At 38.0% G+C, this 57671-nt stretch carries 56 protein-coding genes and 6 pseudogenes (1 of these 62 running past the window's edge); 11 read left to right on the plus strand and 51 right to left on the minus strand.

The window, feature by feature from the left end; genetic code table 11:
* Positions 1–189, plus strand: a pseudogene (locus ACFPQ3_RS10085) (IS30 family transposase); the annotation flags it as partial.
* On the opposite strand, the gene ACFPQ3_RS10090 reads toward ACFPQ3_RS10085, so the two are convergent.
* Positions 176–448 carry a hypothetical protein gene (locus ACFPQ3_RS10090; RefSeq protein ID WP_156805528.1) on the minus strand — a complete coding sequence of 91 codons (273 nt, stop codon included), beginning with the start codon at positions 446–448 and terminating at the stop codon, positions 176–178. The pseudogene ACFPQ3_RS10085 and the gene ACFPQ3_RS10090 sit on opposite strands and share 14 nt — an antisense overlap.
* A gap of 174 nt (positions 449–622) precedes the next feature.
* Between ACFPQ3_RS10090 and ACFPQ3_RS10095 the strand changes: the two are divergent.
* A pseudogene (locus ACFPQ3_RS10095) lies at positions 623–754 on the plus strand (IS30 family transposase); the annotation flags it as partial.
* A 67-nt stretch (positions 755–821) separates the two neighbouring features.
* Here the strand turns inward: ACFPQ3_RS10095 and ACFPQ3_RS10100 are convergent.
* On the minus strand, positions 822–2021 hold the full coding sequence (locus tag ACFPQ3_RS10100) for an ROK family transcriptional regulator (RefSeq protein ID WP_156805529.1): 1200 nt from the start codon (positions 2019–2021) through the stop codon (positions 822–824).
* Positions 2022–2172: 151 nt separating this feature from the next.
* Here ACFPQ3_RS10100 and ACFPQ3_RS10105 point away from each other — a divergent pair.
* Positions 2173–2511: pseudogene (locus ACFPQ3_RS10105) on the plus strand (transposase); the annotation flags it as partial.
* Positions 2512–2674: 163 nt separating this feature from the next.
* On the opposite strand, the gene ACFPQ3_RS10110 reads toward ACFPQ3_RS10105, so the two are convergent.
* From ACFPQ3_RS10110 to ACFPQ3_RS10130, 5 genes are read right to left on the minus strand one after another with little or no spacing between them, the layout of a single operon-like run.
* Entirely contained in the window at positions 2675–2986 is a 312-nt protein-coding gene (locus ACFPQ3_RS10110) for a PTS sugar transporter subunit IIA (protein ID WP_156805530.1), read from the minus strand.
* A gap of 9 nt (positions 2987–2995) precedes the next feature.
* A complete protein-coding gene (locus tag ACFPQ3_RS10115; RefSeq protein ID WP_156805531.1) occupies positions 2996–3307 on the minus strand; it encodes a PTS sugar transporter subunit IIB in 312 nt (103 codons plus the stop codon).
* A gap of 10 nt (positions 3308–3317) precedes the next feature.
* A complete protein-coding gene (locus ACFPQ3_RS10120; protein ID WP_156805532.1) occupies positions 3318–4217 on the minus strand; it encodes a DUF7916 family protein in 900 nt (299 codons plus the stop codon).
* 21 nt (positions 4218–4238) lie between these two features.
* A complete protein-coding gene (locus tag ACFPQ3_RS10125; protein ID WP_156805533.1) occupies positions 4239–5561 on the minus strand; it encodes a PTS sugar transporter subunit IIC in 1323 nt (440 codons plus the stop codon).
* A gap of 39 nt (positions 5562–5600) precedes the next feature.
* Positions 5601–7811 carry a family 16 glycosylhydrolase gene (locus ACFPQ3_RS10130; RefSeq protein ID WP_156805534.1) on the minus strand — a complete coding sequence of 737 codons (2211 nt, stop codon included), beginning with the start codon at positions 7809–7811 and terminating at the stop codon, positions 5601–5603.
* Between the two features lie 500 nt (positions 7812–8311).
* Here ACFPQ3_RS10130 and ACFPQ3_RS10135 point away from each other — a divergent pair.
* The 4 genes and pseudogenes from ACFPQ3_RS10135 to ACFPQ3_RS10150 all read left to right on the plus strand — a co-directional run.
* Positions 8312–8703 (plus strand): annotated as a pseudogene (locus ACFPQ3_RS10135) (DinB/UmuC family translesion DNA polymerase); the annotation flags it as partial.
* Positions 8700–9067 (plus strand): annotated as a pseudogene (locus ACFPQ3_RS10140) (hypothetical protein). The pseudogenes ACFPQ3_RS10135 and ACFPQ3_RS10140, both read left to right, overlap by 4 nt.
* Complete coding sequence (locus ACFPQ3_RS10145) at positions 9054–9353, plus strand: DUF5960 family protein (protein ID WP_156805535.1); 300 nt, start codon at positions 9054–9056, stop codon at positions 9351–9353. The pseudogene ACFPQ3_RS10140 and the gene ACFPQ3_RS10145 overlap by 14 nt, the downstream one beginning before the upstream one ends.
* A gap of 37 nt (positions 9354–9390) precedes the next feature.
* The gene (locus ACFPQ3_RS10150) at positions 9391–9528 is read left to right on the plus strand and encodes a DUF5960 family protein (protein WP_269747720.1); all 138 of its coding nucleotides are present in this window, start codon (positions 9391–9393) and stop codon (positions 9526–9528) included.
* 39 nt (positions 9529–9567) lie between these two features.
* Here the strand turns inward: ACFPQ3_RS10150 and ACFPQ3_RS10155 are convergent.
* The 17 genes and pseudogenes from ACFPQ3_RS10155 to ACFPQ3_RS10235 form a co-directional block, all read right to left on the minus strand.
* Positions 9568–9747, minus strand: a pseudogene (locus ACFPQ3_RS10155) (ATP-grasp domain-containing protein); the annotation flags it as partial.
* 6 nt (positions 9748–9753) lie between these two features.
* Positions 9754–11070, minus strand: coding sequence for an FtsX-like permease family protein (locus ACFPQ3_RS10160; RefSeq protein ID WP_156805536.1), 1317 nt, complete (start codon positions 11068–11070; stop codon positions 9754–9756).
* A 17-nt stretch (positions 11071–11087) separates the two neighbouring features.
* Positions 11088–11819 carry an ABC transporter ATP-binding protein gene (locus tag ACFPQ3_RS10165; protein WP_156805652.1) on the minus strand — a complete coding sequence of 244 codons (732 nt, stop codon included), beginning with the start codon at positions 11817–11819 and terminating at the stop codon, positions 11088–11090.
* A 426-nt stretch (positions 11820–12245) separates the two neighbouring features.
* Positions 12246–12905 (minus strand): CpXC domain-containing protein, encoded by a 660-nt coding sequence (locus ACFPQ3_RS10170; protein WP_156805537.1) that lies wholly within the window; start codon positions 12903–12905, stop codon positions 12246–12248.
* A 675-nt stretch (positions 12906–13580) separates the two neighbouring features.
* The gene (gene rlmD / locus ACFPQ3_RS10175) at positions 13581–14936 is read right to left on the minus strand and encodes a 23S rRNA (uracil(1939)-C(5))-methyltransferase RlmD (protein ID WP_156805538.1); all 1356 of its coding nucleotides are present in this window, start codon (positions 14934–14936) and stop codon (positions 13581–13583) included.
* 78 nt (positions 14937–15014) lie between these two features.
* On the minus strand, positions 15015–16472 hold the full coding sequence (locus ACFPQ3_RS10180) for an LCP family protein (protein WP_156805539.1): 1458 nt from the start codon (positions 16470–16472) through the stop codon (positions 15015–15017).
* A gap of 9 nt (positions 16473–16481) precedes the next feature.
* On the minus strand, positions 16482–17312 hold the full coding sequence (gene pheA / locus ACFPQ3_RS10185; RefSeq protein ID WP_156805540.1) for a prephenate dehydratase: 831 nt from the start codon (positions 17310–17312) through the stop codon (positions 16482–16484).
* The gene (locus ACFPQ3_RS10190; RefSeq protein WP_156805541.1) at positions 17309–17785 is read right to left on the minus strand and encodes a shikimate kinase; all 477 of its coding nucleotides are present in this window, start codon (positions 17783–17785) and stop codon (positions 17309–17311) included. The genes pheA and ACFPQ3_RS10190 overlap by 4 nt, the downstream gene beginning before the upstream one ends.
* The gene (gene aroA, locus ACFPQ3_RS10195; protein ID WP_156805542.1) at positions 17778–19061 is read right to left on the minus strand and encodes a 3-phosphoshikimate 1-carboxyvinyltransferase; all 1284 of its coding nucleotides are present in this window, start codon (positions 19059–19061) and stop codon (positions 17778–17780) included. The genes ACFPQ3_RS10190 and aroA overlap by 8 nt, the downstream gene beginning before the upstream one ends.
* 119 nt (positions 19062–19180) lie before the next feature.
* The gene (locus tag ACFPQ3_RS10200; RefSeq protein WP_156805543.1) at positions 19181–19519 is read right to left on the minus strand and encodes a YlbF/YmcA family competence regulator; all 339 of its coding nucleotides are present in this window, start codon (positions 19517–19519) and stop codon (positions 19181–19183) included.
* 11 nt (positions 19520–19530) lie between these two features.
* Positions 19531–20634: a prephenate dehydrogenase gene (locus ACFPQ3_RS10205; protein WP_156805544.1), complete on the minus strand. Its 1104-nt coding sequence runs from the start codon at positions 20632–20634 to the stop codon at positions 19531–19533.
* Positions 20635–20637: 3 nt separating this feature from the next.
* Entirely contained in the window at positions 20638–21804 is a 1167-nt protein-coding gene (aroC, locus tag ACFPQ3_RS10210; protein WP_156805545.1) for a chorismate synthase, read from the minus strand.
* A 1-nt stretch (position 21805) separates the two neighbouring features.
* Positions 21806–22873 carry a 3-dehydroquinate synthase gene (gene aroB, locus ACFPQ3_RS10215; RefSeq protein ID WP_156805546.1) on the minus strand — a complete coding sequence of 356 codons (1068 nt, stop codon included), beginning with the start codon at positions 22871–22873 and terminating at the stop codon, positions 21806–21808.
* Between the two features lie 5 nt (positions 22874–22878).
* Positions 22879–23379, minus strand: a complete 501-nt coding sequence (locus tag ACFPQ3_RS10220; protein WP_198039882.1) for an NUDIX hydrolase — start codon at positions 23377–23379, stop codon at positions 22879–22881.
* Complete coding sequence (locus tag ACFPQ3_RS10225) at positions 23376–24239, minus strand: shikimate dehydrogenase (protein ID WP_156805548.1); 864 nt, start codon at positions 24237–24239, stop codon at positions 23376–23378. Before ACFPQ3_RS10225 ends, ACFPQ3_RS10220 begins: the two co-directional genes overlap by 4 nt.
* Positions 24229–24906: a type I 3-dehydroquinate dehydratase gene (gene aroD / locus ACFPQ3_RS10230; protein WP_156805549.1), complete on the minus strand. Its 678-nt coding sequence runs from the start codon at positions 24904–24906 to the stop codon at positions 24229–24231. The genes ACFPQ3_RS10225 and aroD overlap by 11 nt, the downstream gene beginning before the upstream one ends.
* Entirely contained in the window at positions 24903–26066 is a 1164-nt protein-coding gene (locus ACFPQ3_RS10235; RefSeq protein ID WP_156805550.1) for a class I SAM-dependent rRNA methyltransferase, read from the minus strand. The genes aroD and ACFPQ3_RS10235 overlap by 4 nt, the downstream gene beginning before the upstream one ends.
* Before the next feature lie 113 nt (positions 26067–26179).
* Here ACFPQ3_RS10235 and ACFPQ3_RS10240 point away from each other — a divergent pair, with 113 nt between their 5' ends.
* Entirely contained in the window at positions 26180–28369 is a 2190-nt protein-coding gene (locus ACFPQ3_RS10240; RefSeq protein ID WP_232323181.1) for an LTA synthase family protein, read from the plus strand.
* Between the two features lie 543 nt (positions 28370–28912).
* On the opposite strand, the gene ACFPQ3_RS10245 is transcribed toward ACFPQ3_RS10240, so the two are convergent.
* Positions 28913–30583, minus strand: a complete 1671-nt coding sequence (locus ACFPQ3_RS10245) for a formate--tetrahydrofolate ligase (RefSeq protein ID WP_156805551.1) — start codon at positions 30581–30583, stop codon at positions 28913–28915.
* A 266-nt stretch (positions 30584–30849) separates the two neighbouring features.
* Positions 30850–32124 (minus strand): carbohydrate-binding domain-containing protein, encoded by a 1275-nt coding sequence (locus ACFPQ3_RS10250; protein WP_156805552.1) that lies wholly within the window; start codon positions 32122–32124, stop codon positions 30850–30852.
* Between the two features lie 230 nt (positions 32125–32354).
* Between ACFPQ3_RS10250 and ACFPQ3_RS10255 the strand changes: the two genes are divergently transcribed.
* On the plus strand, positions 32355–33116 hold the full coding sequence (locus tag ACFPQ3_RS10255; protein ID WP_156805553.1) for a polyphosphate polymerase domain-containing protein: 762 nt from the start codon (positions 32355–32357) through the stop codon (positions 33114–33116).
* A complete protein-coding gene (locus ACFPQ3_RS10260) occupies positions 33117–33797 on the plus strand; it encodes a DUF4956 domain-containing protein (protein WP_156805554.1) in 681 nt (226 codons plus the stop codon).
* Positions 33798–33850: 53 nt separating this feature from the next.
* On the opposite strand, the gene ACFPQ3_RS10265 is transcribed toward ACFPQ3_RS10260, so the two are convergent.
* The 12 genes from ACFPQ3_RS10265 to holA all read right to left on the minus strand — a co-directional run bounded on the left by ACFPQ3_RS10265 (position 33851) and on the right by holA (position 47468).
* On the minus strand, positions 33851–34747 hold the full coding sequence (locus tag ACFPQ3_RS10265) for a C39 family peptidase (protein ID WP_232323182.1): 897 nt from the start codon (positions 34745–34747) through the stop codon (positions 33851–33853).
* A 156-nt stretch (positions 34748–34903) separates the two neighbouring features.
* Entirely contained in the window at positions 34904–36184 is a 1281-nt protein-coding gene (locus tag ACFPQ3_RS10270; protein WP_156805555.1) for a cell division protein FtsQ/DivIB, read from the minus strand.
* On the minus strand, positions 36185–37246 hold the full coding sequence (locus ACFPQ3_RS10275; protein ID WP_156805556.1) for a UDP-N-acetylglucosamine--N-acetylmuramyl-(pentapeptide) pyrophosphoryl-undecaprenol N-acetylglucosamine transferase: 1062 nt from the start codon (positions 37244–37246) through the stop codon (positions 36185–36187).
* Positions 37247–37338: 92 nt separating this feature from the next.
* Entirely contained in the window at positions 37339–38703 is a 1365-nt protein-coding gene (gene murD / locus ACFPQ3_RS10280; RefSeq protein WP_156805557.1) for a UDP-N-acetylmuramoyl-L-alanine--D-glutamate ligase, read from the minus strand.
* Between the two features lie 145 nt (positions 38704–38848).
* Positions 38849–39868, minus strand: a complete 1020-nt coding sequence (locus ACFPQ3_RS10285) for a serine hydrolase (protein ID WP_198039883.1) — start codon at positions 39866–39868, stop codon at positions 38849–38851.
* Between the two features lie 467 nt (positions 39869–40335).
* Complete coding sequence (sodA, locus tag ACFPQ3_RS10290) at positions 40336–40941, minus strand: superoxide dismutase SodA (protein WP_156805559.1); 606 nt, start codon at positions 40939–40941, stop codon at positions 40336–40338.
* Between the two features lie 70 nt (positions 40942–41011).
* Positions 41012–42094, minus strand: a complete 1083-nt coding sequence (locus tag ACFPQ3_RS10295; protein WP_156805560.1) for a helix-turn-helix transcriptional regulator — start codon at positions 42092–42094, stop codon at positions 41012–41014.
* A gap of 130 nt (positions 42095–42224) precedes the next feature.
* Positions 42225–43211: a DUF6287 domain-containing protein gene (locus tag ACFPQ3_RS10300; protein WP_156805561.1), complete on the minus strand. Its 987-nt coding sequence runs from the start codon at positions 43209–43211 to the stop codon at positions 42225–42227.
* Between the two features lie 28 nt (positions 43212–43239).
* Positions 43240–44136: a hypothetical protein gene (locus tag ACFPQ3_RS10305; protein ID WP_156805562.1), complete on the minus strand. Its 897-nt coding sequence runs from the start codon at positions 44134–44136 to the stop codon at positions 43240–43242.
* Between the two features lie 61 nt (positions 44137–44197).
* Positions 44198–44731: a hypothetical protein gene (locus ACFPQ3_RS10310; RefSeq protein ID WP_156805563.1), complete on the minus strand. Its 534-nt coding sequence runs from the start codon at positions 44729–44731 to the stop codon at positions 44198–44200.
* Positions 44732–45072: 341 nt separating this feature from the next.
* Positions 45073–46125 (minus strand): LPXTG cell wall anchor domain-containing protein, encoded by a 1053-nt coding sequence (locus ACFPQ3_RS10315; RefSeq protein ID WP_156805564.1) that lies wholly within the window; start codon positions 46123–46125, stop codon positions 45073–45075.
* Between the two features lie 302 nt (positions 46126–46427).
* The gene (holA, locus tag ACFPQ3_RS10320) at positions 46428–47468 is read right to left on the minus strand and encodes a DNA polymerase III subunit delta (RefSeq protein ID WP_156805565.1); all 1041 of its coding nucleotides are present in this window, start codon (positions 47466–47468) and stop codon (positions 46428–46430) included.
* Between the two features lie 90 nt (positions 47469–47558).
* Between holA and ACFPQ3_RS10325 the strand changes: the two genes are divergently transcribed.
* A complete protein-coding gene (locus tag ACFPQ3_RS10325) occupies positions 47559–47735 on the plus strand; it encodes a DUF3042 family protein (RefSeq protein WP_156805566.1) in 177 nt (58 codons plus the stop codon).
* 77 nt (positions 47736–47812) lie between these two features.
* Here the strand turns inward: ACFPQ3_RS10325 and ACFPQ3_RS10330 are convergent, their stop codons facing one another.
* From ACFPQ3_RS10330 to rsmD, 13 genes are all read right to left on the minus strand, one after another.
* Positions 47813–48733, minus strand: coding sequence for an AEC family transporter (locus tag ACFPQ3_RS10330; protein WP_156805567.1), 921 nt, complete (start codon positions 48731–48733; stop codon positions 47813–47815).
* Complete coding sequence (locus tag ACFPQ3_RS10335) at positions 48733–49107, minus strand: OsmC family protein (protein WP_156805568.1); 375 nt, start codon at positions 49105–49107, stop codon at positions 48733–48735. The genes ACFPQ3_RS10330 and ACFPQ3_RS10335 overlap by 1 nt, the downstream gene beginning before the upstream one ends.
* Before the next feature lie 226 nt (positions 49108–49333).
* Positions 49334–50911 carry a cardiolipin synthase gene (gene cls / locus ACFPQ3_RS10340; RefSeq protein ID WP_156805569.1) on the minus strand — a complete coding sequence of 526 codons (1578 nt, stop codon included), beginning with the start codon at positions 50909–50911 and terminating at the stop codon, positions 49334–49336.
* Positions 50912–51009: 98 nt separating this feature from the next.
* Positions 51010–51414, minus strand: a complete 405-nt coding sequence (gene dagK, locus ACFPQ3_RS10345; protein ID WP_156805570.1) for a diacylglycerol kinase — start codon at positions 51412–51414, stop codon at positions 51010–51012.
* Positions 51395–51889, minus strand: a complete 495-nt coding sequence (ybeY, locus tag ACFPQ3_RS10350; RefSeq protein WP_156805571.1) for an rRNA maturation RNase YbeY — start codon at positions 51887–51889, stop codon at positions 51395–51397. The genes dagK and ybeY overlap by 20 nt, the downstream gene beginning before the upstream one ends.
* A 377-nt stretch (positions 51890–52266) precedes the next feature.
* The gene (locus tag ACFPQ3_RS10355) at positions 52267–52755 is read right to left on the minus strand and encodes an ATP-binding cassette domain-containing protein (protein ID WP_156805572.1); all 489 of its coding nucleotides are present in this window, start codon (positions 52753–52755) and stop codon (positions 52267–52269) included.
* Positions 52756–53019: 264 nt separating this feature from the next.
* Entirely contained in the window at positions 53020–53376 is a 357-nt protein-coding gene (locus tag ACFPQ3_RS10360) for a hypothetical protein (protein WP_156805573.1), read from the minus strand.
* Positions 53377–54145: 769 nt separating this feature from the next.
* Positions 54146–54460 (minus strand): hypothetical protein, encoded by a 315-nt coding sequence (locus ACFPQ3_RS10365; protein WP_232323184.1) that lies wholly within the window; start codon positions 54458–54460, stop codon positions 54146–54148.
* Between the two features lie 806 nt (positions 54461–55266).
* Positions 55267–55572, minus strand: coding sequence for a GNAT family N-acetyltransferase (locus ACFPQ3_RS10370; protein WP_156805574.1), 306 nt, complete (start codon positions 55570–55572; stop codon positions 55267–55269).
* 130 nt (positions 55573–55702) lie between these two features.
* Positions 55703–56743: a SepM family pheromone-processing serine protease gene (locus ACFPQ3_RS10375; protein WP_156805575.1), complete on the minus strand. Its 1041-nt coding sequence runs from the start codon at positions 56741–56743 to the stop codon at positions 55703–55705.
* On the minus strand, positions 56730–57218 hold the full coding sequence (coaD, locus tag ACFPQ3_RS10380) for a pantetheine-phosphate adenylyltransferase (RefSeq protein ID WP_156805576.1): 489 nt from the start codon (positions 57216–57218) through the stop codon (positions 56730–56732). Before coaD ends, ACFPQ3_RS10375 begins: the two co-directional genes overlap by 14 nt.
* Positions 57215–57460, minus strand: coding sequence for a hypothetical protein (locus ACFPQ3_RS10385; RefSeq protein WP_156805577.1), 246 nt, complete (start codon positions 57458–57460; stop codon positions 57215–57217). Before ACFPQ3_RS10385 ends, coaD begins: the two co-directional genes overlap by 4 nt.
* Positions 57450–57671 carry the 3' end of a 16S rRNA (guanine(966)-N(2))-methyltransferase RsmD gene (gene rsmD, locus ACFPQ3_RS10390; RefSeq protein ID WP_338014775.1) on the minus strand. Its footprint extends 378 nt past the window's final position, so the window shows 222 of its 600 coding nt (coding positions 379–600); the start codon falls outside the window, past its right edge; it ends in the stop codon at positions 57450–57452. Before rsmD ends, ACFPQ3_RS10385 begins: the two co-directional genes overlap by 11 nt.

Here is a 57671-nt window from a genome sequence, read left to right on the forward strand (position 1 = left end):
CTTAATGAACATTCTAATGGTCTATTAAGACGGCACGGACTTCCTAAGCAGATGGACTTCAAGGGTATTTCTCAAAAATGTCTATCAGCTATAGCTGATAGACGAAATAACATTCCTAGGAAATCTTTAAATTATCAAACACCTTATCAAGTTTTTCTGACTAACTTGAAAATGTCTAACTTAATTTGACAAATGAGGATATATAAAAGTCACTTCTAATAAAATAATTTAAAGTATTGCTATCAACATCATCAAACCTTACTTCAAATAAAACTCCATTTGTATTAGAATCTTTTAATGTTGTAACATTTTCGGTTAAGAATGGTGAAAATGAAAGGTGTTCATCAATCATTTCAAAAAATATGATTTCTCCAAAATCAAGTTTATAAAGAGGACCTTGTCCATTGTATGCTTGTAAAAAATTATAAAATCTTCTCTTAAATTCCATTGTATTTGAACATCGTAAGACAATTTAGAAGTAAAAATGTTTTCTCCAATATCTAACCAATACTCCATCTGTCAACCTCTCTCTCATTTTCTACAACACTCACCTCAAGAGGATGATGAGTAATAATATTTATGATGTGTTTCTCTGAGATGGCAATATAATTATTTAAATTAAAACGAAAACTTTAATGGCCTGCTTAGGGAATTTATCTCCAAAGGACAATCACTCAAGCAAGTCACACCTGAAGAATTAGAACAAGCCCCCCTAGCCATTAATCAGAGACCCAGAAAAATTCCCAACTGCTAATCCGCACAAGACTTGTTTCAACAAGATAAAACCGCCTAACAATAATTTTCAGTTAAGTTAACTGCAATTATGAATTTTCAATCTCTCCTTCAATAAAATGCCTTTTGATAGCCAATGCACAAGCTCCAATTGCACCTCTGTTCGAGCAATATGGCAAAACTTGTCGAGTAATAGCTCTTTCCTGCTGGACAACTTGCGTACTAATTGCCAACTTAGCCTGAAGTTTACGCATAATCAAAGGTTCTTCAAAAAGTTTACCATGAATATAGATCGCATCAACATCTAATATCATTTGGGAATTATTAATTTGTAACACGAGATAATCTAAAGCTTGTTCAACAATCCGATGCACAAATTCATCGCCCATCTGGTAAGCATAAAATAAATCATTTAATTCAACCTCTTCTGGACAGTCAGCCAAAAGCTTCAAATATGATGTCCTACCAGAAGCCAATGCGTGCCGAGCCTTTTTCAACATCCAAGGAATACTGGCATAGGTTTGTAAACAGCCAGCCTTCCCACATTCGCACTGTTCTCCATTGGGATTAACAACAAGGTGGCCCACTTCACCTACTAGATAATTTTTATCACCATAAATATGGCCGTCATAAACATAGGAAGCAAAAATACCGCGCTTTAGATTTAAAAACAAGAAATTCAATTTATTTTTCGTTGAGGATAAATAAAGTTGTGCCAAAGCCATGCATTTCACATTATTTTTGACATAAACAGGAATGGATATCTCAGAAATAACTGAAGCAAGATCAAAATTTGACCAAAAAGTCTGATTAGACACGATGGTCTGAGACTCCTGTTCATAATGTCCAGGAACTGCCAGAGCAACTGCTTTAATGGAGTAGTTACAGTGAGTGTCTATATAAGAATGGATTAGTTCTATCAAATTTTTTTCAGTCAATAGAAAGGTTGAGTCTACTGTTTGATGAACCGTCGCATTCTCGACGAGTTGACCCAGATTATCAGTCAAACAAATCGTGACTTTGTTCTCCCCAAGCTCAATCCCCATGTAGTAGGCCAATTGAGGTCTAACGTCCAACAATACCCGTTTACGACCAATGCCCGAATCACGCGCACCATCACCAGTTTCCGTCAAAACGCCCTGCTTAATCATGACCCCAGTAATTTCGGTCATGGTTGCAGGCGTGATACCAAGCCGACGTGCTAAATCCGCTCGCGACTGGCTGCCGTGCAAGTAAAGACTTTCTAAAATCTGATTGCGCTGAAGGCTTTGTTTTTTTGATAATGCCATGTTTTATTAATCCTTGAATCCTATTGTAGCTTAGTTCTATTTTATCTAAAAAAGCCGTACCCGTAAAGGGTACAGGCTTTTAGCTTTCATTTATTTTTCTAGTATAATTTAATTGTTCAGGCTAAATCAAGAGGAAAATAAATGGCAAAAACCTGAGTTAAAAGTTTATTATGATCTGTACCAGTTACTTCTTTTCCACCTGCAAGAGAAAAAAACTGACCAGTTTTGGGGCTTAATTTAAGACGCTTTACCTCATCTCAATCAAACCTTTAAAACGGCTTTGAATACCTTTATTCGCTATCAAGCCTACATCACTAATGCCATTGAATTGCCTTATTCTAACGCTAAACTTGAAGCTACTAACAAACTCATCAAAGATATCAAGCGCAATGCCTTTGGTTATCGGAACTTTGACAATTTCAAGAAACGGATTTATCTCACTTTGAATATAGCAAAAGAGAAGACGAAGCTCGTCTCCTCTCGTGTTTAGCTATAAGTCATCCATTACAGTTGACAAAGAGCCGATAAAAGCCCGTTGAACGAACGTTAGTCAAGTTATCAAGTAGGCCTGAAAACGTTCAGTTAGCATCTTTAGACGCGGCTGGAGGGAATCGTCTTACAGTCGGTGTACAAACCACCCGTTTTACGGGTGGTTATGACTTACACCGATATAGATCAATGATTTCCTTAGCCAAATCTACAAAGGTGATGGCTGTCATCAAGTGGTCCTGACTATGTACGGTCAGCAGGGTAATGTTCAATTGCTCTCCTTGAGCTTCTTGGGTCAATAACCCTGTCTGAGCATGATGCGCCTCAACCAAAGAAGCATGTGCAGCGTCCAATTTACGATCAGCCAGTGCAAATTCTCCAGATTTCGCAGCAGCAATAGCTTCCATCGCATTGCTTTTTGCCTCACCGGCATTCATGATAAGTCCCATGATGGATTCCAAGTTAATCTCTGCCATCATAACCTCCTATTGAATCAAATCCAGGGCTGTTTGAAGTACCTTGACACCATTCATCATCCCATAATCTTGCATGTTAATAACGGATAGAGGAATCCCTAGTGGTTCCAGTTTCTTCTTGAGATTACCTTCTTCATAACGTACTTGAGGTCCTAAAAGAACAACATCAATAGTATTTTCAGATAATTCCTTGTCTACTTCAGCTACTGACACCGCATAGATTTTAGATTTCAGTCCTTGGTCTTGAGCTGCTTTTTCCATTTTTGTCACCAGAAGGCTGGTGGACATGCCTGCTGCACAGGCGAGTAAAATTGTAGTCATTTATTATCTCCTATCTGTTAATAGAACGGCCAATCATCGCAAGCGTATGACGTTGCCCCCGAATAGCTTTACTCATAGTAAAAATATTTTCAACAGGAGCCAAGCCGCCATAACCAGCATCGCCGATATGCTGAATATCTACGCCACAAATTTTATTTTGTAAAGCCATGTAACGTACTGTTTCTGGTTCTGAGCTTTCCTGGCTAGTGCCGATAGCTGTCATCACCAAGGAACCATGACGATGTGCCACCTTAACCATATCAGTCAAATCACTGGCTTGAAAACCTGGCACACTACCGACAGATGGGGCCAAGATTATATCTGCACCTGCATCAATCAAAGCCTTAACCACATCCAAATCTGCAACAGGTTCATCCACTCCTGCTGCATGCATTTTTCCTGCAATAATCAAACCTGAAAATTCTTGTTTAGCCAACTTGACCGTTTCAATAATGGCCGAGTTGGTCACGCCTGTCCCTGGATTGCCTGTAAAGCAGACAAAATCAAACCCAAGGCGTTCAATTTCCTGAATAGTCTCTAAATGAGCTTGTCGTCCTCTTGAAATGGTTAACGTCTCATCCATCATCTTTGCCTGTGGGTCAACTGGTTCCAGATTGATCCCTATGGGACGCCCCACCAAATGGTGTAGGCGTTCAACCACGTTTACTTCATCTTGACCTAGACCAGCTACAACAGGTTCAAAAACATCCAGTCCATTCAATAAAATCAGGTCTGCCCCAAAAGCTCTAGCCATCTCAGCATTGGTGCATTCAGCAATATAGGGTTCCCGAGGCGCAACATTTTCAGACAAGATAATTCGACCTTCTGACGCTTTTATACTCTGCTTCAACTCGCTGGCCGACATGGCCAAAATTTCAGAAGCTTCCGCACTTAAAAATCGTTTAACCATAGCTTTTCCTTTCTAACTTCATCACTCATTTTCTTGTTGTTTAAATTGCTTCTCAACAGCAATAAAGAATGGCAAATACAAGGCAACATCAATAAGAATCAAGATAATCTGGAGAACTGCCCCCATGACACTACCTGTTGTCAAGAAACCAGATAAAATTGGAGGCATAGTCCATGAAGCCTCAGCCCTAGTCAATGGCACCAAACCTGACGACATGGCCAACCAAGCAACAAGCGTGTTCACCATTGGTGCAAGGACAAAAGGAACAAGGAGAGCCACATTCATTACAACTGGGAAACCAAACATGGCTGGTTCATTGATATTGAAGAGACCTGGAATTACCGTCAGGGGGGCAAGTGCCTTAGTCTGTTGACTACCATTTTTCTTACGAGCATACCAGGCAATAGCAAGCACCAAACCAATAGTTGCACCACCACCACCGATGTAGACAAAGTTATCCATAAACGGCGTTGTGAAAATTTCTTTCAGCGGTTGACCAGTTTGATAGGCTTCAACGTTAGCAGACAGATTGTCAATCCAGGTTGGTTTCATGATGGCATTAACCGTATTCCCACCGTGAATACCGACAAACCAGAATAAGGAGTTAAGGCCAGCAATCAGCATAACCCCAATAATATTACCACCAATAAGACGAAGTGGTCCACCGACAATGGTTTGAGCTAATTCATGGATGTTTGGCAACTTATTAGCATCCAAAATACCATAAATCGTCAACCACATGGTAATAATGACTGCCCCAGGAATAATAGCTGAAAAACTGCGTGATACCGCAGGGGGTACTGCATCAGGTAGTTTGATTTGGATATTGCGTTTGATAAACCAATCGTAAATAACAGCACTAACTAGACCTAACACAATAGCCACAAATACACCTTTGGCAGACATATAAGAAGCTGTGATACCAGCTGGAATAGACAAGCCTTCTGGAAGCGCCACATCGGGGTTCGCTAGAGCAACTGTCACACCGTTCACATAAGGCGTAACGGTGATAAAGGAGGCTAGGGAAATTAAGCCCGAAGCAACCCCGTCCACCTTCTCTTGCTTAGAATAGCTGTAGGCAATACCAAAGGCAGCGACCATTCCTAGTAGGCTGAAGCTTCCGTCAACTCCTTTCCAGAGATAACCTGCTACTCCGATATCACCCAGCCAGGCTTCCCAACCTGGAGCAGGAAAAGAGGCGACAATCATAAAGATTGAACCGATAATCAAAAGAGGCATAGATAGGGTAATCCCATCCCGAATAGCTACAAGAGCTTTGTTTGAACTCATTTTAGCCGCAATCGGCATGAGTTTCTGTTCAATAAGTGCGTTGAATTTGTTCATAATAATTACTCCAAAAATATTTATCTTCTTTAACTCAAATTACAACAGAATACTATTATTCACCGTAGTTGTGAAAGCTCTTCTATAATCTGGTTTAATTTTATCATTTGGATTTATAAATACAATCCCATATGATCCATTCTCGGTTATAATGTCATCAGGGTTCTCCCACTGCCAACCAGTCGGAAGTTCAACCATTGACAAATTTTTACCGAGTTCTCCATTTAGTTTTGTAGGTAATATTACTAATTGGCTTAGTTCACGAGTCATTTTGTGAATTGGTTCTCCTCGACCATTGTAATCAGGGGATTTTGGAATTGATGTATAATAAACATTGTAAACACCTGGTGACAAATCAGCGATTTGACTGGCTTGGGATGAATTTTTGACAACATTGCGAACTTCGTTTCGTCCGCCAGGTTCACCTGTATTAACAAACATATACTCGTCATCAATAGAATACTCCACATTATAATTTGGAAGATTTATTGTGACACCATCTAATAAATTAGGCACTTCCCCTTTAACGATAGAGATATTTCGGACACCATTGATAATAGGTTTATTTGCATAATAGGTATCTCGAGCAATCTTCTGTTCATCACTTTGCAACCATCTTACCCAATCAATTTCAACCTTTTGTCCAGATAAATTTTTTCCAGCTGTACCCGGCCAATTTCCACCTGTTGCTAAATTAAATTGGATAAACTGAGGACGATTAAATGCTTTCTTCAATGCCTGAGACCGTTCTGAATTATCATAAACTAATGTATTATAAACAACATTATCTACATACCACTCAATTCTGTCCTCAGACCAATTTATTCCAAAAACATGAAAATCATTAGCAAAGTCATCACTTAATGATAAGTTTCCACTATATCCAGAACCTGCATTTCCATCTTTATCTGCATCTCCCTTACTGTAGAAGAAGTGTGGAGTTCCATATACTGTCTTATTTCCCTGACCTGCTGCAGTTCCTGTCAATTCCATAATATCAATCTCACCTGTTGATGGCCAACCGTATCCTTGTCCAGTTTCAATTCTACCATCTAAAGTAAAATCCGCACCCAGAGTCCAAAATGCTGGAAATACTGCCTGCCCTTTTGGTAATTTCATTTTTGCTTCTAATCTACCGTATAAAAACTCCTGTTTTCCTACTGTCCTAACACTACCTGAGTTATAGTGAACCAGCCTTGCATTTTTACCATGTTTCTGTCTGTTATAGTATTGATCTTCCTCAGGTCTATCGGTAACTTTCAATATCAAATTTCCGTCTTTAATATAAACATTTTCTGTGCTGCTACTATAGTGTTGTTGTTCGTTGCCCCGAATATTCCCTAGTTCATATCCCCAAATATCATCATTTAATCTTTCTCCGCTAAAAGTTTCTTTCCAAACTTCCTCATAGGATGTATTCTCCACAACTTTTAAATTATCAATCTTAATTGATGTTTTCAATGTATTTAAATCCGAAGAGTTATCATGCCATTTCACCAGACCAATGTGTGTTCGATTACCTATCGCAGTAAACTTAATCTCTTGCTTACTCCACTGTCCAATTGAATCACTCATACTATTAACACCTTTACCACCAGGTATTGTAATCTGACTACCGTCTGAATTAATTGATTTCACATCAAAATAGGCACCACTTGCAGAAAATCCATCCGCCACATCAAGTCTAATATCTGCTGAAGCAGTATAGGTTCTGCCTGCTACTGTATTGATTTCGAACAGTAAGAAGTCATTTGTAGTATTTTCTTTGCTCTTGTAAAATGTATTACCTGAGTCCGAAGATATATAATCTCTTTTGTTTTTAGAACGATGAATTATTGGTATAGGTTTACTTGAGACATAGTCACCACCATCAAACGTCGGATTGCTAATTAGATTTAATTCCTGAATAGCATCCTCAATCACAAGTTCTTCAGGTTTATTTGAATCATTCAGTTGCTCGTTTGTTACAACCTCTTTAATATCCGGTAAGACTTCTAATTTTGCAGCATTTAAAACATCTGTACTTGGTGAATTATCGGAATTGCTTTCTAATGAGTCCTCAACTTTATCATATGTTATAGTCTCTTTAACCAAATTAGAAACTACAACATTATTTTCAACAGTACTTAATTCCTCAGCTTTTACCTGCATGGAAGTAGCAAGAAATAATCCACCAATCATTACAGAGCAAACACCAACAGAAAATTTTCGAATAGAATACTTTCCGGTTAAACATTTTTTATAAAACATAAGTTTACCTCCGTTGTAAACGCTTTTTTATTATATTTTAAAACTTTTTTTCTGTTATGTCAATATTTTAGTTATAAAAAAAAACTATTTAATCTATTTTTACAACATCTACTTCTGAAACATTATTTATATAAATTCGATTAATATACTTATAAGAATTTGCTTGATTTTACAAATTGAGAGTGGGGACATCTATTCCCTCATACTCCTTACCCTATGTCCCCACCATTCGTCTACGGAAATAAATTCCCCCAAAATTTTCCAACGCCTCAACTACCTCAACTGAGGCAGTCACTCTGATACTCCCCCATACATCACAAAAAGCCTTGGTATCAAGGCTTTTTACTATCCCTTTCGTCCCCAAAGGTTTCTAAGCTTTCACCAGCAGAGCGACTACCTCCACATGTGCTGAGAGCTTTCTTCTATACTAATGAACGAAAGGAAGTGAAAGTGATTTTAGGATTATACTGTGGAACGGAACAGTAGCCCTAGTATTGACTACTGTCGTTTCTATTTATATTGGATATTCTAGGACTGAGATGAAAAAATCTATAAATGTTCAGAAAAAAATTGAACCCGCAAATCTCCCCAAAACAATGGTGAGTCATGTACTTGAATTATTCCGAAAAAATACACCTCTGGTGCAGTGAGACAAATTGGTGTGTCTTATAGTGGTTTTGTAGATGAAAGCTATACTCTACTATCACTCTTTGATGATGTATAACAAATTGAAAAAGAAAATAGACTTCAGACAGCAATTGATGTTGTCCGAGAACAGTTTGGTTTTTTAGCCATACAAAAAGGAACCGTCCTAACGGAAGGTTCCAGAAATATTGAACGCAGTAAGCTTATCGGCGGACATTCCGCTGGTGGATTGGAGGGATTAAATTGACTGACCGTTCATACTTACCATTTCAGTCAGCAAGAGAGTACCAGGATACTAAGATGCAAAAATGGATGTTTTTTTCCTATCTGAGCATACATCAGCACTCTCTGATGACACAAACAAAGTAATGTACATGTCTGATTTATCACTAGAGAAGAAATTATTACTCCTCAGTCAAGTATACGCTGGGCAGCTACACACGCGCATTCATCTGATTGATAAAAACAAGCGTGTTTCCTACACTGGAACAATACCAAGTCTGAATAAGGATTTCATTTTGATAAAAACTACAACAGCTCATATCAATTTGAAATTGAAAGATATTTTGAGTATTGAACTTGTTGAGGAGGTGCTCTATGAATCAGCTTGAGTTTCAACGTAATCACCTGCAAATGGACTATTATAGCGAGAGCTACCAAGATTTTGAACGTGACTTCTACCGCTACTCCAACATGAATATTCCATTGACCTTCCTGACCGATGATATCCTCAAAACAATGGCGACTTCATGTAAGAATTACTTTGTCCTGAATAAGGAGAAGGCCAGAGATAATCGGGATCACTTCTTCATTTTTGAGGTAAGTACCTTAGATGAGAATCCGCTAATTTATCATTATACATATAAGAAAACTACAACATATTTAGCAGAAAAATAGGAGCAGTTCGATTTACTGTTCCTATTTATATGACTTCATAAATTTCTTCAAGCTCAATGAGGATAATGCCGAAGACAACCGAGATCACTACATTCTATTCAGTATTGAGCCTATCGAGAACAATAAGCTCATGAAAAACTATGTCTACCTAAAGACCGTTTACTCTATAAACTAAAAAGGAGCCGTACGCTCCTTTTCATATTGACGAAAATATCTATTTATTTACCAAAGAAAAGTCAAAAACTGGATTTTTGCTAAAATACGGTGCAACCATTTCTTCCCATCTAGCTCTAGAAAATTTAATGGATTTTAAAGGCGATAAACCGTGATTCCCAAGAGCATAACCATCATTTACTTCAACAACTAATGTACGACCATCCTTAGTAACACCAATTCCGTTTTATCTATCTTTAAATACATACATTCCCTTTGTAATACTATAAAAGACAATCAGCAAACAAAGAACTGTAAGGCTAGGTTGCCAAAAACCTACCATGTTGATGACACTATGTCCTAAAAGTTGACCGATAAAGTATACTAAAATTAAAATAATAGCATTGAAAACAACAGAGACTAATAAGATTAACACCGAATGTATTATTGCTTCTGCAACACGTATTTTAAAAGGTTGTAATCTTGACACGCCCAGTGTTTGTAACTGTCTAATGTCTTCACTATCTTTGTTGGAAGATAAAATAGTGAGAGAAATCGAATTAGTAATAATCAGAATTATAGGAGCAGACAGATAAGCAATGAAGGAGGCTCTTACTTCATGGACACTGTTTGCTGTATTCATGAAGGTATACATATTTTGGGTATAAAGTATAAACCCTGAAATGAGCGTTATCCCCATAGCCATTGACGCCTGTATACTTTTCAAATAGCTCGGATTGTATAACAAATGCCAAAACCCTGTATTGATGACATAATTTTTAGTTGAGAATAGCTTCATTAACAATTTCATTAAATTAATCTGGAGTGACGGCGATATGGACTGAATGATAAAGAGATGGACAATTAATAAAAATAAAATGAGGCTAGACTGTGTTACAATTGTTTCTCTATTTTGGGTAAAACCTGCTGAAACAACAGAGCCGACACACAGTAACCATAGGAGTAAACGGATAGAGAAGCTAACAAACCTAGCCGCCTTACTTCTTCTTGTTCTATGATTTTGTTTTGAATTGGATTCTTTTTTTAGTAGTCGGCTAGAATAAAAATAAGCCCCTAAGCCAACAATCGTTGGTACTATAAAAATACTCAATAAAACAGTTGGAATATTGGCTGTAATCACCAAATCAGGTAACTCATCTCTTCCTAATAACTGTTGTAAAAATTTGTAGTAGCTATCTGTCGCAGCGAATGAAAGTATTGTTCCAATACTACTCACAATAAGAGCCATCAAATAAAATTGACCAGCGATAAGTATAGATAACTGAGATCTACTTGCCCCTAAAATCGTCCATAATTGATAATCCTTTTTAAAGATGTCTATTAGCAGTCTGATATTATTTGAAATAAGGAAAAATAGAGTCGTCCCTCCAAAGACAATGAGCATCTGAAATAGTTGAGAAGCGTTTATATTGGCGGTTTTTAAGGCACTAGCAATACCAAATAAGGAGGTCCCAACAATCAGGCTAGAGACAAATAAGAGTGGTATTGTGCCTAACCATTGCCTTTTGGTGTATTGAAATTGGTAAATGATTAATTTTAGCATAAACAATTCTCCTCAAATCAATCTTTACTGGTTTCAAGTGCTTGGTAGAGCTCAGTTGCGGATGGTTTCATCAGTTGTTGAGAAATCTTTCCATCTTTTAAAATGAGTGCTCTGTCAGTTTTTGAAGCCAACTCAATATCGTGAGTAACCATAAACACACATTTTCCCTGACTGGCTAACTGACGAAGGGAATCAAAAATCAGTTTTCTGGAGACACTATCGAGAGCTCCTGTTGGCTCATCAGCAAAAATAATCTTGCTATCTGCTAATATGGCACGAGAAATAGCCACTTTTTGCTGTTCTCCACCTGATAAGGTAGACACTAATGAAGAGAGGTCTGCTTTAAAATTTAGACTATCCAACAAGGCTTTGACGTGATGGCTATCAACAATCTTTCCTGAAAGTCTTAGAGGTAGGGTAACATTTTCCAGCACGGGTAAAGCTGGCACCAGATTATATTGTTGAAAAATAATGGCAACATCTTGACGTCTAAATTTAGCAAGTTTTCCATCTTTCAAGGTATATGGATTCACACCATTGACAAAAACTTCGCCACTTGTTGGTTCGGATAAGCTGGATAAGCAATTAAGCAAGGTTGACTTACCAGAACCGCTGACACCAAGGATCGAGACAAACTCCCCATAGTTTACAGATAAAGAAACATCTTTCAAAATAGAAACAGTCTTGTCTGGTCCTAACAAAAATTCTTTTGAAAGGTTTGTGACTTTAACAGCGACATGATTATCCATCATTACTCCTCCTGATTTTAGCGTTATCTTTGTTTTTATTATACAACTATTTTGTGAATTAAGGAGCTATTAGCTGGTATTTGTCTCGATAAAGAGCACTTTATTCATGAGTACCTTCTTGTTTGCAATTAGCAAACATTCGCCCGTTATTCGGGCGACAGTCGAAGACGACACCTCGAACTTGTCAGCCGAGAAGTTGACATGTTATCGAGAGGGAAGACGGAGACCTGGGGGAGAAAAAATGGGCAGCTTGGCTGATCTTTTTTCGTGGGGGGTTCCCCCAGTCGTCCAGAATGGACGAAGGTCGAGGAGGAATTGAAGCGTAAACCTTCATTTACGGGCTGACTAAGCCAGTTTCTTTAAAGGGATGTGAATGGTACATTTACTCCCTTTTAGCCATTTAAAGCTCCTTAAAATCATATTAAATCATGTCTTAGAAACCATAGCATAGGCCCAAGCTTCGTCCACAAAGTATGAATCATCGAGTAGGCCGGAATACTCCGACTTAAAATGCTCATACATTTCCTCTGAAAATTTGAGTGAGGCAACTGCACGATTCTCATAGATGAACATAAACTGATAACTGTCATCACCTACTTTGGTGAACACCATATGGTCATAGCTGAACTGGATATCCTCTTCCTCCTTGGGTGCGAGGATAAACTTCATCAATTCAACAAGCCTATCATCATACCCTGCATCAAATATCTGCACTTTCTCAATGAATGACTCCATATCAGAAACAATACGGAAGTTGTAGGTATCAAAAGAGTTAGAGTACCTATCGCCTTCAACCTGTTTTATTTGACTGAATATCTCCTCAATCCTGTACTGCTCCTGCTCTCTACTATCTATAGCAGGAATGTAGTAAAGCATGAGCCGATTCTCCATATCATGATACAAAGTCTCATAACAAACAAGCCTTGGTTCACCACAATTCAAACAGTAAAACTTAAATAGTTCCCAGTCTATGATTTGCTGCTTCAATTTTGGGTCAAGTGTTGCGTTAATACTCTGATAGGTTGTAAAGCCGCTTTGATGTTTACATACAGGGCAAGCTATAAATTCAACTGTTGTTCGTGTCATAAATTTTTCTCCATTTAAATACCCTATAATTTCCTTCTATTCAAGGGACTTCGCTAACTCAGGTCATTCTTATGGCGGCTTAGTCTCTCCAATAATTTCAGGGAAACTCTAAGAATTCCAAGTCTAATTCGTTTGCCCTTGTTTCTAATATTGAGACTTGCTCCCTTAACAAGGCTTAGTCATTGACCGATTACCTGGCATAGCCAGCACATTATCTTTTAATCAATTTTTACACTTTTAATAAACTGTATTCAGTCCAAATGAAATCTGATAGAATAATTAATATTACGCACCATCATTATATCATAAAAAGAAACCGCTTTATCTCAATAAATTAGAATATCCAATACTTAAGCCAATGAAGCTCTTGATAATAGAAGCGTAGAAATATTTTTCTACTTTTTACATCCATAACGGCTCGTACATGAAAATTAAATAGTATCAATTTCAAAACTCACACTTCAATCGACCATTCTGGCGGTATTAGAGGTGGGGACATCTATTCCCTCATACTCCTTTACTCATGTCCCCACCTTGTGTCTACGGAAATAGATACCTTATAAATCTCCCAAAATTTCAATTACCTCAACTGAGGTAGTCACTCTGATACTTCCCCACCCCAAGCAAAAAAGCCTTGTCTCCAAGGCTTTTTAGTATGCTTTCGTTCAAAGGTTTCTAGGCTTTCACCAGCAGAGCGACTACCTCCACGTGATGCGTTTGCGGAAAAAGATCCACAGGCTGTACTTTCTGCAACTTGTAGCCTAATTCTTCATAAAGCTTAATATCACGCGCCATGGTGGCTGGGTTGCAGGAAATGTAGGTGATTTTCTTTGGTTGCATGACAACACTTGCTATGATGAAGCTTTCGGTGAGGCCTCTGCGTGGTGGGTCTACTAGAATCACGCTTGGTTGAATACCTTCCTTGCTCCAGTTAGCCATGGCATTTTCAGCGCTATCTACTACATAGTGCGCGTTGGTAATGCCGTTCAGCGCAGCATTTTTCTTCGCATCACGCACTGCTGCTTCGATGACTTCAACGCCATAAACTGCTTTGACTTTCTTAGCAAGGGAAAGTCCGATGGTCCCAATCCCTGAGTAAGCATCAACAACTACATCTTGCGTCGTTAATTCTGAAAAATCAATGGCTGCCTGATAGAGTTTTTCTGCCATTTCGGTATTGACTTGATAGAAGGACTGGGCTGAAATCTCGTACTGATTCCTCAGCATCGTGTCCGTAATCGTATCTTTGCCATACAAGGTATGGAATTCCGCCCCAAAAATAGCATTGGTATTCTTGTCGTTAATATTTTGAATGACAGAAACAAGGACTGGAAAATCAGCTACCAATTGTTCAATCAACTGCTCTATCCGAAAGACCTTCGGACGCGTGGTCACAAGCACCAACATCATCTCACCCGAGTAATGCCCACGACGCACCACGATATTGCGAATCAAACCAGTCTGCTCTTTTTCATCATAAGGTTTGAGGTCAAAACGGCGCAGTAAATCACGAGTGGCATTGATAAAACGGTCAATCTCCTTGTCTTGAATCAGATAATCTTCAATTGGCATCAAATCATGAGAATTTTTACGGAAAAAGCCTGTTTCCAGTTGACCGTTGACACGTCGTACTGGAATCGTAGCCTTATTGCGATAGGCAGTTGGATTTGCCATCCCAAGTGTATCTAGCACTTCTACATCAGAAATCCCTGCGGTTTTATACAAATTATCTACCACTTGCTTGCGTTTGAATTTGAGCTGTTCGGAATAAGCTAAATGCCCAAAATCAGCAATTCCTGTACGCAAGTAGGCCGCATCCATATCTTCTACACGGTGTGGAGAGGTTTTGAGGTACTCTTCTACCTTACCGTATCCGATTTTCTTGGTAACCTTCAGCACGCGCATCTGAATCACTTCTTCTGGTAGGGCATTCTCCACAAAAAAGACTAAGCCATCAACCTTGGCAACCCCTTGTCCTTCATGGGTCAAATCCACAATCTTAACTTCTACAATATCATTTTTTTGTAACATAACATCCTCATTCTAACTCTCAGCTCTGCTATTTCCAAAAGAAATAAGAGAGACTTTCGTCTCTCCATTATATCATATTTATCGTAATCCCATCTGAGCTAATAATTCTTTATAGTTATCACGGTCAATATCTAGTCCCATACCCCCATACATGTCATAGGTATCAATCCAATCCCCTTGTTGAGGAATGGTAAGACGTTCAATACCACCTCTTCCGCTCGTTAATATACCTAACCCCTCCGCCAAAAGCACAGGATAAGAGACATTTGTAGAGGTAAGAGCATAAATTTTACCCACCGCTGCTGACCCTGTAAAGAGTTTAGCAGGATTTTTGACTTGAGCAAAAACAGCTTCCAAAACCTGTTGCTGGCGCTTCACTCGCCCAAAATCAGCCGTATCATCTCCACGAAAACGGGCATAATTTAGAAGTGTCTTACCATCCATTCTCTGTTTACCGACTGCAATGGTCTGGTACATTGCTCCGCCTTGTGCATAGCCTAAATCATCAGGAACTTCAACCTCCGTTACGGTTTCACCACCAACAGTTTCAAATGCAGCATCAATTTCAACACCTTCAGGGAATAAGGTATCAATCGCAATCGCAAACGTTTCAAAGTCAATCATGACATAATATTTAATATCAATGTCAAAATTATGTTTGAGAACCAGACGAACAAATTCTGCTCCTTGGTCGCCATCTTGTTCTCCAAACGTAAATGAGCTATTCAGTTTCAGGTCTGTTGAGTAATCATCAGAACTGTAACCTGGAATATTGACTAAGGTATCACGCATAAAGCTAGCCAGTTTGATTTTTCCGTCACTGCCACCAATATTCATAACCATAATCGTATCAGTTCTAGCATCGGTAGAATTCTGCGTAACTCTCTTATCACTTCCTAAAATAAGGATATTAGTACCATCCAAAGTATCCTCACCATTAAACACCTCAACTTGTGCAGGTTGATAATTGTTCTTTCCAGAAGTGATCTCATTCATCCCTTTCACAAACATGACAATCATTCCAGTTAAAACAGCAAGAATCACGATACCAATCCATTTCAAAAAGCGTTTAAAACTAAAATTGCGTTTTTTCTTAGCTGGTTTTGGAGATTTCACCTTAATAGATTGTTCTTTTACAGGTTGTTCTACTCGTTCATGAATTTTAGGACGGCTAACCTTTTTAGACCTCTCTTGGGTGGGATAAGCAGGTAATCCTTTAATTCTTTCCTTCGGTTGTTCCTTGTCAAAAGCTGTCGCCATCCCATTTGGATAAGGAGGCAAATCTAAATCGCCATGCTTTTCTTTCCGAGAATAACGTTTCGAATTTTCCCTCTTAGGATAAACAGGCAAAGCGTTCAAAGCATCTTGAGATAAATTCCTCTCTTGGCTATACGAAACTAATTCACCGGCTAACTTAGCCTTAAGATGTTCTAGCTCAGCTTTTTCCTTAGGATTTAAAAAATGAATATTTTTCGATAAATAATCATATCGTAGGGCTTCATGATGAGTTAGAGCCTCTAAACGGCGATCTGGCATAATACCTCCTTAAGGTGTGCTCATAGTATAAACAGAATAATCTCCTAAAATTTTAAACTCAATTCCTAGACTTGTCAACTCAGATAAGGCATATTTAATCAATTCTTTACTCTCATTATCAACATCTATAATGAAAAAGTATTCACCAAGTATCGTTTTCAATGGTCGGCTTTCAATTTTAGTTAGATCAATCCCTCGCCAGGCAAAAACCGATAAAGCTTTGTATAGAGCTCCTGGCAGATTATCTGGTAAAGTTAGAGCTAGGGATATTTTTTTAGAGATTTTAGGTAAAATAACAAGCTGCTCTTGAGTTCCTAAAATCCAAAAACGAGTGAAATTCTCCTCGATTTCTTGGATATCCTTAGCAATCACAGTTAAACCATACTGTTTCGCTGCTGCTTGAGGGGCAATAGCTGCATAAGGTTTATCTGGGTGTTCCGCTACCAATCGTGCAGCATAAGCGGTCGAGGCAGTTACTTCAAACTGGGCCTTAGGGTAATGTTGAGAAATATACTGTTTTCCTTGAGCTATCGCTTGAGGATGAGAATAGATTTTTTCTGGATATTGTGTTGTCACCGACATGAGTTGTTGCTTGATTGGTTGAATAATTTCTGCCACAGCCTTTAAATTTTCTTGATCAAAAAGGTAATCAATTGTTTCATGTACCGATCCTTCAATCGAATTTTCTACGGGAACAATAGCAAAGCTGACTTGCTTGTCTTGATAGGCTTTCAGAACTTCTGTGATGGTTTCAAAGGGGACTAAATCAGCCTGAGGAAAGGCACTTAGAGCCACATTGTGAGTAAACGACCCTATTGGTCCCAAATAGGCAATTTTCATAAGATTTCCTCTACAATTTCCTGAGGTGTTTTATTGGTCACATCAATGATTTGACTGGCCGCCTCTTCATACCAGATTTGACGTCCATCAAAAATAGCTTTAAAGGCTTCTTTACTATTGTTAACAAATAGCGGTCGCACATTTTTGGTATCATTAGCAATGCGCTGATATAGCGTTTCAAAATCAGCTTTCAGATAGATAGTCTGTTGATTTTCTGTTAACAACTGACGATTTTTTTCTGTCACAACGACTCCACCTCCTGTGGAAATAACCTTATCAGTAGCTATCAAATCTGATAAAATATCACTTTCAATCTCACGAAAAGCAGATTCACCTTTTGTTGCAAAAAAGTCTGCAATAGGCATCCCAATACGGTCTTCAATCATAGCATCCATATCAATATAATCTAAGTCCAAGAGACGTGCAATGGTTGACTTTCCAGAACCCATAAAACCAATTAAAACCTTAGCCATGTACCAATACCTCCATGTGTTTGAAGAAATCTGGATAACTGGTATTGATTGCTTCTGCTCTCTCTAAGTTCACCTCTCCATCCTGGACAAGCAGAGCAGCAATGGCAGCCATCATACCGATACGATGATCACCAAAGGTGTTAATGTTAGCACCATGCAACGATGTTTTACCTTCTATAATCATTCCATCAGGTGTTGGTTCAATACTAGCACCCATCGCATTTAGAGCGTCAGCCACCACTTGAATACGGTCTGTTTCCTTCACTTTCAATTCTTCCGCATCACGAATGACTGTTCTACCTTTTGCCTGTGTCCCCAAAAGCGTAATAATCGGTAATTCATCAATCAAGCGAGGAATAATATCCCCTGCAATCTCAGTCCCATGAAGTTCTGATGTTTCAACTGTAATCGTTGCTGATTTAGCAATGTTATCAACATTAGACAGTTGAATATTGCCACCCATCGCTTTGATAACATCGAGAATACCTGTTCTGGTTTCGTTGATTCCAACGTTCTCAAGAACAATTTTACTATTTGGGACAATAAGCCCTGCAACTAGCCAGAAAGCTGCTGAAGAAATATCGCCAGGAACCACAACTTCTTGAGCAGTAAATTCTTGACCTCCTTTGATGCGGATTTCTTTGCCCTCAACCTTAATCTCACCACCGAATTGAACAATCATATCTTCGGTATGGTTTCGCGTCTTTTCTTTTTCAACAATGAGTGACTCTCCATCTGCCTGCAAAGCTGCAAAAATCAGAGCAGATTTTACTTGAGCAGAGGCCACCGGTAATTGGTAAGTAATTGGTTTAAGTGAGCTTGTCCCCTTCATTTTAAGAGGTGGCAAGTCACGGTCAGTCTGACCAGATACGTCAACCCCCATTTGGCGTAAAGGAATAGTCACACGATCCATCGGACGTTTTGAAAGACTATCATCTCCAAACATCTCCACTTCAAAATCCCGTCCTGCAAGAACACCTGAAATGAGACGAATAGACGTGCCAGAATTTCCCATGTCCAGTTTATTCTGCGGAGCTTTTAAGCCCTCAAAACCAACACCATGTATTTCAACAACATCGCCCTTATCTTCAATTTGCACTCCTAAGTCACGGAAAACCTGCATGGTTGACAAAACATCCTCACCACGCAAAATATCTCGAACAGTCGTCACTCCTTTGGCAAGACTTCCAAACATAATTGAACGATGACTAATTGATTTATCTCCAGGCACACGAATTGAACCTGATAATGATTTAGCTGTTGTTTGTAACTTCATAAGAAACCTCTCACTCGTGTATTTTTTCATTATATCAAAAAAGTACAGAAATTTCTAAAAATTCCTGTACTTGTGCCTTATGTAAGACATTTGATATAAATGTACTGATTTTTAGCGACTTACTCTGCTAATTCTTGTAAAGGTTTAAAGATGATTCGCTCCAAGTCAGCAACATAAACACCTAGTGCTTGCTGGTTTGTGAAATAAGCTTTAAGAATACTATTTTTTTCGATTTTATCACCAAGTGCAGTCATTTCTGCTTGATCCTCTGGACTAGGCATTTGTCCAGATTGAATTAGAGCCTGAATTTTATTTTGTGCGACTAAAAATTCCTCCCAAAGTCCTTTGGCAGCAGCATCAGCATCAACTGCCTCTTTCGCCGTTTTAACAGCTTGATATTCTGGAAGTGCACGGATAGCACGTTCCAAGTTATTTGCTAAATCATAAATATTTTCCATGAGTAACTCCTTTATGTAATTGTAATGTGATAATCTGTATTATTTTTAATAATAACTTCGGCAGTAGCTAAATCCTGAGCATTTTTAAAGGTTAATTGCAAAACACCATGACTATCTTCTCGGTTTTCCTCATTGATGTGCAAGTTCACGAGAGAAATTCCTCTTAGTAATTCCAAAATTTTCAAGACCACATCTTCTTCGTCAGGGACTTCAACAAAGAGATCGTAAAAGCTATCTACACCACCCTTTTTGTGGATTTCCATAGCTTGCCTCATGGCACGTCCTTGATTGAAAAACTTCCAGATTGCTGGCTCATTTTTCTGGAAAATAAGCTGCGCAACCTCATCAAGACGCTCTTTAAATTCCTCAATTCTGTCAAGAACAGCTCTGCTATTACTCAGCAAAATAGAAGTCCATAAATCAGGCTCTGACTCTGCAATCCGAGTCATATCCCTAAAACCTCCGGCAGTAAAATACTTTGTGTGCTCGTGAGATTCAGCGTAGTCGCCAGTTTGCAACATCAAGCTAGTCGCTAAAATATGGGGGAAGTGAGAAATCTGACTAGTTACTCGGTCGTGCTCATCAGCAGCCACCTCAATATAACGAGCTCCGGTTCCCTTAAACAAGTCTTTTAAAGACGTTAAAGCCCTTTCTTGGGTGAACTGAGTCGGTGTGAAAATATAGTAGGCATTTTCAAATAAGCTAACATCAGCTGCAATAGCTCCAGACTTGTGACTGCCTGCCATCGGATGACCGCCAATAAAATCAATCTCACGATTAGCAAAACAGACTTCAGCTACCGCAACAATCTCCTGTTTTGTCGAACCAACATCTGTAATAATCACACCTTTTTTCAAGTCTAATTGAGCCAACTCTTTTAAAAAAAGAATAGTCTGTTTAATAGGAACTGCTAATATAATAATATCAGCTAAGGGAGCAAAACTAGCAAAATCATCCGTTAAATCATTAACCATCCCTCGTTCACGAGCAATCTGTTGTGATTTTTCAGGGCGATTATAGCCTAGAATCCGATAAGTTGGATGAGCCTTACGAATGGCTAAAGCCAATGAACCACCAATCAAACCTAGTCCCGCAATGTATATTGTTTTTGACATAGACTAAAACTTTCTAACATAGTTACGGTGTGAATCCACAGCTGCCTTTAATTCTTCCATATTGTCTGATGAAAATTTCTCTAAGATTTCCTGAGCAATGACTGTAGCAACGACACTTTCCATAACCACACCTGCTGCTGGAAGAGCCGTTGGATCTGAACGCTCTACAGTTGCCTTATAAGGTTCATGTGTTTCAATATCAACTGACATTAAGGGTTTATACAAAGTCGGAATTGGCTTCATCACACCTCGAATGATAATAGGCTGACCATTAGTCATACCACCTTCAAAACCACCGAGGTTATTGGTACGACGCGTATAGCCATCTTCTGTATTCCAAAGAATTTCATCCATAACCTCAGAACCTTTACGGTAACCTGCTTGGAAACCGACACCAAATTCAACGCCCTTAAAAGCATTGATAGACACAACTGCCTGAGCTAACTTAGCATCCAATTTGGTATCCCATTGTACAAAAGAACCTAAACCTACTGGAACACCACCAACGATTGTTTCTACAACTCCACCAATCGTGTCCCCTTCTTTTTTAATTTGATCTATGTAATCCTTGATTTCCTGTTCTCGTTCTCGATTAACAACAGAAATTTCTGATTCCTGAGCCAATTTCTTAATCTCAGAGACTGTCAAATCAGCTGGAACATCAATTTCTTTACCACCAAATACAACAACATGATTAGCGATTTCAATATCGAGCTCTGCTAAAATTCTTTTGGCAACTGCTCCAACTGCCACACGCATCGTTGTTTCACGCGCAGATGAACGCTCTAGAGAATTTCTTAAATCATCAAAGCGATATTTCATACCGCCAACAAGGTCTGCATGACCTGGACGGGGGTGTTTGATTTTTCTCTTTGTTTTAAGACGGTCTTCAATATCTTCTACTGCCATAATATCAAGCCATTTTTGATGGTCTTTATTGATGACATGAAGCGTTATCGGTGCTCCAGTCGTCTTTCCATGACGAACACCAGAAGTAATCTCAACAACGTCGCTTTCGATTTTCATGCGACCACCGCGACCATAACCACCCTGACGACGTTTTAAATCACCGTTGATATCTTGGGCTGTCAAGGGTAAACCTGCCGGTACACCTTCAATAATAGCTGTCAATCGTGGTCCGTGGGACTCACCTGCGGTTAAATATCTCATCTTATTTCTCCAGATACTCTTTCATTTCCTCCAAAGGGATTTGGTTAATGGCTGCGCTACCTAATTTAGGTACAATGACGGTCTTGATAGTATTACCACTTGCCTTTTTATCATGCGTCAGTGCAGCGTACAAATCATTAACCAGCCAAGGCTTATGGTCCGTTGGTAAACCAAATTTTGCACACATGTTAATAATTTTGTCAGTCATTCCAGCTGGCATCAAACCTTTTTTCTCAGCTACACGAGATATTTGAACCATACCAATCGCAACAGCCTCACCGTGCATGACCTTACCATATCCCGCTGTTTGTTCAATGGCATGCCCAATCGTATGACCAAAATTTAGGTACATACGGATTCCACCTTCAAACTCATCCTCGACAACAATCTTACGTTTCACATTACAAGAATGATAAATAATGTCTTCAGCATGCTCCAAAATAGATTCTGGACTTCCATCTAAAGTTTCTAGGATCTCCCACAGGTCAACATCATCAATGAGACCATATTTGATCACTTCTCCCATACCTTCAATAAGTTCACGTTTTCCCAGCGTCTTAAGAACATCTGGATCAATAAAAACCCCTTTAGGCTGAGCAAATGTTCCCACACTATTCTTGGCCCTTGGCGTATTGACGCCTGTTTTACCACCAATGGAAGAATCCACTTGTGCAGTCAGACTTGTCGGTATCTGTAAAAATGGAATGCCTCGCATATAAGTCGAAGCAACAAAACCAGCTAAATCACCGACAACACCACCACCAAGAGCAACAATGCCATCACCCCTGGTTAGCCCATTTTCAAGCAAGAAATCGTAGGCATTATTAACTGTTGTAAGATTTTTGGAAGCCTCTCCTTCTAAAAACTCAAAAACAAAGATCTCAAAACCGGCAGTTTCAAGACTTTGTTGAACCGTCTCTGCATAGAGAGAGGCAACGTGGTCATCTGTTATAATCGCAATCTTCTGACAATTCAAGATTGAACGAGCCCAGTCTCCTACACTTGTAAGAGACCCTCGTTCAATCATGATATCATAGGGATTTGTCGCTAAATCAACATGTAATTTCATCGCTATCACTTCCTCACTTGATGTAAATAAGTTAGGGCTTCTTGTAAAATTATCCTATCACGCTGGCGTAAGAGGCTCTGTTGTTCTGTATGAGGTTGTTGAACAGAAAAACGTTTGACAAGTTCTTCCAAGGTTAACAATTCTAAATAAACCTTATCGGATTTTTCATCCTCGTCGAGATTCTGGGCTAGCTTGCTCTCAGACACCCCAGCAACAAACCCATAGTGAATTTGAAGCAGTTGCTCATTTTTTCGGTAATCATCAATCTGGCACAGTTGACTTATCCATCTGCACTGATATCCTGTTTCTTCTAAAATCTCACGACGACAAGCCTGTTCCAAGGTTTCACCTTCTTCTAATCCACCACCTGGTAAAACTGAGAAATCATATTTGCCATAAGTCATGACAAGAACTTTCTCATCAGGAGTTAAAACAAGGACACGTACTGCCTGACGTTGACGTGCAACCTGAAAATCACTGTCGCCAATCTGATAGGTTTTTATCACTGATACTTTTCCTCTAATGCCTGCCAAATCTCATCAGTTGACATTTCTGCCCCTGTCCATTCTTCAAAGGCTGCAGCAGCTTGAAACAGAAGCATTCCCAACCCATTAATAGCTTTAAGTCCACGGCTACGTGCCAGTTTTAAAAATGAGGTTTCAAAGGGTTGGTAAATCACATCTGCTACTGTAAGACCTTCTGGAAATTGAAAATCATCACAAATAATCATTGACTGACCATCCATGCCCACACTAGTCGCATTAACAAACAACTGACTTTCAGCCACTTTTTCCTCAATCAAGGCAAGATTTTCAATCGGATAAACATCAATCACCACATCTGTTTTTTGGGACAAGGCTTGCGCTTTTTCTCGTGTTTCCTCTAAAAATGCTGTCTGGTTAAATATCGTGATATGACTGGCACCATTGAGCGCTGCCTGGGCAATGATTGCCGTTGCCGCACCACCACCGCCTAAAATGGTCATATGTTTCCCTTTGACATCAAAATCTAAAAAAGTCGATAATGATTTGAAAAATCCAATACCGTCTGTATTATGGCCAATCAATTTTCCATCTCGGTTGATAACCGTGTTGACCGCACCAATAAGTTGAGCTGAATCCGTCAATTCGTCCATATAAGGCAAAACAGCTTGCTTATAAGGCATGGAAATATTAACACCCCACATGTCATAGCGCTTCACATTTTTAAGGGTTTCTTCAAGATCCCTTTCAGGAATGTCCCAAGCTACATAAACACCATTGATATTCGTCTTGTTAAAAGCGTAGTTGTGAATAAAGGGAGAAATAGAATGCTTGATCGGTCTTGCTACCACAGCAGCTAAACGTGTGTGTCCATTAATCTGCATTTAGCACCTCCAAAAACTTCGTCAATTGATGAAGAGGAATTTGTCCTGGGGCACTTTCCTCTTCAAGGCTGGCGTAGGACCAGCACGATCCCATCAACTCGCCTGCAATACGGGTAATACGCCCCAATTTGCCCATCGACATGACCGCATATTCCTGTTCAGGGTTCAGAGTCTTAAAACCTCTAGTAAAGTTCATCAAATCAAGAACATCTTGATGTGTAATAGGCATGACTGCAATTTTTACGATACGTGGTGACAGAGCTGTCATCTCAGAAAAGGCTTCCATTATGTTACTTGGAGTTTCATTAAAATTATGATAAGACAATACCAAATTTGAAAAATCAAGCATCTCGTTAAACACACCCATGTGTGAAAAATACTCGTAATCAATGTAGTCTGGCTGGTAAATCGCACTGATTTCTTTGATAAGACCTACATATTCCTGGTCTTCTAATTCAATATTTCCACCTTCATGAGTTGTACGAAGGGTAAAAAGTACCTCGCGACCTACAAATTTTTCAAAAATCGCAGGGGCAACCGTTAAAATCTCTTCTTTTGGCAAGTAATCAGCCCGCCATTCAATAATATCTGCTAAATCATACTTAGTCACGTCAAGCAATTGAGCTTCTTCTAAGCTCCTAGGCATTACTGGAACGACAATTTTCATTGGTTTACCTTTATCGTAAATACTTTTAAGTAATTACTGCTTTCATCATTTTTGTTGACAGTGAAATCACCCGGCAACTGTTTTAAATCTATAAATTGGTACTTGATTTTTCCAAGTCCCTTTTGAATTTGTTTCTTAAATTGCTGCGTTGTCATATTTGAGGCATTTGTTGATGCAACAATAATCCCTCTAGGACTTAAAATATCTAATGCCTGCGCAATCAATTTATGATAATCTTTTAAGACAGAAAAGGTCTGTTTTTTATTTCTAGCAAAACTTGGTGGGTCGATGACAATCACATCAAATTTCAGAGCATGGCGTCTCGCATATTTAAAATAGTCAAAGACATCCATGACAACAAACTGGTGATTTTCAAGTCCAAGACCATTTGCTTTAAAATGAGCTTGCGAGAGTTCTCGAGACCTTTTGGCCAAATCAACTGATGTAGTCTCTATTGCACCACCCATGGCTGCGGCAACAGAAAAGGCTGCAGTGTAAGAAAACATATTAAGAACTGTTTTTCCTAAGGCTAAACCATCAACCAAACTTCCTCTGACCTCATGTTGGTCTAAGAAAATCCCTGTCATTAGTCCATCGTTTAAAAAGACTGAATAGCGCACGCCATTTTCCAAAATCTCGAAAGGATTAAGCGCTTCTTCCCCATATAGATAAGAACTTTCAGGAAGGTCACTTTTAAAACGTACTTTCCCATAAGCACCTTTGAGTTCTGGAAAAACCTTTTGAAAGGCAGAAATAATAAGTTCTTTCTGACGATAGATATAGGAATTATACCAAGAAAAGAGAGCGTAATCTCCATATCTGTCAATAGTAAGGCCACCTAGATTATCTCCATCTTGATTAAAAAGACGGTAAGCTGTCGTTAAATCTGACATCTCAAATTGCCTACGTTTTTGTTTCGCCTTTTTAAAGAGATGAATCAGATAATCTTCCGTTACCTCAATCGCTTCTCGAGATAGAACCCAACCAATCCCCTTATTTTGGCGAGACAAGTAAGCCGTACCAAGAAAAGCGCCTTTTTGATTGACCAAAGAAACCACTCCGTCCGTAACTATTTGGTCTAGAAAGTCTCTGCCATCTATGAGCTGAACACCTGATTTAACACGCTTTTCAGCTAAATCACCCATAACAAGTTTAATCATAGGAGTATTATAGCAAATTTTCAGACAATTAGCCACAATGGTTTTAGATTACTCTTGATTTTTGTTTTGTGTTATAATGAAGTCATATGATTTCTATGAATGAGGAAAACACTTTGAAAAGATTTAAAGACACTTTCTTTGATGTCGTCTCAACCAGATTAGGCTTCATCTTATTGTTATTATTAGGCTATACCCTCAAAACGATATGGGCATATTTTATGGCCTTTAATTTGGATCTAGCTTCTGTTGAGCATCCGGTCCAATACTATCTCCGCCTGATCATAGTTATAATTAACCCTATTCCCATTGGTTTGATGCTAATTGGGCTATCCCTTTATATTAACCGAAAAAAATCGTTTTACTTCATTGCTTGGTTGATTTCAGCCCTCCTGACTATCCTTCTTTTTGCCAACATCATTTACTATCGTGAATTTGCCGATTTTATCACGTTTAGCTCTGCTATGGCCAGCCGAAAAACTTCTGAAGGTCTTGGTAAGACTGTCATTGACTCTCTTCAAGTTTGGGACATCATCTATTTGCTTGACTACCTCATTTTGGTGTTGTTATTTTGGAAAAAGAAAATCACCACAGACAGTCGCCCCTTCCACAAAAGAGCTAGCTTCGCTGTCACCTCCTTGTCAGCACTCGCCTTTTCAATTAACCTCTTCATGGCAGAGTTAGACCGCCCTGAACTATTGACACGTGGTTTTTCAAATACTTATGTTGTACGTGCTCTAGGTTTGCCAACCTTTAGTATTTACTCAACGAACCAAGCCATTCAAGCTCAAAAAGAACGTGATAGTGCCAGTGCTAAAGATTTGGTTCCTGTCAAGGAATACCTCGCTACTCAATACGCCGCACCAAATCAAAATTATTTTGGAATTGGCAAAGGACGTAATGTGATTGTCCTACATTTGGAGAGTTTTCAACAATTTTTAATTGACTACAAACTCAAAATTGATGATAAAGAATATGAAGTTACTCCCTTTATCAATTCGCTTTATCATTCCACAGAAACATTTGCCTTCTCTAACTTTTTTAATCAAGTTAAAGCCGGTAAAACATCAGATGCCGAAACCATGATGGAAACAGGTTTATTCGGCCTTTCAAACGGCTCTTTCATGGTTAACTATGGAGGCGAAAATACCCAATTTGCTGCACCAACTATTTTGGCCCAAAACGGTGACTACACTAGCGCAGTTTTTCATGGAAATGTTGGCTCTTTTTGGAATCGTAACAATGCCTATAAACAGTGGGGATATAACTACTTCTTTGATGCCTCATACTTTTCTAAACAAACTGCAAGTAATTCATTCCAATATGGACTTAACGACAAAACCATGTTAGCTGATTCCATTAAATATTTGGAGCACATGCAACAACCTTTTTATACCAAATTTATAACAGTTACTAACCATTACCCCTATAATAGTCTAGCAGGTAACAGTGACGAGCAAGGATTTCCATTGGCACAAACAAATGATGAAACCATTAATGGTTATTTTGCGACTGCCAATTACCTAGATTCATCCATAAAGGCACTCTTTCAATACTTTAAAGATACAGGCATTTATGATAACTCTGTTATAGTACTCTATGGCGATCACTACGGTATTTCAAATTCGCGCAATCCAGAATTAGCCCCCCTACTGGACAAAGATTCTGAAACTTGGAGTCAATATGATAATGCCATGTTACAACGTGTTCCCTATATGGTTCATGTTCCAGGAATGACCAAAGGTTTTATCAGTGATACTTTTGGTGGTGAAATTGATGGACTTCCGACCCTTCTTCATGTCTTAGGTATTGATACTGCCAACTTCAGTCAAGTTGGTCAAGATTTATTATCTGCTGATAATAAACAAATCGTTGCACTTCGAACTGCTGGCAGTTACATCACACCTCAGTATACTTCCTACAATGGTCGCATATACGACACCGTCAGCGGACTTGAAATCACTAACCCCGATGAAAATACTTCTGCTAAACTTGAGGAAGTCCGAGCTGAAGCAACATTACAACTTAAAATCAGTGATGAGATTCAAACGGGGGATTTACTCCGTTTTGATACGGATAATGGGCTAAAAGTCGTTGATATTAAAACTTTTTCTTACACCCAAAGTCTGGATAGACTAAAAGAAATTGAAGAAAAACGTGGCCCTAAATCAACTAGCATCTATAGCCAAAATGGTAATAAAACAACCGTTGATCGCTTTAATGCCCCTAGCTATACAGCCCTCAATCCTAAACCTGAGGAAAATGAAACAACTAGCCAAACCAGTACAACAGAAAAGAAAGATTAGTTTCATTGACTCTCACTTCTCTTTAAATATTTTGTAGTTGAGCTAATGATACTTTTCAATACTGAATGCAATTCAAAATCTAGAATTGTGGACCTTATATTATAACAATTGGAGTGGATTAAATGTCTCTTGTTATAGAAATTCAACCAGATTTATAGTTTATATTGAGACTAGAACTTCGAACAAAAATATCTCAACCTTCTTTTTTTATAGTAATAACAGATTGATGCAGTTGGTGATTGGAAGTCCTAAACTGGACACTTCTTCATTTTCAAGTGTCTACCTAAAACATTCACTGGATTATTCCCACTCGTTCGTTTTCAAGCTTGAATCTAAAACATTTTAATACTACGGAATCGTTAGCGATCATCTTATTTCCAACCTCCAAAGGTCTCCCAGACTTTTGGAGCATCCCTACAATACAAGTTATCAGATTTTGATTGTAAATAAGTATAACCTCTCCTGATGCTGCAGGAGAGGTTTTTTGTAACCCAAAAAAGCCAACTGAAGTTGACTTTTATAATTGATTATTAGAAAAAATTACTAGAACAACCCTACTGCAGTCCCATCTTCTGAAACATCCATATTGAGCGCTGCAGGTTGTTTTGGAAGCCCTGGCATAGTCATAACATCACCTGTTAAAGCAACGATGAAACCAGCTCCTGTTTTTGGTACAAATTCACGGATAGTGATGTCGAAATGTTCAGGAGCACCAAGCAAGAATTGATTATCTGAGAATGAGTACTGTGTCTTGGCCATGCAGACTGGTAGCTTATCCCAGCCAAATTCTGAGAATTGTTTGAGTTGCATTTTAGCTTTAGGCCCAAACTGAACAGCTTTTCCACCATAAATTTCTGTCACAATTTTAGTGATTTTTTCCTCAAGACTATCCTCATCTGAGTAAAGACGCTTGTAATCAGCCCCACCATTTTCAACCGCATCAACCACTGCGTGAGCCAAATCTATACCACCATCTGCACCATTTGCCCAAACACTAGCTAATTCAACAGGAACTTCAATTGCTGCGCAAAGTTCTTTAAGTGTAGCGATTTCAGCTTCTGTATCAGAAATAAATTCATTAATCGCAACCACTGCTGGAATACCAAACTTACGAATATTTTCAACATGGCGTTTAAGATTAGCAAAACCATTACGAACAGCTTCAACATTTTCTTGTCCCAATTCAGTCTTAGCTACACCACCATGCATTTTTAGCGCGCGAAGAGTTGCAACAATGACAACGGCATCTGGAGATTTTGGTAGATTTGGTGTTTTAATATCAAGGAATTTCTCGGCACCTAGATCTGCACCAAAACCTGCTTCTGTAATCGTATAATCTGCCAAACGTAAAGCAGTTGTCGTTGCAAGAACAGAGTTACAACCATGTGCAATATTAGCAAATGGACCACCATGAACAAGCGCAGGTGTCCCATAAATCGTTTGTACTAAATTTGGCTTAATGGCATCTTTAAGAATAAGAGTCAGAGCACCTTCAACTTTAAGATCTCGGACATAAACAGGCTGACGATCATAGGTATAAGCCACAACGATATTAGCTAAGCGTTTTTTCAAATCTTTCAAATCTGTCGCAAGGCACAAAATTGCCATAATTTCAGAAGCAACCGTAATGTCGAAGCCGTCTTCACGAGGAATGCCGTTGACTGGACTGCCAAGTCCCACAATTACTTGACGAAGGGCACGATCATTGAGGTCAACCACACGCTTCCAAATAATACGACGTTGGTCGATACCAAGCTCATTTCCCTGCTGAATATGATTATCTAGAAGAGCTGAAAGCGCATTGTTAGCTGCTGTAATGGCATGCATATCACCTGTAAAATGAAGGTTAATATCCTCCATTGGAAGAACTTGGGCGTAACCGCCCCCTGCTGCTCCGCCTTTAATTCCCATAACCGGTCCAAGAGATGGTTCACGAAGGGCAATCATGGTTTTTTTACCAATCTTATTAAGAGCATCTGCTAGACCGATAGACATGGTTGATTTTCCTTCACCTGCTGGCGTTGGGTTAATCGCAGTTACTAAAACAAGTTTACCAGCATCGTTATTTTGAACAGCCTTAATTTTATCAAAAGATAGTTTTGCTTTATATTTTCCATAGAGTTCAATATCATCAAAAGTAATTCCAACTTTTTCGACAATTTCCGTGATTGGTTTCAGTTGAACGCTTTGTGCAATTTCGATATCAGATTTCATGAGACACCTCGCAAATTTAATAAATCTATTATAACAGACCCAGGTTAAAAAACACGTGTTGTTTGCACCTGATGTGATAATTGTTCGTTTTTTATAGATTGTTATCCCTTTTATATCACATTTTATTCTATTTTATCTAAAAATTTGAACAAAGCAAACTATAAAAGCTCTGCCTAAAAAATAGAGCGATAGCAAGAAGGGCCTTCCTTTCTTATTCTAACCTAAAATCAGCAAAAAGACTACCCTTAGGTAGCCTTTAATCATATTTAGAAACCACGACCGCCTTGTCCTGGTGCTCCTGCTCCGAAACCAGCCATGGCACCTGGACCAGTTTGGGTAAGGTCTGTCACAGTTTTGTCATTAACTATTAGGGTCCCACCAGTATATTTTCCAGTTCCATCATAGTCGAAAGCTGACTGTCCAGTAATGGTAATAGTACCTCCTGTGATGGTTAAATCTCCGTTGGAATCAATGGCATCCGTATCTCCTTGAGCCATGTCAATAGTGATATTTCCACCATTGATGGTAACTGAGACACCTTCTTGCTTTTGCATCTCACCTGCAGTCGAAGCCCAGTCGCTACCGTTAATACCATCATCTGAAGAAACAATCTTAATGCTTCCATCATTGATGGTAACAATCTTCCCTTCGATCCCTTCGACACATGACTGGATATCAATCGTTCCATTATCAATGGTGAGGATATTTGAAGCATGGATAGCGTCATCCCCTGCATTAATAGTAATATTTCCAGACTCAATATAGATATTACCAAGCTCCGTATCTTCATCATTATCTGAGTGAATGGCATCTTCTGCCGCTGTCAAGGTCATGTCAGAATTCACAATATTTAAGGCATCATTGGCAGAAATGGCATGCTTAACAGTTGATGTAATCGTGTAAGTTCCGCCAGTAAACTTGACATCATCATTACCCTTGATAGCATTATTATAGTTTCCTGTGACTGTCAAGCTTCCTGAACCGTTAAAGGTTAAATCGCTTTTACTGTAAATAGCTGCGCTGTAGTCATCAGTGGAGTGATTAGAATCTTCAATTGTATTTATAGTTCCAGCTGCTGTTGTGATAACAACCTTATCAGCCTCTTTAACAGCGATTAAAGCCTCACTTCCCTTCATGGTGACACCGTTCAAGACTAATTGAACCTTATCTGCATCAGAGGCTTCGACTAGGATTTGCATGTCTTCACTCTCACCTGAAATGATATAGGTTCCAGATGTTGAAATGGTTACCGTTGAACCAGATACAGAAACGCCATCTCCAGATATGGCAGCATTTGTTCCCGATAAAGTAATGGTTGCAGCCGTCGATTCATCATAGCTATCCGTTAAATCCGTATTGGTAAAATAATCAGAATTTGCACTAATGCTGCTAGTCGGATTACTGATACTTGTCATCACTGTTTCACTTGTAGTGGTTTGACTGCTTGATTGACTCGTCGCTTGTTTGCTTGAGCAAGCTGTCAATAAAAGCAGAACTGTTAAACTGGTGAAAACTACTTTCTTTTGTGTTGTTTTTAGCATAATCTTGCCCTCATTTCATTTGATAGGTTAAGTTTACCGGTCAAATCTGAAACTTGGCTGAAAGTTTTCATAAAGAAAACTTAAAATGATTTTTGCTCTGCTATTTTTTAATAAAACTTTCAGTTTTCTCCCTTATAGTTAGTTTCAGAAAGCAATCTGGAGAGTAAGACCTGACTAAAACTGTCAGCTAACTCATCCATCACCAATATGAAAATATGAGGAGAATTCAAATGACTGAAAAGATTCAAACACAATTTAAACGAGTAGAGACAAAATACATTGTCAAAAAAGAACAACTCGATGAGCTTCTAAAAGATTTAAAAGTTTATTTAAAAGAAGATGACTACCCGACTTCTACTATTAGTAACATCTATTACGACACTCCTGATTTTGACGTTATTAAAGACGCCTTAGCGAAAAAGAATCTACGTGAAAAAATTAGAATGCGCAGCTATTCTGCAAATCCTAGCAAGGATTGCCCGGCCTTCTTGGAAATAAAACAGAAAGATTCTGAAGGGATTGGTCACAAGTTTAGACTCGTTTCAAAACTTGAAGCAATCAATAAGCTATTGACCTCTGGTGAAGCCGACAAATCAATGACTGATGGAGCTTTGATTCAAGAAATCAATGCCTTAGGCCAGCGCTATCCTGGACTTAAACCCCGTATCTATATCTACTATGATCGTTTCTCACTTAAACAAAAGAAAAAGTTGGTCGATAAAGTAAGGATTACCTTTGACCGTAACCTCCGTTACCGCGATTTTGATGTTGACTTAAGTGCTGGAACAGAAGGCCTTCCTTTATTAGAAGATAACCAGATGGTTATGGAAATCAAGGCCAGTAAGGATAAACCTGAATGGCTGAAGGAAATCTTAGAAAAACATGGTTTGGTTAAGATGAAGTTTTCTAAATATTCCTGTGCCTATCATAGATCACAAGGTTTAGATTATCAGCCACAAGCAAAAGTTAAGAAAGAAAGCGTAGGTGCCTAGATGACCATTTTTGACAGCATTTTCCAAACCACTAGCAGTTCTGTGGACCCCTTTCTCCTCTTTATGGCCCTAGGAGTCAGTCTTATTTTAGGACTTGCACTATCCTATGTTTACAAGTACCGGACCCTCTATACTCGGGAGTTCATCATCACACTTACCCTACTCCCCAGTCTCATGACCCTGGTAATCTTCTTAGTCAACGGCAGTCTAGGGACTAGTATTGCCGTTGCCGGAACTTTCTCACTAATTCGCTTCCGTTCAGCGACCAGCGGCTCTCGTGAACTCCTAGCCATCTTCATCTCTATGATTATCGGACTTGCTGCAGGGACAGGTTACTTGCTACTTGCCCTCATCACCACCATCCTAATTCTTGCTATTTGGTTCCTCTTAGAAAAAGGGCAGAGCAAGCTACCCTTACAGACCCGTCGTCACCTAACTTTGAGCCTAGCTCAGGATCAGAACCTGGAAAAGCAGCTTCAGGCTGCACTCGAGAAATATTGCTCTGCCATTGAGCTGATCTCAGTTAAAAGCGGCAAAAAAAGTAGTAACCTTAAACTGGCCTATGAAGTTGAGCTCTTATCACCAAACGATGACTTCAACCTCAGCCAACACCTCCTTGAGGTTCTAGAGGTTTCAGACTTTAAATTGACCACTGAAGCTAAAAAACGCAAGAACTTGTAAAGAGACCAAAAACATCCCCGGAAAAATTTTCTGGGGATTTTCTTTGCTATTTCTTACCATCCGTAATTGGGTTCCACACAGACACTGGTTGAGTAGAGCAATTCTTCAACCGTAATTTTTTTCAATCCACCATAGACAGGATCCTGCATAGATGGGGCTGGGTCTAGGTAGTAAACGTACTCAATATCATCCCCTGCAGCATTGAGCTGATAACCTACTCCAAGGACATTATGTTCTGCCTTTATATTAGGGTAAAGGGTTGACAGTTCTATGGTATAGTACATTGGATAATCATCGTCAATGTTTTGCTTAAGCCTTTCTTTGAAAAGGGCCTTATCCGCCTCCGGATTGGTAACTGTTGCTAGGCGATAACCTGCCTGTCCATGTCCAGGAACATCATAGCCAAAGAGATGACGATTTAAGACTCCAATAGCATCGCTATTATGAGTCCCAAAGGAATTATCCGTTCCCATCTGGTCTGCCAAAATTTCTTGGCTAATATCTATGCCTTTATAAGCTAGGAGCATGCTGACTGTAGTTGGGGCACAGGAAGTTGCCGTTCTCTGAAGTTGATGCATGACATTTAACCTAACCTTTTGCCCTCCTTGAGATGTGCTACTTGATTGAGGTGCACTTATGGTAGTCTCAGTCATTTGTTTAGGAGCCTTGCTACTAGCAACATCTGTTTGCAGAACATCTTGTGTGTCTGTTGTCTCGCTACTTTTTTCTATTGTCGATTCAGAACTTGCAGTTGTAGTCGTCCCTGTCGTAACTTTAGTAGTATCCTCTATTTTGGCATTTTCAGATGTTGTCGAATTTTCTGCCTGGGTCAGCTGATTATTCTGATTATTTTCTTTTCCTCCATTAGGTTGACTGAGAAAAAATCTACCGCCAAATAAAGTCAGAAGGAGGAGGACTGGCATCTTATATTTAAAAAGCTTCTTTTCCATGAAATCACCTCGTTTTGCTATCATTATAACGTTTTCATAAAAAAATGCAAATTGATTATAAATAAAAACTCCCTTTTTCAAGAGAGTTCAAATGAGTATATTTTCTTATTGACTTTTCATTTCTGTACTAGTTGCTTCAGTTTCTGACAGTTCTTCTTATTCTGAACTTAAAGCTTCTTGGCTAGTCGTTTCCTCGGGATTTTCTAAAGTTCCTTCTTCTGAATTGTCGCCATCTTCAGCTGATTTTTCAGATTTCTTAGCCTCTTCTTCTGCCTTCTTCTTAGCTTCCTCACGTTCTACTTTTTCCTGTGCCATGGTTGCTTCTATAGTCTCATTTGTTGTGAAAATCCCAACTTCCATATCAATAATACTAGGTGAAGTCAGTGTGCCTGCAATTTTGACATAAAATGGTAATTTAACATCAATTTGAGAAAGAGGGACGCGAATACGATGTCCATCTTTAACTTCTAAAAGAATTAAATCCTTTGTGGCTGCATCAGTCACTGGATTCACAACTTGAATATTAGCAACCAATTTTTCATCTAATTTAGCCAGTTGCACAACCAAAGATTGCACCGCTTTTTCATCAGTCAAATTAACCGTCAAAAAATGCTCTGGTAACTGAGATTCTGAAATAACCGGCATACGGACACCATTTTCAAGAACAGGTTGGTAACCTGATTCTGTCTGAGCATAGGCAATAATGCGATTTTCTATAATGGTAACATCAAAAACATTAGGAAAACGGTAACTGATAGTTGCTTGTTTCACCCATGGATTGGCAGCCAAAATAGCTTGTTCCGTTGACTTTTTCTTGAAAAAAACAGTACTAATATAATCAGATTTTTGAATTCCCGTAGAAATCAAAATGGCATTCCGATCAACATGCTCTAATCCAGTTACGTTAAAGATTTTCTTTTTGCTGTACGGGCTAAGAATGAAACCTGAAATAATAATCGTGATCAGCGCTACAAAAGTTATTGAAGCCACTTTTACCTTCGCTAGCCGTAAGGGACGGGTTTGAAGACGTTGCTCCAAGCGTTTTGCCTTTTTATCAGCCTTGAGCTGTTGTTTTAACAACTTATCATCTATCGAATTCTTATCAGATGAATTTTTCACTTCAGTGATTTCAGAAAGCCCTGCCTCTGGCTCTTCATTTGGAATATCTTCTAGCTCAGATTCTATTTCTAGCTCCTCGGTTGCATCCTCCTCATTAAGAGGCTCTTCCTGAGTTTCCTTTTCAAAAGGCTCGGAAGAAATTTCTTCACCTGAAAGTTCCTTTTCCTCTTCTAATGATTCTGCTTTCTTTTCTGTCAGCAGTTTGTCTTCTTCTATTTTTTTAGTTGCCTTTCTCGCCACAAACTCTTCATGGCGTTTCTGCCATTCCGTTTTTTCAGTTGACTTTTCAGGCTCTAACATTTCATTTTCTTTAGTCATTTACTTCCCTTCAACGGCATTACTCAAGAGTGTATAGAAATCTTCTGGAGAGGTAATTTCTTTTGAATTTGCCATAGCCTCTTGATAGTTTTCTTTTTGAGACAATAGCAGAGCAACTTTCTCTTTTAAGTTATCTACTGTTAAGTCAGGCTCAAGTAATTGTTCAGCGTAGCCTTTTTCCACAAAATATGCCGCATTTTCCAGCTGATCACCGCGTGAAGCATCTTTTCCAAGCGGTACAATCACATGAAGTTTTTGCATGGCAACCAATTCAAATATGGTATTTGAGCCTCCACGAGTGACAACTACATCAGCCAAATCCATCAAAGGTTGATATAAATCCGTTACATAATGGATACGATACAAATTTTGTGATAAGGTATTAAGGCTTTCATCTCCAGAAATATTGATGATATTAAAATCATTTGTCAAATCATGCTGGTTGATAAACTCATTAAAAACTCTAGCACCTGCTGACCCACCAATAAATAACAAGGTTATTTTACCAGTATCAAATTGTTCTTTAATCTGGTCAAGCTGTCCCTGTTCAAATGGTTTAGCCTTACCAACTTTAGTAATTGCACCAACATGTTGTGTTTTAACAAGCCCTTCTGCCTGTTCAAAAGTGGTGTACATTGTCGTCGCAAATTTATAAGCAATTTTATTGGCCAACCCCATAGATAAATCTGATTCGTGAATAAATACCGGAATACGCAAACTCTTAGCCGCTACAACGGGGGGAACAGATACAAATCCTCCTTTAGAGAAAAGTGCCTGTGGTCTTATCCTAGCTAAGATAATAAATGACTGTAAGACTCCCCAAGTAACCTTAAAAATATCTAGTATATTTTGCCATGAAAAATAGCGACGAAGTTTTCCTGTTGCAATCGAATGGAACGTTACATTAAGACCTAATTTTTCAATTTCTTTGTGCTCAATGCCATTTTTATCACCAATATAGTGAACTTCCCACCCGTCTTCGATAAACTTAGGAATTAAAATAAGATTAAGTGTAACATGACCAACTGTCCCGCCACCAGTAAATACAATTTTTTTTGCCATCATATTTTTTCTTTGCCTTCCTACCACCTAAAGAGCATTAACCTAACCGCTCTCTACACTTGCAAGAAAACGTGTTATTTTACCATTTTTAATTATCTGCTATTGTTTAAGGTTAATTCTTCAAAGCTAGCGATAAACTCATCGCCACGTACTTCAAAATTTTTATACATATCCCAGCTTGCATTTGCTGGACTAAGGAGAACAAACTCACCTGCTTGCGCTTGTTCAAAGGCGATTCGAGTAGCATCAGCTATGTCTTTAGCGTCAAGCGTCCTTACACCTGCTTTTTGAGCTGCTCTTTTAACACGAGGTGCTGACTCTCCAAGAACAACCATCAACTTAAGTCCCTCAATATCAGGGACAAGTTCATCAAATTCATTACCACGATCCAAGCCTCCTGCAATTAATATTGTTTTGGCATTATCAAAACCAGACAGAGCTTTTTGTGTGGCTAAAATATTAGTTGATTTCGAATCGTTATAAAATTTAACCCCTTGAATTTCTCCAACATATTGAAGACGGTGTTTGACACCCCCAAAGGACACAAGAGCTTCTTTGATAACTTGATTTGAAATGCCCGATAATTTAGCCACAGCAATAGTTGCTAGGGCATTTTCCACATTATGCGAACCAGGAACACCGATTTCAGCTGCTAACATGATTGCCTCATTTTTATAATAAAGTGTCTCATCATAAAGATATGCACCATCTACTTTTTCTGTCGTTGAAAATGGGACAACTATAGCCTGTGTTTTTTGCGCTAGCTCTTTAGCCAAGTCTTGATTAAAATTAAGAACAACAAAATCTTCTTCGGTCATGCGATTTTGCATGTTCCACTTTGCTTCAACATAAGCATCAAAATCACCATGATAGTCAATGTGTGTCGGCATCAAATTAGTAATCAACGCAATATGAGGATGAAAATTATTGATGCCCATAAGTTGGAAGGAAGATAACTCCATAATAAGGGTATCTTTTGCTGTGGCAGTAACTGCTACTTCAGAGGCTGGAAACCCAATATTTCCAGATAAAAGTGCAGACTTTCCACCATGATTAAACACCTCAGCAATCATTGTTGTCGTTGTTGTCTTACCATTTGAACCTGTAATAGCAACAATCTGCGCCTCCGAAATAAGGTAAGCTAGTTCAACCTCAGTCCACACTGGAATACCTTTTTCAAGTGCACGAGCCACCATTGGGTTATCGTAACGAATCCCTGGATTTTTTACCATGACTTCAAAATTTTCATCCAAAAGTTCGATAGGATGGCTGCCACAAACAACCTTAATTCCTTCTTCAAGGAGAGCCTGTGCTGATGGATTTTCATTGAATGGTTTGCCATCATTAACCGTCACAATAGCTCCAAGACTTGCTAAAAGCCGTGCTGCTGCTTCTCCTGATCGTGCTAAACCTAATACAAGTACTTTTTTATTTTTAAAATCTGTGATCTGTTTCATGCCACAACAAGTCCATTCTATCATTTATATCCTATTTATTTTACCTTTTATAAGGGTATTTTTCAAGATAAAGGCTAGAGCTGCACATAAAATCAAAAAAGAGACTGCAAAAGCAACCTCCTAGTTAGTTCCCCATCACCAAAAATCAATTATTTTCTAGTGTTATCTCCACTTTAGGCATTTCTTTTTCTGGATTCATATTAACTCTATGCCATTCGTTAATGACATATGCTAGACAGGCTAATTGATAGTGACCATACCCACTCATCTCTACTGTATTTTCATTGCTTCCACCAAATCCTGCTGTATAAACCGAAATAATATAAGGAATCTCTTCTTCTACGATAGCATTCACATTCAAAGCTTCCTGAGAAAAACCTGGTTTTTGAGAAATGCGCACTGAGTGAACATATTGCTCATACCATTGACCCGAGAAAGAAGCATCTAATCGAGCAATGATTGGCGCATACTTTTCCTTATGTTGCCATAGATAATCAAGTACCTGTATGTAGTAAGCACTGGTCGTCTTATTACCTCCTTCATAGTCAATGGTCTTAATATCTCCCTTTGATTGACCAAATGTTGATATTTTTTGATAGGCGTCATGAAACCCTCCCAAACGATCAGCCATAATATAAGCTGGCGTATTTTCAGAATGAATGAGGGCATTATCAAGAATCTGTGTCCAATTCATCGTTTCCCCAAAGCCAGTTAAGTAAAGAGGGTAATCAGGCGCCTCAGTGATATTGTTAATAGTTGTATAAGGCACTTCCTCAGCCATATCAAGACGTCCAGCTTCAACCTCATCAATAATCAACATTCCAAGTGGCAACTTATAAGTAGAGCCTGCAGTCATAGGCTGAGTATCATTCAATGAAAATGTCTCATTTGTATTCAAATTCTTATAAGAGAACGCAACTTGAGAAGCATCTAGCCCCTGTTCAGATAAAAACGTTTTAATCGTTTCTTCTAAACTGAGGTGGCTGTAATCATAATACAATCCCAATGAATACATATAAGGCAAATCTTCAGCCATAACAGCTTCTTTTGCTTCCATACTTTTAAAAGTTGGAGTCACGATAACTTCCTTAATATCCAGATTTATCAGAGCTACCTCCTCCTCTTTAGCATGATACGCGAAAAACTGAGATTCTTTCCTAGTCATCTTTAGGGGAAACCTCCAAAGTAAAAAAGGTATAATAAGTAGCCAAAATACAATTAAAAGCTGAGTAACTCTTACCTTAGGAATTCTCAAGTCTGCAATAACTCCAGATTTTCTTTGATTTCTCCGCCTACGTCTCTTAATATTTTTTACAACAGTTTTCAAATAATCTGAAAATCCTCGTTTTCTGTGTCGTTGATCAGAACGACATCTATTTTCTTTTTTCATATCCATTGGTCATTATAAACCAAATTTGAAGAAGTCTCTAATAATAACATCAAAAAAGAACCGACCAAAGCCAGTTCTCTCAGTATTATCTAGTTACTGCGTACAATTCAGTTACTTTATTCCACTCCTCAGCTCCATCGGAGAAGCGCTCGATGTCACGCGAAAAGTCCTATGAGACTTTTCTAGAGGACTTACTAACTTTTCAAGAAAGAATTATCGTCTTACTTGAAAAGCATCGCCAATTATTTTGCTGCTTTATAGAGTTCATCAACTTTATTCCAGTTGATGATTTCAAAGAATGCTTTGATGTAGTTTGGACGTACGTTACGGTAGTTGAGGTAATAAGCATGTTCCCAAACGTCAAGTGCTAAGATTGGTTGTTTGCCATCCATAATTGGTGTTTCTTGATTTGGTGTTGATACTACTTCAAGTTTACCTTCTGCATTGACAACAAGGAAAGCCCATCCTGAACCAAAGCGTGTTGTTGCTGCTACTGTGAACGCCTCTTTGAAAGCGTCAAATGAACCAAAGGCTTCATCAATAGCTGTTGCTACTTCTGCTGTGATTTCTGTTTTTTCTGGTGAAAGGAGTTCCCAGAAAAGAGCGTGATTTAAGTGACCACCACCGTTGTTGATAACTGCTTGACGAATGTCTGCTGGAATTGACTCAACATCTGACAAGAGCGCCACTAAATCTTCACCGATTTCAGGGTGTTTTTCAAGCGCAGCATTCACATTCGCCACGTAAGTTGCGTGGTGTTTATCGTGGTGAAGGGTCATTGTTTCAGCATCAATAACTGGCTCAAGTGCATCGTAAGCGTATGGTAAATCTGGTAAAATAATTGCCATGATTAAATTCCTCATTTCGTTTTTCTAGTCTCATTTTATAGGAAAATGGCAGAGCTTTCAACTGATTTGCTCACTTCTTTTCTAAATCTTCTGAGTAATAATTTAGCATATTACGAGCGCTCTGGATTACGTAATCTCTAACTGACTTTGGAGACAAAATTTTCAATTGATCAGACTGCATCAGAAGCCACATTTTGACACCATAACCATCATTTGTTGGTATATCAATACGACTCACAACCTGTTGTCGATCATCATCAAAATGTTGCGAAATGATTTTAGCACCTGGGAAACGGTCCAGCACATAGACTGGATCATAGTAAAATTCAATACTTAATGTAATTGGCTTTCCAAAATACCCCCACACGCCCGTATTGTTACGAAGAATACCCGCTTGAAAGCGATTGTTATAATCTAGCTTTCTTCTCTTACCATGAAGCTGAATATTTTTCATATTATTAACACGAAACTTATTTAAATTTGTTAAATCACGGTCATCTTGACTAGTATGATGATCAGAAACCATATAAAAATACAAATCTTGAAAATATAATTGTTCTGGAAGTTTCTTAAAATGATGAGTTACAAAATTCTTCGTATAATCAAAACTAATCTCTAATTGCTGTTCAATAGCATCATTAATCATCCCTAGTATTTCAAGTAACGGAGAGTCTGGAACACCTTTATAGTGAAATCGCTCATTCAAAATACTATTTTTCAAGTATTCATTATTGTCACCAATCTGAAAAATACTGTCAATTAGACCAAACATTTCATCATTTGATAATGCACGACTTTCAAGGAGAATTTTTAAAATAGCAAAGCTTTCATTGGCAGATAATAAATTGCCGAAGCTTGATAGTTTAGTAATATTTTCTTTAACAAAATATTGTCCTCCTTCCCCCGACTTTCTCAGTTGAACTTGAAAGCGATCAGTAAGGGAATATATTAAATTACTACTTCCAAGTAATAAATCATAGCGCTGTGAAATACATTCTTCCAAAACTTGCTTAATTTGGGCAATGTCATTTTGAATGGTACGAGGTGACACATTAAACATTAATTCCAACTCTTTTTTATTTAACTGTTGACCATCTAATAACTGAAGTAGCATTGTCATCTGTCTCTTGCCACTATTATCTTTTTGAAGCATAATACCTCCATTTCTATTATTATAACCTAATTCTAAAATAAATCAGATAAAGGATAGATTATCACTCCTAAAAACATCCGAATCTTCTCGACACGGATGCTTTTATTGATATGAATACTATACTAATCCACTATTGACGGTAATACATCTCATTTGCAGCTTCCTTAGGTGTCCTAAATGATTGTGTAATAAAAATTCTTTCTTTAGATGTATCACTAATATCAACTTCTTCTGGATTAGCAAAATTCGTCAAAGATACACCAACTGGAAAAATACTGATATTTGCGCCTGTCATCCCTGCAATATAGCTACCAGAAGCTTGCCCATTCTCTGAAATGGTTCTAACTTCAATTCGGTTAGACTCTTTATTCGTCACATTGCCTCTGGTATCAATGACAAGGACATCTCCCTTCGCATTTGTCCATGTGCCAGCAAGACTAGCATAATCACCAGCTACCAAAGCATTTACATCCACAGATGAACCAACCTCCACTTGTGGTTCTGCTTCTTTGATAACAGATGTCCATTCAAGACTAGAAAGATCAAATCTTTCTGTTGATGTTGGAGTATCGATTTTCTCCAATTTATCCCCAGTCGCTGACCAACGATAACCATCCCCAGAACTTCCGGCATATATAAAATTACCATCAGCCAACGGCCAAAGCGTCATCCGTTCCCCAATCATATCAAGATTTAATTCTTTTGAAGTCACACGAACCAACTGATTGTCTTTTGTTATCGTATAAATGTCCGTAACTGTATGAGCAGGTATTATTTTACTTGGTAAAAATCCTATGACTAACTCCCAAATCCCATTTTTATCAAAATCATGGTAGGCATAGCCAGTAGCCGTGTCATACACCGATGCATACGTCACAGCTAGAGGGTTCAACTCTTGATTAGCCGTGTTTGAACCAATAGCCGTAGCATACTGATCAATAATGGTCTGATACAAACTTTCATCAACCTTTGGTGTAGCAGTAGTTGATGCAGTCGTTTCAGTTGTTGTAGTCACCTTACTTTCCTTTGAAACCGATGTTTTTTCGTTAGTCTTGTTTTGACATGCTGTTAACGTGATCGATGAAATCAAAATTAAACCTAGTAAGAATTTTTTCATTTTATTATCTCCAAAATATCATAATTATCTATTTAAATAAATCGCCTAATTCACTTACTTTTCGATTTAATTCAGCCTGTTGATTGATAAATGACTGCTGCTGTAACAACTCCATATTATTATGAAGATTATGAAGTTCTTGATAGTAAAGATTAATAGCTTCTCCTAAACTCAATGCACGTCCTTTGCTTATATAATCATAAAGTGACAAAAAGAATTCCGAAGAGCTATCTTTTCCGTGCTGTCGAATAAGTTCATGTTCGTTTGCTCTATGAATATGCCACTCTTGCTTATCTAAAGAATGTTTTAAATCTTTAGTAAATGCTGAAATTATATCATTAGATTTGCTAAGTGACTTACGTCTATAACGCTCTATACCCCATATAATTGCTAGGAAAATTATTGCAAAAAAGAATGATTTACTTAATGAAGCAATTATAAAAAATAATCCTACTAAAGAAATTCCACCAAAATATATGAGATTAGTAAAAGTACGGTCGTTAATACAGGTGGAACGAGCTGATTTAAGCGTGTTTACTTCCTTCGTCATTGCTTCTACTCGGCTAATCAGTGTAATTGCATCATATAAATAGGTAGTCAGTAATAATTTTACATCATTTTGAAATAGATCTAAAGAATAGATTGAATCAAACCATTCTTCTGAAGTTGCAACCTCAGTACTTAGCGAACCCACATGTTCAGCAATTGAGGCATTATCATATTTTTCTAGTTTTCTTATCTCTTTTGGTGATAGTACGATATCCCCCATTAAGTACGTTTCATAGCTTGTTTGAAAATCTGAAAAAGTATTTCCATAAAACGGGCTAACTGACTTAGCTTTATAATCCTCAACTATCACACTTTTTCTAGCATTTATTGTTTCAATAAAATTATTATATTCCTCATCAATACCATATTGTTCCAATATTACATTCCTCATACTTAACTCAAAGCAATTTAAAATAAGATTTTTATCTTTCTAAAGATTATTTTGAATTTTTCAATTCTTCCTGAATTTCTTTTTGGTACTGTTTAATAATCCAAACGTGGAAAATAATCGTCCATGGAGCAATAAATGATGCCAACATCAATCTTGGAAACAACAATAGAACAGCCATACAACCTAAGGACTTAAAATTAGAGCTATAATTCCGACTTACTTTTGCATATCCCCATTTATCCCAAGTCACATCATGTTGGACATCTGTAGCAAATGAAATCATTGCTGCAGTGGCAGCGCCTTTCTTTGTAATTCCAAAAGGTCTAAACATAAATTGCACAAACACACTCTTACCATATTTAAATAACATATAATCACAAAACCATGACCAAGTATAAGATTGCAAAACGATAATAGCAAGTAAAACTGCATGTAAAATAATAATCACTAGCTTATGAGATGGATTATTAATTGAATTCACAAAATATATTAATAAAAGCATCAGCAAATTATAAATAGTCAAATCACTAATATAAAAAGATAGGGGCATTTTGGGTGTATTAAAATATTTTTTAAGCATATTTTCTATATCCTTTTCTTTTTTGTTTTAGATAATATTCCAATTTCTTCCGTGATTCAATTTGATTCATGGAAGTTACTAGAAATTTCTAACTCTCTCAAGATACCACATCACCTAGCAAGCATTTTGCCAGATGAGACTTTTTTGAAAAGTTTTTATTATTTTTTTCAAAATTTCAATTCCACATATAAAAAAGCACTTTAAAAAGTATATCGCCATGTAATGACTCACTTCTTGAAGTGCTTTTGCCTCATGCTTATTGTACCAAAGAAAATGACACGTCTAAAGAATTCAAATTGACAATAGCTTATCTCGATAGTTTGTTAGCTTTCAAGGCCAACTTATTTTTCTTGACGTTTCAAGCCTAAGAAGATTACCGTGGCAAGAATTCCCATCCCCCAAACGATCAATACTGATGTAACTTTCTCACCAGTGGCAGGTAAGGTTTCTTTTTGTTCTTTAACAACTGGTTTTTGAGTTGTTTTTTCTACTGGTTGACGTTCTCCAGATGTGGTTGTTGCATCTGTTGTTCTATCAACAGATATGTGATTAAATTTAGGTGTTACAATCTGTGTTTTGTCAGCTGGTTTCACCGTTGTAGACTTCTCGGTTTTTTCTCTTGTTGAAGATTCTGTTGTCATAGATGACTCCGTTGTTACCGGTGGGACACCTTCTGTTTCTGTTTTGGCTTCTGTTGTCACTGGTGGGACAATCTCTGTTTCTGTTTTGGCTTCTGCTGTCACTGGAGGGACAACCTCTGTTTCTGTTTTAACTTCTGTTGTCATTGGAGGGATAACCTCTGTTTCTGTTTTAGCTTCTGTTGTCACTGGAGGGATAACCTCTGTTTCTGTTTTAGCTTCTGTGGTCACTGGTGATGTAACTTCTGAAACCTTTTTCTCAGTAGTCGTAACTGTAGTTTCAGGTGCCACTTCAGTTACTGGATTATCTACAAAGTGACCATCTTTTACAGTAAAGGTAAATGTCGCCATGTCATAGTCATTAGCTAGGTAATCCCCCTCAGTCCAGCGTACGCCTGCAGTGTAAGTACCATCTTTAAAATTTATACTATTAATGAATTGGTCAGTATTGTTATGCCCTTCTTTAAAGGATACAAAAGTATAAATGTATGCACCTTCAACTAGCTCCCCAGCTTCATTAAAAATTCCAATACTTGCTTCGCTATACTTTTGATTTGTACGATTAAATACTAAACTCAACCGATCTTTGTCGGAATTCATCTGTCTTTTTACCAATTTAATTTTCGGTACTTCAGTGGCAATAGTGGTCGCTTCCGACGTTCCTGTCGTTGTACTTTCTGCAATTACTGGGACATTACCACTAGCTCCCAATACAAGAGTGGCCAACATCAACGATTTAAGAACTTTTGACTTCATTTATAAGGTCTCCTTTTAAAGTTAATTCAATTCTATATTTTGCAAAGTTCAATGAACACTAGTTCCATATCCAAACAAACTTTCAAAAACTGAATATAATTTGATTACCATTAAAAAATACCACATCCTCTAGCAAGTATTTTGCCAGAAAGCTATTTTTAGAAAAAAATTAGAAAAATTTTTTAGATTTTAAATTTCTTTTTCAAGAAAAGCAACAAAAAACTCTGTCAAAATGCAATAAGCTTTGGAGCTCTCACAAGATCTCAACAGAGTACTTTTTATTTTGTTCAATTTCTAATGTATTATTTTTTCGTTAAACCCGCTATCTTCAACAATGCCACTTCAAAGAGATAATCTTTGTCATAAACACCTGTCTTAATCTGATAATCGCATTCAATGAGCGTTGCGACAGCTTTTTTCAGAAAAGACAGTGACAGGCTACGACTGTCTCTCATGGCAAATTTAACTTGGTAGGGATTGACGTTCCGTCCTATCAAGCTAGAAAGCTCAGCTACCATAGCCTGCTCAGGTTTCCCCTGACTAGCTAAAATCTTGACCTGCAAAAAGAGACGAAACTGCCCAAGCATAATGGCAATCAGCTTAATCTCATCCTCCCCTTGAAGTCGCAAGTCCCTCACCAACTCACGACTAACATCAATCTTGCCAGACAGGATATACTGGGTCAGGTCAAATAAATTATCTTGTAGGCTTTTGGGAATAGCTTGCGCAATATCCTCATGTGTCACCGTGCCCTGCTTCTTATAAGATTGGAGAAAAGCTAGATTTTTTGAAGTATCAGAAAAATCAAAGTTAGACTTAATCAAGAGCTCTTCAAAAACACCTGACTCAAACGCCAATCCTTCCTTATGAGCCCATTTCTGAAAATAGGTTCTCAGCTCTGCTTCTTTTAAAGGGCCAGCTTCAAAAATCCTAGCATCACGTTTCAGGATTTTGACAAGACGGCGTTTACCATCTAGTTTTCCTGGCGCCATAATGACAAGGCGTGTCGTCTCCACAGGATTCTCCAGATAAGCTTCAAATCGTTTGAGTTCTTGCTCAGCCAAATAAGATTTTCTATCTGTTGTAATGTCTAGAAGATTATCAAAAATCACAACCTTTTCATCTGCAAAAAAAGGGAGACTTTCCAAATCCATTTCAGCTGTTGCATAATCAGTTTCAGCCATATCAAAATAAGAATAGGTCAAATCGTCCTTATCAAATGCAATAGCCTTCATAAAAGCTTCTTTTAGCTGACTATACTGGCCTAAATCCTCACCAGTCACGACCGTAATCAGCCACAATTTTTCTTTGGTTAGCTTACCAATTTCTTCAATAGCAATCATAACATCATTATACCACAGGAAGTTAAAACTTGACTAATTTCTCTATTTTGCTATGATTAAGGTATCTTAAAGAAGATAGGAGACACTCTTATGGCTAAAAAATATCCTTTTGTTAAAGGTCTTGTGACTGGTGTTGTTGGTTCAGTTGTTGCCGCTGCTGGTGCGCTTTTTGCAATCCAAAAAACCATTATCGAACCTGAAGAAAAGAAAGCTGCTTTTATCGAGGAAAATCGTAAAAAAGCTGCACGTCGTCGTGTATCACGCTAATGTAACCTTTTGAAGTTAACAAAAAGACCTATTCTATCATTTACTAGAAATGACTGAGTAGGTCTTTTTCTGTTTGATTAGAGATACAAGATTCCAGCCAATCCCATTGTTAAAGGAATTGTTATAAGAGAGAGCGTTGTCGTTAATAAAACTAAGCGTGAACCGTATTCGTAATCGCCTCCATAAACTTGACTTAAAAGGGCTGTATTCATAGCTGCTGGTACTGTTGAAGCAATGCTGAGCGCCAAATTGACCTCCTGCTCTGCTATTGGCAAAAGCCAAATTATCAGAATACTAAGTATCGATGTCCCTACTAAGCGCCAAAAAGCTGTTTGATAAGCAGGCGGGTAAAGAAAAATTTTCCGCGGACTTGCCTTATAAAAGTAAGAACCTAAAACCAAGGTTGAAAGAGGCGTGTTGAGCGTCGCAAACGAATCGACTGCATTCGTGATAACCTGAGGTAAATCCATTGGTAGCATAAAGAAAAAAATCCCGATTGCCGTTCCAATAGTTGCAGGATTAATTAAAAGTGAATGAACATTAATCACAGATTTATCTCTTGAAATCAAATAGATTCCATAAGTCCACTGAGTCAACTGATTAGCAATGACAAAAGCTGATATGTAAAAGACAGCTTCTTTGCCACCTACTGCCAAAGCTAAAGGCGTTCCCATAAAACCAACATTAGCAAAATTAACAGCATACTTATCCATATTACGTTCAGAAGGAAAGAGAAAATGAACAATAACAATTCGTATCCCTAAAATCAAAAAAGCTGAGAGGACGCTTACTCCAAGATTGCTCAGTTTTTCCCAAGAAAATTCTGAAGCTATAAAAGAGGAAACAAACAGACTAGGTGCTACAAATTTTGTCAATAATTTGGAAAGCTGTAAAGTTACTGCTTTAGAAAAAATCCCTTGCTGAGCAAAAAGCAGCCCCATTCCCATCAATAAAAAAAGAACTACTAATTTTTCAAAAACTAAAAAAGAAATCGCCATTATAATACTCCCTCAAACATCATTGAAACAATGATATCTTCACGTAACAATGACTTCACGCGACAGTAGCGATCTGCATAATCTCTCAAAGCTTCCTGATTTGTCTCTGCCAAAAGCTGAGCTGGAAGCTGGATTGTCAATTCAAATGTTCCATCGTCATAAGAAGCAACTGTTTCCATATCAAAATGTTCAAGACCATGCTTTCTCTTATAATAACCTTGAATACACATAGTTACACATGACGATAAAGCAATCACCAATAAACTCATCGGTGTCTCCCCCTTTTCTACAAAGCCAAATGTTTCAATGGGGCTTCCATAACCAGATGACACGGCATGATAAAGCTTATCACCAGTAATTTTCGTTTGATACATCATCTACTCCTTCACGATTATTCTAAATTTCCTAAAAACGATATGAAAAAAACGACCTTACGGTCGTCGGGGGCATTCTCCTAAAAGAATGTGATTAGAAGGTTCACATCATCTAATCAAAATCCGCTCCTGCGTTTATAATTTCCCCTGCGCAAAATTGCTCATTCTAGATGAATAGCAAATTCGGCTCATCGCATGTCATCATTATAACAAACCATCCTTTATTTTACAAGAGAGGTGCAACCATTCGTGCTAAACTTCCAATCATTTTTGAAGAGAGGGAACGATTTTCAATTTCACTCAAGGTTACCAGCTTACTTTGATTAAAGGTATCAATAAAATCTTTGGATATGTCTGTTAAAACTGATGATCGATAAATATAAGCACCACACTCAAAGTGGTGATAAAGGCTTCTATAATCTAGGTTAATTGTCCCCACAACAGCTTTGCTATTGTCCGAAAGAAAAACCTTTGCGTGAATAAACCCTGGCGTGTACTCATAAATCTTAACTCCTGACAGCATCAATCGCTGATAGTAGGTCTTGGCAAGAGCGTAAGGAATAGGCTTATCTGGAATCCCCGGCATAATGATACGGACATCTACCCCACGCTCTGCCGCAAAGCAAATAGCGTGTTCAAGTGCGCTATCTAAAATCAGATACGGTGTCATAATATAGACGTAATCGCGCGCATGATTTAGAATATCAATGTAAACATTTTCGGCGACCTTATCCTGATCCATAGGCGAATCCCCAAAAGGAATGATAAATCCATCACTAGCGTAAGACTTTGCAGGTTCGATAAGATAGGATGTGTAATCCACTTCTCGCTCCAAAGTTGACCACATTTGTATAAAGAGGACGGTAAAGGTTTGAACAGACTCACCTTGAAGCATAATCGCCGTGTCTTTCCAATGACCAAAACGATTAATATGATTGATGTACTCATCTGCTAAATTAACTCCTCCTGTGAAGGCCACTTCATTATCAATCACTAAGATTTTACGGTGATCACGGTAATTATAGTAGGTTGATAAAAAAGGAGAAAGCGGAGCAAAGGACTTGGCCTTTATCCCAAGTTTCCGTAATCGCTCAGCATAGTCAAAGGATAAGGTCGAGAATTCATTCATCCCATCATAAAGGACGCGAACTTCGACTCCCTCTTGGACTTTCTGCCTTAAAATAGCCAGAATCTCCCCCCACATCTTACCTTCCGCAATGATAAAATACTCTAAAAAAATGTATTTTTTGGCTTTCAAAAGTTGTTTTTTCATTTCTTCAAACTTGGCTTCTCCAGTTGGAAAATAAGTCAGACGAGTATTTTTATAAACAGGGTAATAACCATCGCTTCTTCTAAAATATTTTACCAGATTATAGGTTGTCGAGTGCGTTTCGCGCAATTCCATTTCAACTTCGGATTTTTGCTTTAAATACCTAAGCCCTTCCTTCTCCAAGGCATTTATGCGCCGCTTTAGACCACGATAGCCGATATCTGCTTTACTGTAAAAAAGCATAGCTGAGCCAAAAATTGGAAAAGGCATAATTAAAAGCAACCAAGTCATCTTCGCCGTCGCTTCCATCTGGCTATTAAAAAGATAGAGCACTGCACCAAAAACTAACACAAAAGAAATCATTTGAAATAATGTCTCATAATCTTCCAGCCATTGAAATGTAGTCAATAACAATAGAAATTGCAGGATAATGAAAAATCCCATAATCCAAACACGACTAAAAACGAGACGCCAAAAACCTTTTTGACCTTTTCTTAAAAGCCGAATACGACGTTTTTCTTCTTTCATCACCATCTCCAAGTTTTTTTCTCATTATACCATAAAAATAAGGCATCAGTAAGTTGACACCTTATAATATTTTGTGCATTTAATTTCAAGTAATGTCTTTTAAATTATCCAAAGAAAACAGTCCAGATTTTAGGTAAAAAGATAATGAGTCCAGTTAAAATAGCATAGGCTGAAATAACTAAAACCGCTCCTGCTGCCATATCCTTAGCATTCTTAGCCAGCATTGAAAAATGGTAATTACTTGCCAAATCAACAACATTTTCAATCGCCGAATTGACAATTTCAAATGTAATCACTAAAAAAATTGCTAGTAATAAAAATAGCCATTCAATCGCTGAAATCTGAAAAAGCAATCCAGATATGGTTACCAAAATTGCTGAAACAGCATGCTTCCGAAGATTTCGTTCCTCTTTAAAAGCCGTTAAGATACCTGTCAATGCAAATTCAAGGCTGGCAACCAAAGTCATGTTTTTCCACTTTTTTTGTGAATTAGTGTCTCGTAAGTCCATAGGCCGTCAGAATCTCCTCTTGTAAGCCAAACATTTCCGCCTCTTCCTCAGGCGTGTAGTGATCATAGCCATTGATGTGCAAGAAGCCGTGTACCGCCAAAAATCCCATCTCACGTTCATATGAGTGACCGTACTCCTCAGCTTGTTCTCTTGCTTTATCAATCGAAATAAAAAGCTCTCCGATGTAAGCATCAAATTCATCCATCATCTCAGCCAGTTCAGGATTATCTGCCAAATCTTCTTCAAACATAATAGGAACTTCTGGCTTATATTCTAAACTAATCACATCTGTTGGACGATCTGTATCACGAAATTCTAAATTAAGCTCATGACTACGTTCGTTCGTTATAAAGGTAACTGCCATTTCCTTATTTTGCTTCCCCAACTTTTCCGCCGCAAAATCTAGCAACTCCAAGGTTTGTTTTTTGATGTCCTCTGAGACTTGACCAGTCTCATCTACAAATTCTACGTACATGTATTCACCTAGCACAATTTAAACCGCTAGCTCCTCTTATCCTGTAATGTTTCCTACATTATAACACATTTTATTTTTGGTTACCAATCAATAATATTCAGTTGGTTTTTGCTTGTGAAATAAGGGGTTTTTGAAATTATAGATACTATTCAATTCCAATCAATTTAAAAACAACGTATTAAATAACGTATTAATTTTTAGCGCTGGGGTGTGCTTTTTGATAGTGATTGTTTCCATGATTATTTCTCCTTATTGATTAAATACAAGTTGATAACGATTAGGATAATTGCAATTACCTTAGACATTGCGTTACCTCTTTCTTTTTGATACAATAAAGACAAGCCGAGGGGTGGCACCCCCTCGTGTCCTAAGAGCGATTACTTATGCTTGCGAGGCTTTGGTTTTCGCTTTTTTTGTTTGCTTGTGTTGATTGCTGTCATTAAAGCAGCTATCCCAAGCAAGTAATCTGGAATTTCTTCAATTAGCTTTTCGGCTAATCTTAATAAATCTTCCTTAGCATCTAAAGCCTTTTCGACAACCTCCTTTGAAACCTTTTGATTGATACTCAATAATAAGGCCAAATTATCAAAAGCTGTTAACTCCGGTAAAAAAGATGGCTCTTCAATAAGAACACCGATGTTTTCAGCAAATTTAGTGGAGTTGCCAATTTCTACACCGTTTACCCAGACTTCTCCCTTCTTAGGCTTGATTAAGCCAGCAATTAATTTAAATAAAGCAGATTTACCAGAACCATTTTTACCAATAATACCGACAATTTCTCCTGAGTCCAAGGACAAATTCAGTTCCTTAAAAATGTGGTGCTTCCCAAAAGAAAACGATAAATCCTTTACTTCAATGACTTTCATAATGTTAATACCCCCTTTTTTGCAATATCCCTAATGAGAAGAGAGACATTTATTATCACTATTAAAATTGCTAGTGATGATAATGTGATAATATCAGCTATATAATGTGACTGAAAACTTAGTACTATTAAACATACGAAATCAATGCGGCTATTTGCGCCTGTTTAATGCCCCTTGATAAATAAAAGTACATACTACTCATCTGAGAAACGATAATGAGCATCCTTAATATTTCTCTAGCAATGATTAAATCACCAATTCCCGTTAAGCAATAAAAGATAAAAAATAAAACAACCAGTAGGTAGTGCCTGTCAGAAGAATGTAGAGGCTAATAGCCTTTAGATGTTCATATTTTTTACGAGTTCTAATGATTACCAGCAACATATCATCTTCGGCTAAGTCAATACGACCTACAAATAGATACAGATAGACTATGATAGGCAGTAAATATTTCACGATGAGGTAAAAATTACGATGTTCGATGTGATAATAATGCAGTACGCTCATTGGGAAATCAACATCAAGTAAAGCTTTTCCAGATAAATGAAGCAGGATAAAAAACAATAACACCTTAATAACCTGCTTTTGAGTCACATTTCTTTTTATTAAAACCTTTAACATCGCAGCCTCCCTATTTATACTCTCCTTTTAGAGTTAGAAAATAATTAACCACATTCAAAAATACATGGCTAATCACCCAGTAACTGATATTTCCAAAAACATCTGTGACATTAGTCACTTGATAGTGATAAACGGGAAATAATGCCAACAAGGGAGAATGATTCGTCATTTTGTAAAGAAATGATTGTAAAAAAATAAATCCAATTACCAAAAATAGAGCTATTTTTTCCTTGAAAAGCAATCTCAAAAAATGGTGCAGACTCAATAACAATAATAAGTACAACCAAAAATTTATCGTTGTCAATATCACTTGCTTAATCAATGGTATCTCTAAATCAGAAACGGTTAAAAAAAGATGAGTGTATTGATTGATATTATCTGACTCCCAAACAGGATGATAAGTTGCGGACAATAGACAAATCAGACTTCCAAGTAAGCCTATTAGAAGTATAAAGCTACCTATAAAAACCAACTGTAGCAACATGCGTTGTTTAAATAATCTCGTCTTATCTTTAAAACGTAATAAGGTTAACATATTTGAGAAAAAAACTGTCGATAAAAAATGATACCCAATGACACAAATGAGAGGCAAACCAACAATAGCTGTATAGAGGTCACTGCTAATGTATAATTGCCAAATCCAAAAACTATGTTTCCCTAATGGTAAGCTATTAAATTGGATATAACTTAACCCTATTAGTAAGCCACAAGTCGACAAATACAGATAGCATTTTCTTTCATACGTCTTCCAAAAAACTTAAAAATGGTTTCAATCATAGGTGATCACTTCCTTCTTTAGTCTGACATATCCTAGCACCGCTATCACTAAGAAAAATACTACCATTTGACTATAAACAATAACTGCTGTTGCCGATGTGTTGGCTGTCAAATCAAAAGTTGTCACGGGTTCAAATTGATCTAATCCAACAAACGGAAATACAAAAGAAGGCAAAATGTAAATCATAAACGGCATCACAATGGAGACAAGTTTATGGCGTATAAAAAAGGTTGATACCAAGCCTAGATTAGCATAGATAGTAGCAAAAAAGCCACTATTGATAATCGTTATCACTGAATAAAGCAACGGTGATTTCTTAAAAACAACTGACCAAGCGCCACCGATTTCACCAAAATAACTGCCTTGTTCAACTGGAAATAATACCTCATTAGCAGTTAAAAAATAGCGCTAAAGGTAATATACCAACTAAGGTAGAAACCAAACTATTAACAAGGAATTTAGTAAGGTAATACCTCTTTAGAGTAGTTCTCGTCAACATACCATATATCATATTATTTTCCTTATCCTGAAGATAAGCATTCGAAAATGGCAGAGCAACTATCATTAGAATGATAACAGGTAAGATTGCCCCTTGACTGAGCGAAAAAGAATAAAGAAAAAAAGAAATCCCCTTAAATGCCTGTATTGAGGTCCAACTACTAACCATCCCTATCACTAAACTGCTCAGAATGAGACAAAAGGCTATGACAGTATTTTTTGAAAACACTGATCGCTTGAACTCCGTTATAAAATAGGTCATAAAATAATCCCCCAAAAGTGACTTTATAAAGAAAAGGAGAAAACTTGTTGCTTTCTCCTAACTAAAATTATCGTTATAGACAATATTAACTGAAACTATTCCTGCCAGCCATCCTACTTTGTTAGACTTTTATGTGAACCAAACACTACTTCCTTAATAGAGATATGGTTCCTTATAAAAAATAAAACTTATTTCAACAGTTGCATCTGTTTTGATAACACAATGACTGTAAGCCTTTTCTTTTAAATTGTCAACTCTTTTACAAGATTTCTTCATTTTTTGTAATTGTATCTTTTAAACCCATCCTGGTAAAACAAAAAGAAGACCAAATCAGTCTTCTTTTAATTTCAAATCATAATCGCTTTGTCAACAAGGCATGGTTAAATGACATTCCCAAATCATCACTATAGAATTTTAGGAGTTCGAAGTAGTGATAAGAAGCTGCGATTACGCTAATCACTGATACTTTATTAAGCAAATCGTTTTCCATAAACCGATATAGTTCTTGTCCGATACCTTGACTGCGATACTCTAGTTTTACATAAAGCTCATCGAGTTCAAAAGCACTCTCACCGATAGCATTGTAAGAGGTCTTTTCGGTGAGGATTTTAATATCTCCAAGGGCATAGGCAATAATGGTATCATCTTCACGCGCCACATAGAGCTCTCGATCTTATTTGGAGTGTATGAAGGCATGGTCTTTTCTTCTGCCCATTGTTCCGACAAAGACGTGAGTTGAGTCAGTTCAGAAAGATTTTGCTCACTCAAAACAAGTTTTTCATAACAAATCATGGATTCTTCCTTAAGTAATCAATAGCATCCTTAATATTTGTGACAGGCACAATCTTCATATCTGTCCCTAATTCCTTAGCGACAGCCTTGGCCTCTTCGTAGTTATTCCCTTTTGGATAGTATTTCTTCATCCCTTTTTCAATCGGATTATCTGGGACAAAGAAGATCTCCGCACCTTCTTGATCAGCGGCTACGACTTTTAGACCAGCGCCCCCAATATCACCAATAGCTCCGCCTTTTTCAATCGTACCAGTCCCAGCAATCATACGTCCTTTTCGCAAATCTTCCTCGATAAGTTGGTCGTAGATACTAAGCGTGAACATCATACCGGCACTTGGACCACCAACACCGTCCGTATAAAAGTTAATTGAATGGTTCGTTACAATCTCTGTATGATCAGTTAAGCCAATACCAATACCATTTCGTCCATTGTCAAGTTTGATAATTTTTCCAGAAGCAGAGCGCTGATCACCGTCTGAAATATACTGAACCGTCACATCATCCCCAAGTTTTTGCGAACCTACATAATCAATGAGCTCTTTAGAGCTCGAAAATTCTTTGCCATTGACACCAGTTACTGTGTCCGCAAGATTAAGCACATCTTTAAAGGTTGAATTATCGGATAAATTAAGGACATAAACACCCAAATAAGATAATTCTACTTCCTCTCCAGCCAAGGTAAGGGCTTCGCTGATTGCTGCATTCTGTGATGTTTCCATATAAAATTGACTAATCCGCCAGTAGTCCTCATCTGAAACTCCTCCTGTTGTCTCCTCGGCAGATGAAATCTCTCTGTAAGGAGTCATCCAAGCAGCCAAAATCTGAATCGGTGTTGCTCTAGTAACCCCCACAGCTACAAAATTATAAGAACCTTCTTCCTTATCCTCTAGTCCATCAACATTGAGTACTGCACGAATATCGTAAGCACCACCCGGCATTTCAATATAATAAGGAAGTGGAAGGAAAAATATCCCCAATACAGTCATCACACTTACAAGACCAACTAACCACCATTTAAACTTTTTAATTATTTTCATTCATTTTCTCCACTTGTTTCGCAACACTTTCTGGTACAAAATCCACGATAGGCGATTTAAAATAAATCAATTCTCTCACACGACTGGATGAGATAGGCTGATAACGATGACTTGCCATCAAATAAACGGTTTCTAACTCTTCTGCGAGATAGCGATTAAAGAATTCCAAATTGGCTTCATAATCGAGGTCAACAGCATTCCGAAGCCCTCTGACTAAATGCGTCACTTGGAACTTTCTTGCCACTTCTACCGCTAATTGCCCTGCGGAGGTCATCACTTCTACCCCTTCCAAATGCGCAACCGCCTCACGAATCATCTGAGCACGGGTTTCAACATCAAACAGCCCTGCTTTTTCCTTATTGTAAAACACACCAACATAGAGCTTATCAAAAAGCTGGCTGGCACGCTCGATAATATCCAAATGCCCTACTGTAATCGGATCAAAAGAACCTGTAAATAAACCAATTTTAGTCATTTATTTTCTCCACTTGTCCAATAGTTAACGAGTAGGATAACTGGGAATAAAACCGTTACCATAGACAATTTGTCACCATTGACATAATGAGCCATGACACGAAGCACCGAATTTAGGAAACAGAGACTGATTAGGAAGGGCATATAGCTACGTCCCTCTCTTTTTGTCCACCTCATATAGATAAAAACCACCAATGCCAAAATGACAAACCATTCTGACAACATTAACACATTACCTAACATACACTGTCACCTTACTAATCCCATAAACTTTCTCTTTCCAAATACCAACTGATCCAATCTCCTCTGGTAGCTGAACAGCCTTATCCGTCTCACAAACAATCATGACCTCATCTCCCAGCAATCCTAGCCTATCCATCGCTTCAATATTGGCAACAATCTGCTCTTTGGCATAAGGTGGATCGAGAAAAATCAAGTCAAAGGTACCTGTCAA

Source organism: Streptococcus caledonicus, from assembly GCF_042656225.1.
Lineage (GTDB): Bacteria > Bacillota > Bacilli > Lactobacillales > Streptococcaceae > Streptococcus > Streptococcus caledonicus.

Coding starts and splice junctions, on each gene's coding strand:
- ACFPQ3_RS10090 (WP_156805528.1), bottom strand. CDS start 448: ATGGAATTTAAGAGAAGATTTTATAATTTTTTACAAGCATACAATGGA.
- ACFPQ3_RS10100 (WP_156805529.1), bottom strand. CDS start 2,021: ATGGCATTATCAAAAAAACAAAGCCTTCAGCGCAATCAGATTTTAGAA.
- ACFPQ3_RS10110 (WP_156805530.1), bottom strand. CDS start 2,986: ATGGCAGAGATTAACTTGGAATCCATCATGGGACTTATCATGAATGCC.
- ACFPQ3_RS10115 (WP_156805531.1), bottom strand. CDS start 3,307: ATGACTACAATTTTACTCGCCTGTGCAGCAGGCATGTCCACCAGCCTT.
- ACFPQ3_RS10120 (WP_156805532.1), bottom strand. CDS start 4,217: ATGGTTAAACGATTTTTAAGTGCGGAAGCTTCTGAAATTTTGGCCATG.
- ACFPQ3_RS10125 (WP_156805533.1), bottom strand. CDS start 5,561: ATGAACAAATTCAACGCACTTATTGAACAGAAACTCATGCCGATTGCG.
- ACFPQ3_RS10130 (WP_156805534.1), bottom strand. CDS start 7,811: ATGTTTTATAAAAAATGTTTAACCGGAAAGTATTCTATTCGAAAATTT.
- ACFPQ3_RS10145 (WP_156805535.1), top strand. CDS start 9,054: ATGAATCAGCTTGAGTTTCAACGTAATCACCTGCAAATGGACTATTAT.
- ACFPQ3_RS10160 (WP_156805536.1), bottom strand. CDS start 11,070: ATGCTAAAATTAATCATTTACCAATTTCAATACACCAAAAGGCAATGG.
- ACFPQ3_RS10165 (WP_156805652.1), bottom strand. CDS start 11,819: ATGGATAATCATGTCGCTGTTAAAGTCACAAACCTTTCAAAAGAATTT.
- ACFPQ3_RS10170 (WP_156805537.1), bottom strand. CDS start 12,905: ATGACACGAACAACAGTTGAATTTATAGCTTGCCCTGTATGTAAACAT.
- rlmD (WP_156805538.1), bottom strand. CDS start 14,936: ATGTTACAAAAAAATGATATTGTAGAAGTTAAGATTGTGGATTTGACC.
- ACFPQ3_RS10180 (WP_156805539.1), bottom strand. CDS start 16,472: ATGCCAGATCGCCGTTTAGAGGCTCTAACTCATCATGAAGCCCTACGA.
- pheA (WP_156805540.1), bottom strand. CDS start 17,312: ATGAAAATTGCCTATTTGGGACCAATAGGGTCGTTTACTCACAATGTG.
- ACFPQ3_RS10190 (WP_156805541.1), bottom strand. CDS start 17,785: ATGGCTAAGGTTTTAATTGGTTTTATGGGTTCTGGAAAGTCAACCATT.
- aroA (WP_156805542.1), bottom strand. CDS start 19,061: ATGAAGTTACAAACAACAGCTAAATCATTATCAGGTTCAATTCGTGTG.
- ACFPQ3_RS10200 (WP_156805543.1), bottom strand. CDS start 19,519: ATGGAAAATATTTATGATTTAGCAAATAACTTGGAACGTGCTATCCGT.
- ACFPQ3_RS10205 (WP_156805544.1), bottom strand. CDS start 20,634: ATGTCAAAAACAATATACATTGCGGGACTAGGTTTGATTGGTGGTTCA.
- aroC (WP_156805545.1), bottom strand. CDS start 21,804: ATGAGATATTTAACCGCAGGTGAGTCCCACGGACCACGATTGACAGCT.
- aroB (WP_156805546.1), bottom strand. CDS start 22,873: ATGAAATTACATGTTGATTTAGCGACAAATCCCTATGATATCATGATT.
- ACFPQ3_RS10225 (WP_156805548.1), bottom strand. CDS start 24,239: ATGCAGATTAATGGACACACACGTTTAGCTGCTGTGGTAGCAAGACCG.
- aroD (WP_156805549.1), bottom strand. CDS start 24,906: ATGAAAATTGTCGTTCCAGTAATGCCTAGGAGCTTAGAAGAAGCTCAA.
- ACFPQ3_RS10235 (WP_156805550.1), bottom strand. CDS start 26,066: ATGATTAAACTTGTTATGGGTGATTTAGCTGAAAAGCGTGTTAAATCA.
- ACFPQ3_RS10245 (WP_156805551.1), bottom strand. CDS start 30,583: ATGAAATCTGATATCGAAATTGCACAAAGCGTTCAACTGAAACCAATC.
- ACFPQ3_RS10250 (WP_156805552.1), bottom strand. CDS start 32,124: ATGCTAAAAACAACACAAAAGAAAGTAGTTTTCACCAGTTTAACAGTT.
- ACFPQ3_RS10255 (WP_156805553.1), top strand. CDS start 32,355: ATGACTGAAAAGATTCAAACACAATTTAAACGAGTAGAGACAAAATAC.
- ACFPQ3_RS10260 (WP_156805554.1), top strand. CDS start 33,117: ATGACCATTTTTGACAGCATTTTCCAAACCACTAGCAGTTCTGTGGAC.
- ACFPQ3_RS10265 (WP_232323182.1), bottom strand. CDS start 34,747: ATGGAAAAGAAGCTTTTTAAATATAAGATGCCAGTCCTCCTCCTTCTG.
- ACFPQ3_RS10270 (WP_156805555.1), bottom strand. CDS start 36,184: ATGACTAAAGAAAATGAAATGTTAGAGCCTGAAAAGTCAACTGAAAAA.
- ACFPQ3_RS10275 (WP_156805556.1), bottom strand. CDS start 37,246: ATGGCAAAAAAAATTGTATTTACTGGTGGCGGGACAGTTGGTCATGTT.
- murD (WP_156805557.1), bottom strand. CDS start 38,703: ATGAAACAGATCACAGATTTTAAAAATAAAAAAGTACTTGTATTAGGT.
- ACFPQ3_RS10285 (WP_198039883.1), bottom strand. CDS start 39,868: ATGACTAGGAAAGAATCTCAGTTTTTCGCGTATCATGCTAAAGAGGAG.
- sodA (WP_156805559.1), bottom strand. CDS start 40,941: ATGGCAATTATTTTACCAGATTTACCATACGCTTACGATGCACTTGAG.
- ACFPQ3_RS10295 (WP_156805560.1), bottom strand. CDS start 42,094: ATGCTTCAAAAAGATAATAGTGGCAAGAGACAGATGACAATGCTACTT.
- ACFPQ3_RS10300 (WP_156805561.1), bottom strand. CDS start 43,211: ATGAAAAAATTCTTACTAGGTTTAATTTTGATTTCATCGATCACGTTA.
- ACFPQ3_RS10310 (WP_156805563.1), bottom strand. CDS start 44,731: ATGCTTAAAAAATATTTTAATACACCCAAAATGCCCCTATCTTTTTAT.
- ACFPQ3_RS10315 (WP_156805564.1), bottom strand. CDS start 46,125: ATGAAGTCAAAAGTTCTTAAATCGTTGATGTTGGCCACTCTTGTATTG.
- holA (WP_156805565.1), bottom strand. CDS start 47,468: ATGATTGCTATTGAAGAAATTGGTAAGCTAACCAAAGAAAAATTGTGG.
- ACFPQ3_RS10325 (WP_156805566.1), top strand. CDS start 47,559: ATGGCTAAAAAATATCCTTTTGTTAAAGGTCTTGTGACTGGTGTTGTT.
- ACFPQ3_RS10330 (WP_156805567.1), bottom strand. CDS start 48,733: ATGGCGATTTCTTTTTTAGTTTTTGAAAAATTAGTAGTTCTTTTTTTA.
- ACFPQ3_RS10335 (WP_156805568.1), bottom strand. CDS start 49,107: ATGTATCAAACGAAAATTACTGGTGATAAGCTTTATCATGCCGTGTCA.
- cls (WP_156805569.1), bottom strand. CDS start 50,911: ATGGTGATGAAAGAAGAAAAACGTCGTATTCGGCTTTTAAGAAAAGGT.
- dagK (WP_156805570.1), bottom strand. CDS start 51,414: ATGGACTTACGAGACACTAATTCACAAAAAAAGTGGAAAAACATGACT.
- ybeY (WP_156805571.1), bottom strand. CDS start 51,889: ATGTACGTAGAATTTGTAGATGAGACTGGTCAAGTCTCAGAGGACATC.
- ACFPQ3_RS10355 (WP_156805572.1), bottom strand. CDS start 52,755: ATGAAAGTCATTGAAGTAAAGGATTTATCGTTTTCTTTTGGGAAGCAC.
- ACFPQ3_RS10360 (WP_156805573.1), bottom strand. CDS start 53,376: ATGTTAAAGGTTTTAATAAAAAGAAATGTGACTCAAAAGCAGGTTATT.
- ACFPQ3_RS10375 (WP_156805575.1), bottom strand. CDS start 56,743: ATGAAAATAATTAAAAAGTTTAAATGGTGGTTAGTTGGTCTTGTAAGT.
- coaD (WP_156805576.1), bottom strand. CDS start 57,218: ATGACTAAAATTGGTTTATTTACAGGTTCTTTTGATCCGATTACAGTA.
- ACFPQ3_RS10385 (WP_156805577.1), bottom strand. CDS start 57,460: ATGTTAGGTAATGTGTTAATGTTGTCAGAATGGTTTGTCATTTTGGCA.